At 55.4% G+C, this 57,671-nt stretch carries 45 protein-coding genes, 3 pseudogenes and 2 other annotated features (1 of these 50 running past the window's edge); of the genes and pseudogenes, 20 read left to right on the top strand and 28 right to left on the bottom strand.

Features of this window, described 5'->3' with window-relative positions:
* Together tnpC (ACK3EW_RS22785) and ACK3EW_RS22780 are read left to right on the top strand one after the other, a co-directional pair.
* Nucleotides 1-1,587 carry the 3' portion of an IS66 family transposase gene (gene tnpC, locus ACK3EW_RS22785; protein ID WP_493806894.1) on the top strand. 51 nt of this gene lie to the left of the window's left edge, so only the last 1,587 of its 1,638 coding nucleotides appear in the window; its start codon lies beyond the left edge, outside the window; it ends in the stop codon at nt 1,585-1,587.
* Between the two features lie 17 nt (nt 1,588-1,604).
* Nucleotides 1,605-1,799 carry a hypothetical protein gene (locus tag ACK3EW_RS22780; protein ID WP_493809869.1) on the top strand — a complete coding sequence of 65 codons (195 nt, stop codon included), beginning with the start codon at nt 1,605-1,607 and terminating at the stop codon, nt 1,797-1,799.
* 155 nt (nt 1,800-1,954) lie between these two features.
* Here the strand turns inward: ACK3EW_RS22780 and ACK3EW_RS22775 are convergent, their stop codons facing one another.
* Nucleotides 1,955-6,199: a chemotaxis protein CheB gene (locus ACK3EW_RS22775; RefSeq protein WP_493809868.1), complete on the bottom strand. Its 4,245-nt coding sequence runs from the start codon at nt 6,197-6,199 to the stop codon at nt 1,955-1,957.
* Between the two features lie 160 nt (nt 6,200-6,359).
* Nucleotides 6,360-6,713, bottom strand: coding sequence for a response regulator (locus tag ACK3EW_RS22770; RefSeq protein WP_493809867.1), 354 nt, complete (start codon nt 6,711-6,713; stop codon nt 6,360-6,362).
* A gap of 758 nt (nt 6,714-7,471) precedes the next feature.
* Here ACK3EW_RS22770 and ACK3EW_RS22765 point away from each other — a divergent pair.
* Nucleotides 7,472-7,993 (top strand): DUF2799 domain-containing protein, encoded by a 522-nt coding sequence (locus ACK3EW_RS22765; RefSeq protein WP_493809866.1) that lies wholly within the window; start codon nt 7,472-7,474, stop codon nt 7,991-7,993.
* A gap of 246 nt (nt 7,994-8,239) precedes the next feature.
* On the opposite strand, the pseudogene ACK3EW_RS22760 reads toward ACK3EW_RS22765, so the two are convergent.
* The 3 genes and pseudogenes from ACK3EW_RS22760 to ACK3EW_RS22750 all read right to left on the bottom strand — a co-directional run bounded on the left by ACK3EW_RS22760 (nt 8,240) and on the right by ACK3EW_RS22750 (nt 11,499).
* Nucleotides 8,240-9,000, bottom strand: a pseudogene (locus tag ACK3EW_RS22760) (SDR family NAD(P)-dependent oxidoreductase).
* Between the two features lie 16 nt (nt 9,001-9,016).
* The gene (locus tag ACK3EW_RS22755) at nt 9,017-9,994 is read right to left on the bottom strand and encodes a transporter substrate-binding protein (RefSeq protein WP_493809865.1); all 978 of its coding nucleotides are present in this window, start codon (nt 9,992-9,994) and stop codon (nt 9,017-9,019) included.
* Between the two features lie 452 nt (nt 9,995-10,446).
* Nucleotides 10,447-11,499 (bottom strand): family 8 glycosyl hydrolase, encoded by a 1,053-nt coding sequence (locus ACK3EW_RS22750; RefSeq protein WP_493809864.1) that lies wholly within the window; start codon nt 11,497-11,499, stop codon nt 10,447-10,449.
* Nucleotides 11,500-12,812: 1,313 nt separating this feature from the next.
* Here ACK3EW_RS22750 and ACK3EW_RS22745 point away from each other — a divergent pair.
* From ACK3EW_RS22745 to ACK3EW_RS22730, 4 genes are all read left to right on the top strand, one after another.
* Complete coding sequence (locus ACK3EW_RS22745; protein ID WP_493809863.1) at nt 12,813-13,271, top strand: hypothetical protein; 459 nt, start codon at nt 12,813-12,815, stop codon at nt 13,269-13,271.
* 103 nt (nt 13,272-13,374) lie between these two features.
* A complete protein-coding gene (locus ACK3EW_RS22740; protein ID WP_493809862.1) occupies nt 13,375-13,650 on the top strand; it encodes a hypothetical protein in 276 nt (91 codons plus the stop codon).
* Nucleotides 13,647-14,579 carry an IS5 family transposase gene (locus ACK3EW_RS22735; RefSeq protein WP_493806415.1) on the top strand — a complete coding sequence of 311 codons (933 nt, stop codon included), beginning with the start codon at nt 13,647-13,649 and terminating at the stop codon, nt 14,577-14,579. Before ACK3EW_RS22740 ends, ACK3EW_RS22735 begins: the two co-directional genes overlap by 4 nt.
* 500 nt (nt 14,580-15,079) lie before the next feature.
* On the top strand, nt 15,080-15,700 hold the full coding sequence (locus tag ACK3EW_RS22730) for a response regulator transcription factor (RefSeq protein ID WP_493809861.1): 621 nt from the start codon (nt 15,080-15,082) through the stop codon (nt 15,698-15,700).
* A 739-nt stretch (nt 15,701-16,439) separates the two neighbouring features.
* Here ACK3EW_RS22730 and ACK3EW_RS22725 read toward each other — a convergent pair.
* From ACK3EW_RS22725 to ACK3EW_RS22700, 6 genes are all read right to left on the bottom strand, one after another.
* Nucleotides 16,440-16,802, bottom strand: coding sequence for an Hpt domain-containing protein (locus ACK3EW_RS22725; RefSeq protein WP_493809882.1), 363 nt, complete (start codon nt 16,800-16,802; stop codon nt 16,440-16,442).
* Nucleotides 16,803-16,962: 160 nt separating this feature from the next.
* Entirely contained in the window at nt 16,963-18,600 is a 1,638-nt protein-coding gene (gene tnpC / locus ACK3EW_RS22720; RefSeq protein WP_493806894.1) for an IS66 family transposase, read from the bottom strand.
* A 62-nt stretch (nt 18,601-18,662) separates the two neighbouring features.
* Entirely contained in the window at nt 18,663-19,010 is a 348-nt protein-coding gene (gene tnpB, locus ACK3EW_RS22715; protein ID WP_037967155.1) for an IS66 family insertion sequence element accessory protein TnpB, read from the bottom strand.
* The gene (gene tnpA, locus ACK3EW_RS22710; RefSeq protein ID WP_493806895.1) at nt 19,007-19,387 is read right to left on the bottom strand and encodes an IS66-like element accessory protein TnpA; all 381 of its coding nucleotides are present in this window, start codon (nt 19,385-19,387) and stop codon (nt 19,007-19,009) included. Before tnpA (ACK3EW_RS22710) ends, tnpB (ACK3EW_RS22715) begins: the two co-directional genes overlap by 4 nt.
* Before the next feature lie 766 nt (nt 19,388-20,153).
* On the bottom strand, nt 20,154-21,161 hold the full coding sequence (locus ACK3EW_RS22705) for a type III secretion system effector protein (protein ID WP_493809860.1): 1,008 nt from the start codon (nt 21,159-21,161) through the stop codon (nt 20,154-20,156).
* Between the two features lie 247 nt (nt 21,162-21,408).
* On the bottom strand, nt 21,409-22,440 hold the full coding sequence (locus ACK3EW_RS22700; protein WP_493809859.1) for an AI-2E family transporter: 1,032 nt from the start codon (nt 22,438-22,440) through the stop codon (nt 21,409-21,411).
* A gap of 243 nt (nt 22,441-22,683) precedes the next feature.
* Between ACK3EW_RS22700 and ACK3EW_RS22695 the strand changes: the two genes are divergently transcribed.
* Nucleotides 22,684-24,327: an ATP-binding protein gene (locus ACK3EW_RS22695; protein ID WP_493809858.1), complete on the top strand. Its 1,644-nt coding sequence runs from the start codon at nt 22,684-22,686 to the stop codon at nt 24,325-24,327.
* A gap of 21 nt (nt 24,328-24,348) precedes the next feature.
* Here ACK3EW_RS22695 and tnpC (ACK3EW_RS22690) read toward each other — a convergent pair whose 3' ends face one another.
* The 3 genes from tnpC (ACK3EW_RS22690) to tnpA (ACK3EW_RS22680) form a co-directional block, all read right to left on the bottom strand.
* Nucleotides 24,349-25,986 (bottom strand): IS66 family transposase, encoded by a 1,638-nt coding sequence (tnpC, locus tag ACK3EW_RS22690; protein WP_493806894.1) that lies wholly within the window; start codon nt 25,984-25,986, stop codon nt 24,349-24,351.
* A 62-nt stretch (nt 25,987-26,048) separates the two neighbouring features.
* The gene (tnpB, locus tag ACK3EW_RS22685) at nt 26,049-26,396 is read right to left on the bottom strand and encodes an IS66 family insertion sequence element accessory protein TnpB (RefSeq protein WP_037967155.1); all 348 of its coding nucleotides are present in this window, start codon (nt 26,394-26,396) and stop codon (nt 26,049-26,051) included.
* Nucleotides 26,393-26,773 (bottom strand): IS66-like element accessory protein TnpA, encoded by a 381-nt coding sequence (gene tnpA / locus ACK3EW_RS22680; RefSeq protein WP_493806895.1) that lies wholly within the window; start codon nt 26,771-26,773, stop codon nt 26,393-26,395. The genes tnpB (ACK3EW_RS22685) and tnpA (ACK3EW_RS22680) overlap by 4 nt, the downstream gene beginning before the upstream one ends.
* A gap of 105 nt (nt 26,774-26,878) precedes the next feature.
* Here tnpA (ACK3EW_RS22680) and ACK3EW_RS22675 point away from each other — a divergent pair, with 105 nt between their 5' ends.
* On the top strand, nt 26,879-27,031 hold the full coding sequence (locus ACK3EW_RS22675; protein WP_493809857.1) for a hypothetical protein: 153 nt from the start codon (nt 26,879-26,881) through the stop codon (nt 27,029-27,031).
* A gap of 43 nt (nt 27,032-27,074) precedes the next feature.
* Here the strand turns inward: ACK3EW_RS22675 and ACK3EW_RS22670 are convergent, their stop codons facing one another.
* The gene (locus tag ACK3EW_RS22670; RefSeq protein WP_493809856.1) at nt 27,075-28,883 is read right to left on the bottom strand and encodes an ABC transporter ATP-binding protein; all 1,809 of its coding nucleotides are present in this window, start codon (nt 28,881-28,883) and stop codon (nt 27,075-27,077) included.
* A 1,489-nt stretch (nt 28,884-30,372) separates the two neighbouring features.
* Between ACK3EW_RS22670 and ACK3EW_RS22665 the strand changes: the two genes are divergently transcribed.
* The 3 genes from ACK3EW_RS22665 (at nt 30,373) to ACK3EW_RS22655 (ending at nt 32,189) form a co-directional block, all read left to right on the top strand.
* Entirely contained in the window at nt 30,373-30,630 is a 258-nt protein-coding gene (locus tag ACK3EW_RS22665) for a hypothetical protein (RefSeq protein ID WP_493809855.1), read from the top strand.
* Between the two features lie 633 nt (nt 30,631-31,263).
* Entirely contained in the window at nt 31,264-31,521 is a 258-nt protein-coding gene (locus ACK3EW_RS22660; RefSeq protein WP_493809854.1) for a hypothetical protein, read from the top strand.
* 32 nt (nt 31,522-31,553) lie between these two features.
* A complete protein-coding gene (locus ACK3EW_RS22655) occupies nt 31,554-32,189 on the top strand; it encodes a UPF0149 family protein (protein WP_493809853.1) in 636 nt (211 codons plus the stop codon).
* A gap of 259 nt (nt 32,190-32,448) precedes the next feature.
* On the opposite strand, the gene ACK3EW_RS22650 is transcribed toward ACK3EW_RS22655, so the two are convergent.
* Complete coding sequence (locus ACK3EW_RS22650; protein WP_493809852.1) at nt 32,449-33,387, bottom strand: TIGR02594 family protein; 939 nt, start codon at nt 33,385-33,387, stop codon at nt 32,449-32,451.
* Between the two features lie 307 nt (nt 33,388-33,694).
* Here ACK3EW_RS22650 and ACK3EW_RS22645 point away from each other — a divergent pair, with 307 nt between their 5' ends.
* A complete protein-coding gene (locus ACK3EW_RS22645) occupies nt 33,695-34,861 on the top strand; it encodes a peptidoglycan glycosyltransferase FtsW (RefSeq protein WP_493809851.1) in 1,167 nt (388 codons plus the stop codon).
* 1,071 nt (nt 34,862-35,932) lie between these two features.
* Here ACK3EW_RS22645 and ACK3EW_RS22640 read toward each other — a convergent pair.
* From ACK3EW_RS22640 to ACK3EW_RS22630, 3 genes are read right to left on the bottom strand one after another with little or no spacing between them, the layout of a single operon-like run.
* Nucleotides 35,933-36,181: a hypothetical protein gene (locus ACK3EW_RS22640; protein ID WP_493809850.1), complete on the bottom strand. Its 249-nt coding sequence runs from the start codon at nt 36,179-36,181 to the stop codon at nt 35,933-35,935.
* Complete coding sequence (locus tag ACK3EW_RS22635) at nt 36,178-36,645, bottom strand: hypothetical protein (protein ID WP_493809849.1); 468 nt, start codon at nt 36,643-36,645, stop codon at nt 36,178-36,180. Before ACK3EW_RS22635 ends, ACK3EW_RS22640 begins: the two co-directional genes overlap by 4 nt.
* Nucleotides 36,581-37,099, bottom strand: coding sequence for a delta-class carbonic anhydrase (locus ACK3EW_RS22630; RefSeq protein ID WP_493809881.1), 519 nt, complete (start codon nt 37,097-37,099; stop codon nt 36,581-36,583). The genes ACK3EW_RS22635 and ACK3EW_RS22630 overlap by 65 nt, the downstream gene beginning before the upstream one ends.
* A 289-nt stretch (nt 37,100-37,388) precedes the next feature.
* Here ACK3EW_RS22630 and ACK3EW_RS22625 point away from each other — a divergent pair, with 289 nt between their 5' ends.
* Nucleotides 37,389-37,634: a helix-turn-helix domain-containing protein gene (locus ACK3EW_RS22625; protein ID WP_493809848.1), complete on the top strand. Its 246-nt coding sequence runs from the start codon at nt 37,389-37,391 to the stop codon at nt 37,632-37,634.
* A 38-nt stretch (nt 37,635-37,672) separates the two neighbouring features.
* Here ACK3EW_RS22625 and ACK3EW_RS22620 read toward each other — a convergent pair.
* A protein-coding gene (locus ACK3EW_RS22620; RefSeq protein WP_493808251.1) for an IS3 family transposase occupies nt 37,673-38,907 on the bottom strand; the annotation gives its coding sequence in 2 pieces (ribosomal slippage) (nt 37,673-38,607 and nt 38,607-38,907; 1,236 coding nt in all).
* Nucleotides 38,504-38,620, bottom strand: a sequence feature (AL1L pseudoknot). Its footprint overlaps the gene before it by 117 nt.
* Before the next feature lie 230 nt (nt 38,908-39,137).
* Here ACK3EW_RS22620 and ACK3EW_RS22615 point away from each other — a divergent pair.
* A protein-coding gene (locus tag ACK3EW_RS22615; protein WP_493809847.1) for an IS3 family transposase occupies nt 39,138-40,363 on the top strand; the annotation gives its coding sequence in 2 pieces (ribosomal slippage) (nt 39,138-39,426 and nt 39,426-40,363; 1,227 coding nt in all).
* Nucleotides 39,419-39,535: a sequence feature (AL1L pseudoknot), on the top strand. It overlaps the preceding gene by 117 nt.
* 977 nt (nt 40,364-41,340) lie before the next feature.
* On the opposite strand, the gene ACK3EW_RS22610 is transcribed toward ACK3EW_RS22615, so the two are convergent.
* Entirely contained in the window at nt 41,341-41,769 is a 429-nt protein-coding gene (locus ACK3EW_RS22610) for a hypothetical protein (RefSeq protein WP_493809846.1), read from the bottom strand.
* Nucleotides 41,770-42,238: 469 nt separating this feature from the next.
* Here ACK3EW_RS22610 and ACK3EW_RS22605 point away from each other — a divergent pair, with 469 nt between their 5' ends.
* Nucleotides 42,239-43,408 carry a hypothetical protein gene (locus ACK3EW_RS22605; protein ID WP_493809845.1) on the top strand — a complete coding sequence of 390 codons (1,170 nt, stop codon included), beginning with the start codon at nt 42,239-42,241 and terminating at the stop codon, nt 43,406-43,408.
* A gap of 1,749 nt (nt 43,409-45,157) precedes the next feature.
* On the opposite strand, the pseudogene istB reads toward ACK3EW_RS22605, so the two are convergent.
* Nucleotides 45,158-45,889: pseudogene (gene istB / locus ACK3EW_RS22600) on the bottom strand (IS21-like element helper ATPase IstB); the annotation flags it as partial.
* A 213-nt stretch (nt 45,890-46,102) separates the two neighbouring features.
* A pseudogene (locus ACK3EW_RS22595) lies at nt 46,103-46,431 on the bottom strand (transposase); the annotation flags it as partial.
* A gap of 498 nt (nt 46,432-46,929) precedes the next feature.
* On the opposite strand from ACK3EW_RS22595, the gene ACK3EW_RS22590 reads away from it, so the two are divergent.
* Nucleotides 46,930-47,949 (top strand): rod shape-determining protein, encoded by a 1,020-nt coding sequence (locus ACK3EW_RS22590; protein ID WP_493809880.1) that lies wholly within the window; start codon nt 46,930-46,932, stop codon nt 47,947-47,949.
* Nucleotides 47,950-48,146: 197 nt separating this feature from the next.
* Here the strand turns inward: ACK3EW_RS22590 and ACK3EW_RS22585 are convergent, their stop codons facing one another.
* From ACK3EW_RS22585 to ACK3EW_RS22575, 3 genes are all read right to left on the bottom strand, one after another.
* The gene (locus tag ACK3EW_RS22585; protein ID WP_493809844.1) at nt 48,147-48,470 is read right to left on the bottom strand and encodes a hypothetical protein; all 324 of its coding nucleotides are present in this window, start codon (nt 48,468-48,470) and stop codon (nt 48,147-48,149) included.
* Nucleotides 48,471-48,620: 150 nt separating this feature from the next.
* A complete protein-coding gene (locus ACK3EW_RS22580) occupies nt 48,621-49,193 on the bottom strand; it encodes a LabA-like NYN domain-containing protein (protein WP_493809843.1) in 573 nt (190 codons plus the stop codon).
* A 1,470-nt stretch (nt 49,194-50,663) separates the two neighbouring features.
* Nucleotides 50,664-50,984 carry an H-NS histone family protein gene (locus ACK3EW_RS22575; RefSeq protein WP_493809842.1) on the bottom strand — a complete coding sequence of 107 codons (321 nt, stop codon included), beginning with the start codon at nt 50,982-50,984 and terminating at the stop codon, nt 50,664-50,666.
* A 425-nt stretch (nt 50,985-51,409) separates the two neighbouring features.
* Between ACK3EW_RS22575 and ACK3EW_RS22570 the strand changes: the two genes are divergently transcribed.
* Complete coding sequence (locus ACK3EW_RS22570) at nt 51,410-52,342, top strand: IS5 family transposase (RefSeq protein WP_493806415.1); 933 nt, start codon at nt 51,410-51,412, stop codon at nt 52,340-52,342.
* A gap of 444 nt (nt 52,343-52,786) precedes the next feature.
* Complete coding sequence (locus ACK3EW_RS22565; RefSeq protein WP_493809841.1) at nt 52,787-53,863, top strand: cache domain-containing protein; 1,077 nt, start codon at nt 52,787-52,789, stop codon at nt 53,861-53,863.
* 21 nt (nt 53,864-53,884) lie between these two features.
* On the opposite strand, the gene ispD is transcribed toward ACK3EW_RS22565, so the two are convergent.
* Nucleotides 53,885-54,553 carry a 2-C-methyl-D-erythritol 4-phosphate cytidylyltransferase gene (gene ispD, locus ACK3EW_RS22560; RefSeq protein ID WP_493809879.1) on the bottom strand — a complete coding sequence of 223 codons (669 nt, stop codon included), beginning with the start codon at nt 54,551-54,553 and terminating at the stop codon, nt 53,885-53,887.
* A 150-nt stretch (nt 54,554-54,703) separates the two neighbouring features.
* On the opposite strand from ispD, the gene ACK3EW_RS22555 reads away from it, so the two are divergent.
* The gene (locus ACK3EW_RS22555; protein ID WP_493809840.1) at nt 54,704-56,512 is read left to right on the top strand and encodes an SGNH/GDSL hydrolase family protein; all 1,809 of its coding nucleotides are present in this window, start codon (nt 54,704-54,706) and stop codon (nt 56,510-56,512) included.
* A gap of 12 nt (nt 56,513-56,524) precedes the next feature.
* Here the strand turns inward: ACK3EW_RS22555 and ACK3EW_RS22550 are convergent, their stop codons facing one another.
* On the bottom strand, nt 56,525-57,505 hold the full coding sequence (locus tag ACK3EW_RS22550) for a DUF4214 domain-containing protein (RefSeq protein WP_493809839.1): 981 nt from the start codon (nt 57,503-57,505) through the stop codon (nt 56,525-56,527).
* Nucleotides 57,506-57,671 lie beyond the last annotated feature (166 nt).

Below are 57,671 nucleotides of genomic sequence, written 5' to 3'. Positions count from 1 at the left end.
ATGATCGCTGCTCTACAGGCTGAAAACCTGCGGATCGCGGCAGAGAACGCCAAGATATCGGCCACGCTACGGGTTCACGACCAGCTGGTGCAAGCCCTGCGCCTACGGATCGCCAAGCTTCAGAAACTGGCCTTCAGCAAATCCTCGGAAAAGATTGAGCGCGAGATCGAACAGCTGGAACTGGCGCTTGAAGACCTGCTGGTTGCCGTGGCCGAAGACGATGAAGCGCCAATCGACGAAGGGCCGGATGAGCCATCAGCGGAAGCTGCCGATGCGCCCACTTTGCGCCGCAAGCCACGTGTCTCGGATGCGACCCCGCGCGAACGCCGTGAACTGGACCCCGGTGCCTGCTGCCCCGACTGTGGCGGCGATCTGCGTGTGGTGGGTGAGGATGTCAGCGAACTGCTGGACATGATCGCCGCTCAGATGAAGGTGATCCAGATTGCCCGGATCAAGAAATCCTGCCGCCGGTGTGAGCGGATGGTGCAGGAACCAGCACCCAGCCGTCCGATCCCCGGCAGTATTGCAGGGCCGAACTTGCTGGCCCATGTGCTGGTCTCGAAGTTCGACGACCACCTTCCGTTATATCGCCAGCACGAGATCTTCGCCCGCATGGGAGCAGACATTCCCGAAAGCACGCTTGTTGGCTGGTGCGGGCGAGCCATGAAGACCTTACAGCCGCTCATTGTACGGATCGAGGCGGACATCATGGCCAGCGACCTGCTGCATGCGGACGACACCCCCATCCGGGTGCTTGATCGCAGCATGCGCAACAGAGGGCTTGGCAAGGGTGTCAAGCAGGGCCGGATCTGGGCCTATGTGCGTGATCAGCGACCCTGGGCCGGGGCATCACCACCGGGTGCTGTCTATCGCTTTGCGCCAGACTGGAAGGAAGAGCACGTCCTCAGTCATCTGTCCGCAGCGCAGGGCATTCTTCAGGCCGACGGCTACAAAGGGTATGCCAAGCTTTACGCGCCAGAGCCTGACGGCACAGCCCGTTTGCGGGAGGCCGCCTGTTGGGCGCATCTGCGGCGCGACTTCCATGACTTTTGGACCTCAACCAAATCCGAGATCGCTCGCGAGGCGCTCGACCGGATCGGAAAATTCTACGACATCGAGCGCGATATCAACGGTCAGCCCGCCAACGTCCGCTATGCGGCACGTCAAAAACTTACCAAGCCCAAGGTCGAGGCTTTCTTTGCTTGGTCTGAACAGCAGCTTCTGCGCATCCCCGGCAAAAGCGATCTAGCCAAGGCGTTCCGCTATGGCCTCGCGCGGAAGGAGGCCTTCAGCCTGTTCCTGAACGACGGGCGTGTGGCCATCGACAACAATCCGGCCGAACGCGCCCTGCGCCCGATTGGAATAGGACGTAAAAACTGGCTCTTCGCGGGCGCAGATACCGGCGCGGAAACCCTCGCGCGCGCGATGACGGTCATTGAAACGGCCAAGCTGAACGGTCTTGACCCGCTGGCCTATCTTGCTGACATCCTCGACCGCATCCACGATCACAAGATCAACCGGCTTGATGAATTGCTGCCTTGGAACTGGGCGCCGATCGCATCCGTGAAGAACAGTCAAGCCGCGTAAGCTGCGGTATCAATGGCGTGGTTACCGAATTCCTGATTGTCTCGGTGCCCCAAGGCACCTCGGCAGGTACGTCGATCACCCTCGGAACCGATCCGATCACGGGGGACACCCTTGTTCAGGCCAATCTTCAGACCGTGGCGGTCATTGCGGCAGGGGGCGTTCCGGTGACACTGGGGCAGATCCTTGTCGTCGAGAATGCCAGCATTGTGTAGGCAAGCGGCATGAGGATGTGATCAAGAGGTTGTTGCAAGGCGGCAAGATAGGCCGCTCACCCTCGGAGCGTCACCTCAAACAAGTGCCCCCAGTCACCAACGGAAGCACCATGTGGCCTGCAGAGGCCTATGGACTTGCAAGACCACTCGGACGCTTATGACAATTCATAAATCAAGCCATCTGCTTCCAAGCGCAATTGGGCGCTGACGTTCAACTCGCTTGGGAGAATAGAACGGAGCAGCAAAGTGCCAAACCCCTCCTTGTTTCCCGGTACAACGGTTGGCCCTCCGCGTTCTGTCCAGGTCAGGCGCTGGAATGCTTCGCCCTTTGCCTGAACGCAGATCCGGACCTCTCCGGCATCATTTGAAAGAGCGCCGTATTTGACGGCATTGGTGAGCAGCTCGTGTATGGCGAGGCCCGTCAGCATGGCGGTGTTCGGCGAAAGGCTGACATTGTCTCCTTCGCAGATCACACGTGCGCTTTGGGCGCTGGCATAGGCGCTGAGTTCAAGAGCGAGAATGTCCTTGAATGTCTGTTTTTGCCATCCGCTGGAGGTCAGCTTGTCATGGGTTCGGGCCATGGCTGCCAGACGTTCGTCAAGCTCTTCGACCATGCTCTGCGGGTCGGTTGCGGTAGAAGCGGTGAACCGTGTCACAGCTTGGATGGTGGCGATAACATTTTTGACCCGATGCTCAAGCTCTGCCACCAGGATATCCTTGCGGTCCGTTGCTTCCAAAAGCGCGGTCTGGTCGGTGATGGTAATCAGCACCTCCTGAATGTCTTCTGTGCTGCGATGCACGGGGGAGACCGAGATCAAGACCCGCCGCAATGAATTGTCTACGGGTGTGATGATACGTTCGTCATAACGTGAGGTCTGTCCCCCTAACGCAGTTTTCAAGGCGGTCTGCAGGCGATCGACCGCGTCGTTCTCCATCTCGACACTGGCCAGATATTGAAAATTGATCCCGATCAAGTCAGCCTTTGATTTTCCAATTGCTGCCGTTACGCTATTGTTAACGTCGAGCAACACGCCATCGCGGTCCACCAATATAACCTGTGCTTCAAGCGCCTCAATGATGCTGGTCTGACGCAGTGTCTGCTGCACGTTTGCATCGCGCATGGCGACAAGTTCGGAAATCTCCAGGCTGACAGTCACGACACCCGTAATATTGCCCGCCAAATCGCGATAAGGCTGGATGATACGCCGAAAGACACCTTCAATTTTCTCTCCACGTGCATTTATGGAATTGACTATAACTTCTCGATCAATATGAGTTTTTGCATCTTTATATACAGAATCATATGTACCTTTCAGTGATTTGTAGTCTTGGGGAATAAACTCCTCGACTGTCTTTCCAATCGGATCTTCTGTCCCAAGCATTTCGCGTGCCTTCCGGTTCGCATGGACGATCACATGGTCCGGACCTTGGTGAATGGCAATAGAAAAAGGAACATGTTCGAAATTTCTCAGAATTCGTGAGCCAGCCTCCAGAAGCTCGGTTTTTTTTGCTTCAAGACTTTTTTCTAATCTTTTTTGTTGTGTGATTTCCAAAGCTGTGAACGCGATTTCAATCGTGTCACTGCCGTCGACCACGATCGGAAAATAATTGGAGATCCAGGTTTGAATTTCTTCGTTTTTCGACTGGATCCAAGCGTTTATTTCCACATCGAAAATTGGCTCCTTCGTCTGGGTTATTTTGTGAAACAGAGGTTTGACCTTATTCCAAACATCAGGAACAACTTCCTCGGGATGGCGCCCAACAATCTGTGATGCTGGCTTCCCGATCATTTTGGCCAATGCTTCGTTGACGCGCAGATATCGCATGTCGGGTCCATGCATGGCAGCGCCTATCGGGGTGCGGTCATAGAATGCTTCAAGTTCAGCAAGCCGATGTGCCAGTTGCTGGCTGGCCAGCTTGAGAGCCCATTGCTGCTCCAGTTGTTCGGTTATTTCAAAAAACGAGACGACAACCCCGTCTCTCCTGTTGTCAGGATCCAGGTATGGTCTTATTTTGACAATGTAATTGTGCCTCCTGTCCAGCGTGGATACTTCACGGGAAAATGTCGCCAAGGTTTTCTCTGGCTGCGTCAGATCGTCCTTGAGTTGTGGATAATCAAGTATCGTCACGAGATCAAAGATGGAGCGCCCAACATCCCGATCCTGAATGGAAAAGAGGTCTTTGCTGCGTGGTGTGAAGAGTTTAAGCAAACCTTGACGATCAACAAACATGATTGCGATATCGATGTTTTCGATCAGGTTTCGGAGATTGTTGTTTGCCACACCAAGGGCTTTGTTCTTCGCCGTCAGTTCGGAATTTATAATTTCAAGATCAGTATTCACGGAGTGTAATTCTTCTCTGGAGCTTTCCAGCTCTTCGTTTGAGCTCTGGAGCTCTTCGTTGATTGTCAAAAGTTCTTCGTTACTTGCCCAAAGTTCCTGTTCTGCCATCTTGAAATCGCGTTCACGATCCAGAAGGCGTTTTCTCGCCATGGTCAACTCTGCCTCATAAACAGATTCAGCCATATTGGCTGAAAAAATTGCGGCGCGTGTTTCTTTCCGGATGCGCACAGGCGAAAAGGCGACCAGGATGGACTTTGCTTCTTCATCCATTGGACGCGCCTGCAGGTCGAACATGTGCGCGATCCCATCGATCTCAACCATGATATCAGAAAGCGTTGTTTCGCTCTTTCGTTGACGAACATCCTTCAGGATCAATCGCAGCGGCATGCGCATGCTTTCGATAAAGTAATCTTCAAAAACCGGGCTCGGAACACCTTTGGCTGGTCGGAGAAAACGGCGTGCAGCTTCCGATGCATACAGAACTTCATCATACTGGCTAATTCGGACAAATGGCGGAGCAAAGCTTGTCAGGAAGGCCTGTTCCGTATCCGTTTCAAGATTGATGCTGCCACGGGTTCTACGTGCAAACGCCATGTCATGTAGTTGCGTCGGCGATTTAGGCAATCGCATGGAAAAGGCGTTGGTGAGGACTGTTTGTGCAAGGTTTGCTGCAGAATCATCACGTTTGAAAATGCGCGCATGACGATCTACAATTTCAAAAAGACGCGTGTTGCCAAAGAGATGTTCCGAAGGGCCCAGCCAGAGAAACCCATGTGGGTTGAGCGCATAGTGGAAGCGCGAGACAATGTCTTCTTGAGCGACGTGATCAACATAGATCATCAGATTGCGGCAAGAAATCAGGTCGACCTTCGAAAAGGGGGGGTCTGTCAAAACGTTGTGCCGTGCAAAAACGCACATGTTGCGCAAGCGCGCCGAGACGGTCAGAAGACCATGATCGTCGTCGAAAAAACGCTCTTGCCGAGCTTTGCTGACGGGTGTGAGGGCATTTCGGTCATATACACCTCGGCGTGCAGTCGCGAGGGCATCGGGGTTAATATCTGTGCCGAACAATTTCCAGGACCGTTGGTCTCCGGTCTTGTCCTGGAGTTCGGATATAAGGAGTGCAAGGGAATACACCTCCTCGCCGGAGGAACATCCCGGGCACCATATTCGAAACTCGTCTTGGTCGCTTTGCAGAAGGTCAGGGAGAACGGTTTCCGCAATGGTTCCGAACATATCTGCGTTGCGAAAGAACTGGGTTACCCCGATCAGGAAATCTCGCGCGAGCTCTCGGGGCTCATCTTCTGAGCTGCGCAACAGGTCGATATACTCATCGACGCCTGACACGCGACGCATCAGCATTCTGCGCAGGACACGCCTGCGCAAGGTCGCCGGTTTGTAATTATGAAATCCGGTCTCGTCAGTGATCTCCAATCTGTTCAGAAGGGCGGGTAAGCGTGCCTCGATATCTTGGTTGAGGGTCTCGTTTCGGACGATGGGAACCTGCTTGCGCCATTTCTCCAATTGCAGAAGTTTGGCAGGTATAGCTTTTGGTTCCAGTTTGAAGTCGATCAGACCCGTTTCGGCGGCGCTGTTCGGCATCCCGGCGAACTTGGCGCTGGTGGCGAGCTGCGCGAACGTCACACCTCCCGCCGTTTTGATGGCCTCGATCCCGATGGTCCCATCACTGCCCGTACCGGACAAGACAACGGCGTAAGCGTTGCTGCCCTGATCTTCTGCCAAGGATTGGAAAAACAGATCGATTGGCAAATGAAGTCGGTCATCCACATCGCTGTCTTTCAAGATCAGGATTCCATCCTTGATCGACAGATGAACGCCAGGTGGAACCACCTGGACCGTGTTCGGCTTCGGGATGTCGCCTGTCCTGATCTGCTCGACCTGCATCGTGGTGTGGCTTGCCAGGATGTCCGCCAGCATCGATGTTCGCCCGCGGGCCATGTGTTGCACGATGACAAAGGCAAGGCCAGTATCTGCAGGCGTTGCATCAAGAAGCTCCGCCAGCGCCTCGATCCCACCTGCCGATGCGCCGATGGCCACGATGGTGCTCCCCACGTTTGCTCCTCTTCGCGTTTGCCCGCTTCCTTATGCGCTTTTCTGCTCAATTCCATGATTGGAAGAATTACAGAATGAAGCACCATCCTTGATTACGGAGAAAGCGTGCCACAATGAGTGTTACATTTCAAAGGCTTTCAGGTCTCTATAATGCATTGATCAATTCTGAATATTTGCTTGCATTACTGAACTTGGACAAGATTTCAACACTGTCCAAGGCAGCGGGAAGGCCAAGATTTTTCAAGGACTCTTTTGAGTAGGACGTCAGGAAATAGATCGGAACATTGCCATCTTGCAGCAGACACGCAAGCTCGAAACACGTATCATCGCCAAGATTGACGTCCAGAAAAGCAATATCCGGTAAATCTTTTGATACAAGCTCGAAAGCTTTTTGTGCGCTGTTGCACACGACAAGCTTGCGGTCGCTTAAACCTTCAATTTTATGTGCGAGAAGGGCAGCGATGAGCGCCTCATCTTCTACGAGAAGTACATATGCCATGATACGCATTCAACCTAAGCGGAGAGCGTATCTAGACAATCCCTCGACAGCTGTTTCTCCTAAGGATTTCAGGTATCCCCAACCAAAGACATGAAAAATGTGTCGAGATGGCAACAGGGTGGGATCAGAAAACAATTTCTGGAAAAACGAACCAAACCTGACCGTTGTTCCCCGAATTGACCAGTGAGCTATTGCCTGTGGGATTGGCATCGTGAGATCGGAACAGGAAGACCGCTCAGAGGCTACCTTTGACCGAAGCCCAGCCCTGACCGGAGCAGAGCGTATTGGAAACCGGAGCTCATGTCGTCCTGTGTCCTGCGGATGCATCTTCACATGTCCTTTCCCGTCATATGAAAGGTATCTATAAATTGATTATTTTAAAAAACTATAGGGTATTTTCACCAGTCCAGCTGATTTCCAGATATGACGAGGTCCGTTTCGGACGGCGTCTTCGGTCATATACGTCACGTTGAGGCAAGTCCAAGCACCTGCCTCCGGCCCTTCCTCGGGCATGAAGAGAAGCCTCGGGATCAGAGGTGTCGGTCCTGGGTTGCACCGCTCTTCATTACAGCGAGAGAGGAGCGGGGGCAGGTGAGGATGGCCTCTGGAGGCGAGATCGAGACTCCAATTTACCGGGTAAAATATTTAACCGGATAATATGGAGTGGGTGGGACGGCACGATGATCCTGGATGACGGATTGCGATTACCTGTCGCGCTCGTCAAAACGGTATCGTCAGACACGTAACGGATCCATAAAATGACATTAAGACTTCTGGCCGGCTTGGTTGCAGTGGCGCTTGTGGCTGCCTGCGCTACCTTGAGTGAAGAGGAATGCATCGAGGGCAATTGGCGCGAGATCGGTCAACGGGATGGACAGGCCGGCCGGACCGCGAGTTTCCTCACGGAGCATGCCAAGGCCTGCGAAAAGATCGGCATTCTGCTGGACCAATCGCTCTGGGAACAGGGGCGGCAGGCCGGGTTGTCCGCTTATTGTACCCCTCCAAAAGCCTATGACGAAGGGCGCTCGGGGCGTGGTCTGTCGCCAGTCTGTCCTGCGGCGCAATTGCCCGCGCTGCAACTGGCCCATGGCAAGGGCATGGCATGGCATCGTCTCAGCAATGAGATCAATGTTCTGGATCGTGAAATGTCCGACTTGCACACCAAGGTCGTCAAAGAAAGCGACGAGAAAAAGCGGGCTTTATATTTGGCCAATATCCGCAGTCTTGAGAGCATCATCCGCCTGCTCGAAATGCGCCGCATGACCGAAGGCAGTTTCTGATCGCGATAGGGGCAGGGGATGTTCGTCATCTGTCTTGACGGCTGTTTTTCGCAGGAACAGGTCCGTGATCGCGCGGCGGTAAGCGTTGTGGACGATGCGTGTTCAGATCGCATCCATGAAGGTCGGCTCAAGGATGGTCCTGCCAAACTTTGAACGACGTGTTGGCTCTCTCTCACTTTGACTGATGGTCCAGCGCTGGTCGGAGATGCGGGGTCTGCCCATGATGAGGCAGACCCCGCATTCACATTAAAGCTGGACACCCTTCGTCAGGGCACCGTCGATCACAAGATTTGTCCCCGTAGTGAAGCTGGATGCCGGGCTCGCAAGAAATACGACGCCGCGGGCGATTTCTTCAGGTTTCGCCATACGCCCAGTGGGGTTCAAAGCCAGCGCCTCTGCGTAGAGGCCAGGCATGTTGGTTTCGATGTTTTGCCAAATGCCACCATCGAAATAAGTATTTCCCGGTGATACCGTATTGGCACGGATGCCCTTCGCCGCCAGTTTGTAAGCCAGTCCCTGCGCATAATGTACGATGGCTGCCTTGAAAGCGCCGTAGGCGGGCCCGGTGAAATCGATCTCACGGCCTGATACGGAGGAAACCAGCATTATGGACGCTGCTGAACTCTTTTCAAGCCAAGGCATGGCGACATTCACAAGGCGGACAGAATGCATCATGTCTGTTTCAAAGCTCGCCTGCCAGGCATCTTCGTCATCGCTCACGGCCAAGGCAGAGACATTGCCGATCACGATGTCTATGCCCCCAAGTGCCTCGGCTGACTTTGTGACCCAAGCTTCCAGAGCGGTCTTGTCTGAGACGTCGAGCGCTGTGCCATATGCAGTCGCGCCGAGGGCTGTCAGACGTGAGATCGCCGTTTCAACATCTGCCGAAGTGCGGGCACAGATGGACAGGGCAGCCCCTTCAGCCGCCAGAATCTCAGCACAGTGAAAGCCGATGCCCTTACTACCCCCGGTGATGAGAGCACGCAGTCCTTAAGACCAAGTTCCATGGTCAACCCCTTGATATCAAGTCAGATATTTCTTTTCGATCCCAGCTGCGAGGCTGTATTTCGGATCAACCATATTGCCCAGGCGGACTTTCCCGCACATCGTCAACAACATGTATGCATCGGCTTCGGATTGGCCGGTCTCCGCTGCCACCCAGCGGACCAACTCACGATACGCGATACGAGCCGCATCCTCCATCGGGCGTGCCGATCCGATGAACATGATCTTGTCTTCTGTTTCAAGTTGTGGCCAGCTGTTGCCGTAATCCTTGATCAGATCAATGTGAATTTCGACTGTCGCAGGAATTTCCAAAGCGACACCACACAACTCTCCGTCGCCTTGGATTGCGTGGCAGTCGCCCAGATAGAGGTAACCGCCATCGGTGTTCACCGGGAGACCTATCAGGGTTGTAAATACAAAATCCGGTCTGTCCTCGATGATTTGATTGACCACATCACTCAAGTCGATTTCGCCAACAGGAAAGTACCGTTCTCCCAGAACCACGCCTCCAGAGGCAGCAATCGCCTCACGAAGAATGCGGTTGTTTTCCCACGCCCAGATATAGTTGGAGTCAACCATCCAGCCATGTGTGCCAAACTGCCTCAAAAGATGGCGTGTCAGTGGCACGATGTGCTGATTGGGACCAGCACCACTATAGACAACATTCTCGAAGCCTTCGTAGTGAGAAGGATACCAGAGAAGGGCATCCGCCTTTTCGAAAAGCGGCAACACCTCCTTTCGACTGGACGAGGTATAGCAGCCCACCACATGCTTCAAACCATGATCCTGCAGTAGAGAGCGTGCGCCCTCCACATAGTTCGAGAGTACACCGGCGGGATCGATGGATACCGGCGTGATACTCACCGACTGGTTTGGGCTTGCGTTGATTTCCTCGATAGCCAGCTTTGCTCCGGCATGCATGACGCGGCTGACAGCCTCATAGGAGCCGCCCTGCGACATCAGCAATCCTATCGGGAGTTCCAGTCTCTGGGTCATCAGTCCTCGAACGCGAAAAAGCCCCTGACAGCATTTCTGCTGCAGAGGCTACATTGCCAAGCCGCTTTGCGCGGCAGTTCATTCTATGATTTGTGGCGGTCTCCTCATTGAGCCCGTAACCACACGACTCAAACCTAAGACAGTGCCGAATGATTTGGCAAGTAATTTGGTGATTGCACAGGTCCATCTGGAAGAAAGCTGCATACAATATGTGCAGATTGCGTAATCCAGAGCTGTTCAAAGCAGTTTCACTGAGCGTTTGTGGCGGCATGGGACGCTCTTACCCCAGATTCACACCCACCCTCCATTCCGCATCCTCCTCGCCGCTCTTGGAGACCTGAAAGCTTTGCCCGATCTTGAGCGTGCCAGCCTTTGGCCGGGGAACCGGCGCAGGACGGAGAGGCGGCCTGTCTTGCTGGAAGCCCAACAATCGAGGTTTTGCGAAGAACGCTTTAATCTTTCAGCCCGAAGGTCAGGGCAGGGGCGGTTTCCCTGTCCGCAACCCGGCTCAACATGTCGAGCATGGCCGGGTAATACCCCTGTCCCACGTCAAGTTCAGGCGTGTCGAAGCTTCGCCCATCGACCAGCCGGTGAACTGCGGCAAAGCCCTCGTAGGAGCTTGTGTCGAGAACACTTCGGTCCTTGAGGTCAACGACAACAGGCGTAATCTGACCAGAGGCGCTTGCGTAAATCTCCTTGGCATGGGCAACCGCCGCATGATCGCGGTGTCCGGACCAGATAAGGTACAACGGCACCCGGACCGCATCGTACCCGTAATGTGCCATGTGCTCGGACGACGGTCTGAGACCGGCAATGTCGACCTCGGCCCAATTCGGAATGCCGGTAGACCTGGCAAGCTCGTCCAGGATCACCAAGCCGTCATTGGCCACCTGAGCCAATCGCGGATCACGGATCAATGCCGACAGGTCATAGAGCGCGCGGGGCATGATATAAGAGGGGTTGATGATCGCCTTGGTGCCACGCAGGAACCCTTCGGCTGCGGGCAAAAGGATCAACCGGTCGCGATTGCGGGGATCGGGGTGAACACAATGGGCGGATATCGCCTTTGCGATCTCTGTGGCATGGAACCGAGCCTTGGGAATGTCGAACCGGTCGGCCCCCATCGCCAAACCCCAAGCGAAAAAGAGATCGCCATCGGTTGCGTTCATGGCGTCCGGCGCTGTCTGGCCCGGTACCAGTTTCCAGTTCAGAAGCGCATCGTTGCGACGGTTCAGATTTGCAGAGGTCCAAGACCAGATCGCGTCAAACGCGGCACGGTCACCATGGATGACAGACAAGACCAGCCCGTAGCCCTGACCCTCGGAATGGGTCGACTGATCCTGCAAGTGATCGACGACACGACCGTCCGGCATCAGAAACGTGGCTTTCCACGCCGTCCAATCCCGATCATTCACCGTGTCCACCCCATTCGACTGCGCCAACGCCGAAAAGGGCGCACAGACCGCAAGAGCAGTCAATGTCGAAAGGAAGTTGCGTCTGTTCATGCGGCTGCTCAAATCCCTGGGCGCCATGGCCCACTTGCGTTGTCAGTCCGAAGGGTAAACTCTTCGTCGTCTTGATCAGTTTCAGGCAAACGCTTGCGCGCTGTCTCGTCTGACGATGTTGAGTGGGCGACGATCTCGGCTAGCTCCTGTCGAAGGTTTCAGAAAGTGCCTTTAGGTCGATCATCTTGACGTCCCCCGAGAACATCTCGTCTGAGGAGTGGTATGCTCGAGAAGCAGGAGGGCACATTCAGATCAGGCATCCATCGTCACGGCAGATATAAGTCCGTAGCATCATCACCTCGCTGCAACCGCGATCTTTTCGGGTCGTAGGTGGGTTAACTGTTTGGGGAACAGGGTGCGCCGGCAGTTGCCGGTGGATAACTGCCGGTAACCCACCTACAGAAGGAACGGTAAGTTCAATTGAGGACGTGTGACAACGGCGCAATAGTATAGGCTAGTACTTTTTCTATTTCGTAATCGCTTTAGAATTCATGTTTAGTATCTTAATGGTGTTTTTTGTGAAATTGATATTTTAAAATATTGTTTTTTCATGATTTGAGGGGAAAGAGTAATTATAATTTGTTGACTGGAGATCAGCACAGGTTATAATTCAGTACTACACGCGGAATTCTTTTGGGTTCTGCTCTCAACTTCAACCCTGGCGTCAGATCAGGGGTTTTTCTTTTCTGCAGACGCGGCCAGATGTTGGTGCATGATGCCCGAAAGGATGTCGAAAATTTTCCAACTTCTGATTCATTTGGATTTTTCTGTATCGGGCGCGCGATCACGCCAATTTTATCTATCATGTATCATGCCTGACAAAGCGAGCGATAAGGCGCACGATCGCAAGCGGATATCGGGCATGTATAAAATTCATTTGCCCCTTCCCTTTCTTGAGGGTGTGGCAAGGGGTGATGTGCGATCCGTCAGGGTATGATGATACGGGACATGCTGGAGGTCGAGTTGGTACAAGTGAAAATCATGCTTCCAAAAAGAGAAATGTCTATAGAGGGCAATAACCTTGCTCGGGATTGTCGCGTTTCCAGGTGGTGAAAGGGTAACTGGTATGCGGATGTCTTCAGATACCTTAAGATGGACTGGAGAATTAGGCGCTTTGCTTGTTCGTCTTGGGCTCCCCGCCTGACATAGGATTCCCAAACCTTCTCGATCGTGGCATGATTCGCGGGCATGACGCTCCGACCTCTGCCTTTGCCTTGGCCTCGCCAACCGTACTGAGCTTGAAGCCCTGCTGATAAACCGCAACACACCACGCAAGCTCGCATGGCGTGGCGGGATCTTGCTTGCGACAACTGATGCCGTGGGAACCGTTGAGATCATGCGGCGGCAGGCTGGAGCGGTTTGTCGATGATGGCGTACCGGGGCTCAAGCGCGACCAAGACTCGGCCCTTGCGTTTGCCGCCGCTTCCGAGGCAGGTCCGGTCGGCAGTGATCGCGAAGACCGCGCAGGAGGTGCCGCCAAACGCCCCGCCCTGGAGCCGCGCGACGTTGGCCGAGGCGGTAGGGATATCGGCCTCGAGCCATATGTCTTGGAGGGGTTGAAGGTCTCGAACGTCCCGGTGTTCAAGGACAAGGGCACCGTGATCGTTGGCCTCGACTTCGACCCGTCGGATTGCGCGGTCGTGCTCTGCGTGGATGAAAAATCCCAGATCGAGCCGCGCGACCGGACCCAGCCCGGGCTGCCCCTCAAGAAAGGGCTTACGGCCACCGTGGTCCCTGTTCGTTTAGGTTTGGCGACTTGCGGGATCGAGTGAACAGGATGTCAATTTCACCTGTCTAAATATTCAATCAAAAATAAATAGATACATCAGGAAGTAATAGGGTGAAATACTCTGGAAAAACCGCAGGACTCGAAAAATGTTTACCAAAGGCCGAAATGCAAATCCAAAAGAAGAGGTCCTGATTGCAGTCGGTGCACAACCGTCTGTGTCTCAAGCCATAGTTGTTGAAACTGCTGTAAACAGCCCAGCTCTCTCTGCTGCGGGCTCCCGGCAAACAGCCTCTGTAATGTCTGAAGGTCTCGAAGTAACCGGACAAATCAAGAGTCAAGGAAGCATCGAAATGGCATTGTTGCAAAAGTCTGACGACGAAGGATTCACTTCGCGAATCCATGGCGTTAGACGCGGTGCATGAGCAAGCCATCTCCCGCCCGCTATCGCACGACGAACTGGTCCAGCTACAACGCGTCACTCAGGAAGCGGGGGTCTCTGCTCATCTGGGTCGACAAGGACATGACCTGGCGCGCGCCGCGTGACAGTCGACCCGGACGTCCGGCGGTGTTTTCCGATGCGGCCATACAGTTCTGCTTATCGATCAAAGTCCTGTTCAAGTTGCCGTTGCGCCAGACCGCCGGAATGGTGGCCAGCCTGCTGCGACTGGCCGGCCTGGACTGGCCCGTGCCGGACTTTTCCACGCTGTGCCGCAGGCAAAAGACCTTGGCCGTCCAGGTCCCGTATCGCCGTGCGGACGGCCCGCTGAACCTGCTGGTCGACAGCACCGGGATCAAGTTCCTCGGCGATGGCGAATGGCAGGCCCGCAAGCACGGGGTGCAAGGCCGACGCCAATGGCGCAAAGTCCATCTGGCCATGGACACCACCACCTCGGACATCCGGGCAGTCGAGTTCACCCCCAGCCGCGACGGCGACAGCCCCGTGCTGCCCGACCTGCTCGGCCAGATCCCGGCAGGTGAGCAGATAGGCACGGTCACCGCCGACGGCGCCTACGACACACGCCGCTGCCACAAGGCCATCATCGAACGCGACGCCGTTCCGATCATCCCGATCCGAAAGAACGGACGTCTCTGGAAAGAAGACTGCCCGGCTGCACGCGCCCGCAACGACACCCTGCGCGCGACGCGATACTACGGGCGGGCGTTCTGGAAACGCTGGACCGGATACCACGCCCGCAACCGGATCGAGGCGAAGATGCGCTGCCTGAAATCCTTCGGCGAGCGTATCATGGCAAGAGACCCCGACCGACAGACCGCCGAAATCCACATCCGCATCGCCCTCATGAACCGCTTCAACGCCCTCGGCACCGCCGAGATCGTCCGCGTGGCATAACGTCAGCGGGGTAAGGGGACGTCACGCCTCAGGCCGGGGTAATGCAACAACGCCATCTAGACGGCCGACCAGCACGCTGCGACCATGGTGCTGAAGGCTCTTGCTCTCTTGGTGCGACAGCGAACAAACAAGCGATCAATGCCCTGCGCGCTCACCTTGCGGAACTGGGGATCATCGTCGATGGAGGTCTTGATCGCGATTATCCGGGACGATGGGGATGCGCGTCTGCCTGATCCCGCGCGCTTGGCCTGTTACATTCTTGACGAGCAGGGTGTCTCGCAAGACAGGGGTATTCGACCCAGTTTCGAAGTCTGCATATTTTGGACGGCAGCAACATGACATAAATGTCGAACATATATCCAAAGATTTTTATTTGAGGAAATATATATAAAAATATGGTGTTTACAATTTATCTACTCGGACGCATATCTTTTACGCCTAACGGCAATATGATATCTGATAGGGATATCTAGATCTGTGTTGGAAAGGGATATCGAGCAATGAAAAATACAAGTATTCTGCTCGTCGACGATCACCAGTTGATTTTGGAATTGATTTCAGAGAGTCTCGAGGAGACAAACGCATTTTCTGTCACCTGTGCCGTCTCTTTGGATCAAGCTTGTCAGAAAATAGCTGAAAAAACAAATTTTGACATTGTTATGCTCGATATCACTCTATCGGAAGCCGTAGGACTGCAAGAGGTCAAGAAAATTGTTGATCTAAACGCAAATGGTTATGTCGTAATCTTTTCGGGCACTGTGTCAGAGACTTTTGTGCAGAATTGCCTGGATGTAGGTGTTTCGGGATTCATACCGAAGACATTTTCTGTTGATGCGCTGTCCAGCGCCTTGAAGTTCATAGCAACAGGTCAAAAGTTTGTTCCGGCAAACTTCTTCACCTTTGGAGGTGGTCGGATCGGCAAGGACAGCTATGGTATCGGCGAAGGGGAATTCGAGGTGCTCAAGAAGTTGGCGGAAGGTCTGTCGAACAAGGACATCACCAATATTCTCAGCCTACCCGAAACCACTGTCAAAATGCGGGTGCGATCGATCTGTCACAAACTGGGCGCAGAAAACCGGACACAAGCTGTCTTGATCGCTCAGAAGAGCGGATTGGTTTGAGCGTCAGGTGAAGGGCGCCTTTTGGTGCAGACGTCTTATGAAATCGGACAACCCTTTTTGCAGTCACTTGGTAAGTGCTTGAGTCCACGTTGATACTCGCAACTGAGATCGGCTGCATAATTTGCAGTGGGCGCGTGGTTTCAGGCCAACAATATCCATTCAAGCTGGTTACTCCTGCGCACTTTGAATATCGTCTATGACCACGTCATGCCGATTGTATCGTTTGAGTGCATGTGGGGTAGATGGGAGCCTTGAAGGGCCTGTGCCTCACCGGCAGGAATGCCCTGTTCCTGTATGGACGCAGAAGTCTTTTTGCAGTCCAAGCATTATTGTATTCTTTGAGGAACTGTTGGAAGATAAATTCCCGGATGGATCACGCTGAGGTCCATGATCAATAAACTGCATATGCTGTCAGGCAAAAGATGATAGTCTTGTCTGAAAATATTTTGAACGCAGTACATCACTACCCTTGAGAATTATCTGAAAGGGATTGTAATAATTTTCATCGTCTTGAATAAATATCCTTATGTGTTTTAAATAAAGGAGCTGTATCACTTAAATTGAATAATGAATGTAACCTATCTGATACCCTGTTTAAGAGTCAATGGGTTAACTCCTCAAGTAGAGTGAATTTCGCCGTCCTCCAAATGTGGACAAGACAAGCGTCAAAAGAAAAAATCATGCGGTTTTTTGGTCTTTGCAAAATGGACCAGCTGTTTGTGGGATAGCTGTCTGGACATCAGGAGTCCATATGCTTCAAAATCATTTGCATTTGACTGCAGGTATCACGCAAAGTGAGATGTAGATTGTCAGTCAAGGCGTATAGTGACATGGGGGCGTCTGTCCGGCAGCCTTGTTCGATGCGTCTCAGTTCCTTCGAGAGCGCGTCTGCCCCCATGATTTCACATAAGCCGACGCAGGTATGTGCCAACCGTTCCGAAGTCTTCATGCTGTTGGCGAGCAAGTGTGTCCGGAGGAGGTCAAAATCTTTTGAGAGCTGCGCTTCAAATTCAGGCAGATACTTCGTCTCGAGGCTCGAGCCTGTCGATGCAGCGACGGAGGCGAAGGTTTTGAGGTTTATCAGGGGTCTGTGTGGGGGCATGACGCCAATTTTCCTTTTGATGTGTTGAAGACGGCCGAGGACCTGCACGTGAGTGCACTTGGCAAGAGCAGCATGCTCTGGTGGAAAAGATGTCTGCTCCAAAGCCGTCCTTTTTTGTCAATCGATATCCGGTCGGTAACCACGCCATTGATACCGCAGCTTACGCGGCTTGACTGTTCTTCACGGATGCGATCGGCGCCCAGTTCCAAGGCAGCAATTCATCAAGCCGGTTGATCTTGTGATCGTGGATGCGGTCGAGGATGTCAGCAAGATAGGCCAGCGGGTCAAGACCGTTCAGCTTGGCCGTTTCAATGACCGTCATCGCGCGCGCGAGGGTTTCCGCGCCGGTATCTGCGCCCGCGAAGAGCCAGTTTTTACGTCCTATTCCAATCGGGCGCAGGGCGCGTTCGGCCGGATTGTTGTCGATGGCCACACGCCCGTCGTTCAGGAACAGGCTGAAGGCCTCCTTCCGCGCGAGGCCATAGCGGAACGCCTTGGCTAGATCGCTTTTGCCGGGGATGCGCAGAAGCTGCTGTTCAGACCAAGCAAAGAAAGCCTCGACCTTGGGCTTGGTAAGTTTTTGACGTGCCGCATAGCGGACGTTGGCGGGCTGACCGTTGATATCGCGCTCGATGTCGTAGAATTTTCCGATCCGGTCGAGCGCCTCGCGAGCGATCTCGGATTTGGTTGAGGTCCAAAAGTCATGGAAGTCGCGCCGCAGATGCGCCCAACAGGCGGCCTCCCGCAAACGGGCTGTGCCGTCAGGCTCTGGCGCGTAAAGCTTGGCATACCCTTTGTAGCCGTCGGCCTGAAGAATGCCCTGCGCTGCGGACAGATGACTGAGGACGTGCTCTTCCTTCCAGTCTGGCGCAAAGCGATAGACAGCACCCGGTGGTGATGCCCCGGCCCAGGGTCGCTGATCACGCACATAGGCCCAGATCCGGCCCTGCTTGACACCCTTGCCAAGCCCTCTGTTGCGCATGCTGCGATCAAGCACCCGGATGGGGGTGTCGTCCGCATGCAGCAGGTCGCTGGCCATGATGTCCGCCTCGATCCGTACAATGAGCGGCTGTAAGGTCTTCATGGCTCGCCCGCACCAGCCAACAAGCGTGCTTTCGGGAATGTCTGCTCCCATGCGGGCGAAGATCTCGTGCTGGCGATATAACGGAAGGTGGTCGTCGAACTTCGAGACCAGCACATGGGCCAGCAAGTTCGGCCCTGCAATACTGCCGGGGATCGGACGGCTGGGTGCTGGTTCCTGCACCATCCGCTCACACCGGCGGCAGGATTTCTTGATCCGGGCAATCTGGATCACCTTCATCTGAGCGGCGATCATGTCCAGCAGTTCGCTGACATCCTCACCCACCACACGCAGATCGCCGCCACAGTCGGGGCAGCAGGCACCGGGGTCCAGTTCACGGCGTTCGCGCGGGGTCGCATCCGAGACACGTGGCTTGCGGCGCAAAGTGGGCGCATCGGCAGCTTCCGCTGATGGCTCATCCGGCCCTTCGTCGATTGGCGCTTCATCGTCTTCGGCCACGGCAACCAGCAGGTCTTCAAGCGCCAGTTCCAGCTGTTCGATCTCGCGCTCAATCTTTTCCGAGGATTTGCTGAAGGCCAGTTTCTGAAGCTTGGCGATCCGTAGGCGCAGGGCTTGCACCAGCTGGTCGTGAACCCGTAGCGTGGCCGATATCTTGGCGTTCTCTGCCGCGATCCGCAGGTTTTCAGCCTGTAGAGCAGCGATCATAGCGCGCAATTCAGCGGGATCATCAGGCAGGTTTTCAGCAGGTTCAGACATGCGCTTGACTACCAAAAAACAGGCTCAAGCGCCATATAAATAACGATAATTCGTGCGCAGAATTACCCCACGCGCGCTGGCGGAGCGCCCCAATCCGGACGTCTCCAGTCGATCCCCTCCCACAGCATCGCGAGCTGTGCTGATGTTAGCCGCATCGACCCATCCGCAGCATTCGGCCAGGGGAAGCGGCCACGCTCCAAGACTTTGTAGTAGAGACAAAACCCCTGGCCATCCCAGAACAGAAGCTTGATACGATCCCCGCGTCGCCCACGAAACGCAAATACCGCACCATTGGCTGGTTTCTGACGCAACACATCCTGCGCCAAAGCGGCCAGCCCCGCGATTCCCTTTCGCATATCCGTGACACCACACGCCAGATACACACGCACACCAGTGCCGGGACCGATCATGCGGCGTCCACCGCGCGGATCAGCACCGACAGTGCAGTCGGATCAATCGTGCTTTCAAAATGTAAACTACGGCCGCCACGCAAACGCAATTCAACCGCAACCGGTGGCGACGTTTCAGCGGCCGTATCCTGCGCTGTCGGCACTCCAGCCGCCACTGGCATATCCAAAGGGTAGAAAAGCGCCCCGGCCTCCGGCGACCACAGACCCTTCTTCTTCAGGTCGTGCCGCCAAGCGTAAATCTGCTGCCGCGTCACTTCATGGCGCTGCGCCACCTGCGTCACCGTTGTGCCACCAACCCCGACCGACATGATGATCTCGAGCTTGTCCTCATCACGCCAGAAGCGCCGCCGCTCCATCCCAAGAATTTCACCACGCATCAGGGACCCCGCATAAGACACGTCGCTAACGACGTAGTTAAACACGTGTCTTAGATCACCGCACCAACCTCAGGCAGGCGGTGCCAATGGCGCGGTTACTCCGGTCGGTAATGCCAACGCAAAACCGCAGCTGCGGTTCCGTGCGTTGATGTTTTCCATTTCTTTGATTGGCACTGCCGGGTCAGTGCCATGCGGCGCGTGTGTTTTGGGGCGCGAAGCCTGTAGTCTTCAGTGGATGCTTACTCTGTAAATGCTGTCCGGAGTGGTCAACCAAATTATATGCCACAAAGGTCGATGCTCGGGCCTTGATGAAAGGCGTGACCGATTGCGACAAGGGCAAGCACCTGCAGTGTCTCCGTTTCGTCATGGCCGCTGCGTGCCATGCCGGTTGTGACCGTCCAACGCTCGAGAGCCTAGCCACTCCTTACGCAGACATGTACTCCAAACCCAAGCGCTGGCCAGGCAAAACCGGCAACTGCCAAGCCATTTGATCGGCCAGTCAGAGCTTGATGGCGTGTTTTCATGAACAAGACGGTTGCCGAGTGCATCAACTGCCCCGGTTGGTGGCCGGTACGAGCGCGTCTTGTTGCTGACCGGCCGACAGAGCCGGCTTCGAAAGAAAGACACCATGATCAATCTGCGCGAATTTTCGGTTCAGGCCAGACATCCGTATTGTTGGCGGAGAGGGTTCAGTTTGAGAGATGTGTGAACCGCGTCGCACGTGGTTCACGGAAAACCCGTGGCGAGTAGCAGCGCACCTCCTGTCTCAGCCTTCGGTCGACATCTTGAACTGCCGGCCCGCCGCAGTGGACGGGTTGAGATTGTAGCTCGTGCGCTGCGGATGGCCTGCCTCCACGCGCAGCTTGTTCTCGGTAAAGGGCAGGTTTGCGCCCGGGCCAAGACCGACGGTCATCATCTCTTCTTCCCAGCCGTTTGCCACGATCCGCCGACCGGTCATCATGCGCCAGGCATGGATCAGCTCGTGGCCCAGCATGACATCGGCGCGCACGGCGTCGGCGTCGATCTGGTACTTGGTCTTGCCGGTGCGCTTTTGCAGCCAGGACAGGGTCTTGTTGCCATCAAGACCGATGGCCGGAATGAGGCGCACGGCGGTGTTGGCCCCCCTGCCGCAGAAGATGTGGTCGTAGAGGCCAAGACTGAGCCGGAAATGTTCGGAGGGCGTCATCCGGCGTTCGTTGAAGCGGAAGGCATTGATCGTGTCTTCCGACACACCGGTCTTTGTGGCCATGTAGCGGGTGGCATCGCCGAATTTCCGGTCAAGGACATTGTACAGCACCAGGAAGCAGTAATTGTGGTTCCTGTAATCCTTTTCGGCATCGGTCAGCACAGGGTCGTTATAGGCGCGGACATTCTGTTTGGCGCGGGCGATCTGGTCGGCCAGTTCCTGCCCCGTGATGTCGTAATCGTCGCCGATGCACATCGTGGCATAATCCGACAGCGGCAAGGCATAGCGGTCGACCGTGGCGCGCTTGTTGCCGACATCCTGGAGTATCGCCGCACCACCATTGAAGGCGTCACCCCGGAAGATCACGCAGGTCTTGCCGGATGCATCGATTTCGTCGACCAGACGCTGCCCGGTCGGCGATTTGCACAGCTTTTCGAACGCGGTCTCCACCGCCTGCAGAAAATCGTCCTCCTCGCCCGGATCGGTGATCCGCTGCGCGACATAATCCCCGTTCCGCTTGTATTGCTGGCCATGCACGGTCTCGACAGAGATGGCTCGGCTCAGCACACGACGTTTTCCCATGGGCATGGTGGTCTCTCCTTGAAAGCCTGTGAGTGTACTGAGAACGCGGTGGATCGGGGGCACGACATGTCCCGAAAAACCTGCCAAAAGCGGCAAGGTACAGTCGGGCTCCAGAATGGCTCCAAAAGGTCGTCTTGTCCCATTGCCCTGTCAAAGAGCTTGCGGGGGACAGGCGGCGCGATCAAGCAAAAGATTTCCCCGGAGCGCTGGCCGTCAGCAGAGGATCACGCTTCCGGGATCCGGCCCGCGCCTGTCACAGCTTGCCATTGGCCGACAAGAGCACCGCGATCGGACGGGTGGTCTTGAGTTCGGCAAAGACCAGAACAAGGCTTACTGTCAGCGGCACCGCCAGAAGCGCACCGGGCAGACCCCAGAGCGTGCTCCAGAAGGCCAGCGCCAAGAGGACGACGAAGGGGCTGAGGTTGAATGCCCGGCCCATCATCCGCGGTTCCAGCACGAAGGCGACAAAGACCTGCACGACGGTGAGCGACACCATCACCGCCCCCGCCATCGACAGGGTGCCGAATTGCGCCAGGCTCAGCAGCACCGGGAAGATCACCCCGATCATCGAGCCGATGTAAGGAATGTAGTTGAGGAACGCGATCAGCACCGCCCAGAACAGCGCGAATTCGATCCCCAGCACCAGCATGACGACAAAGGACAAGGCCCCGAGGATGATGTTGATCACGGTCTTGACGAACAGGTACTGCCCGATCCGTTCATTGATGCGCGACAAAAGCGCGATGGCGCGCTGCCCGGTCTGCTCGTCGCCCATGGCGATCATCACCTTGCGCGCCATCACCCCGCGTTCGGCGATGAAAAAGCTGGAATAGAGCACCACGAGAAACAGAGTCACGCCAAAGCCGCGCAGGGACAACAGCGCAGGCGCCACCCAGGATCGCATGTCGATCTGGTCAAGCGTGGCGCTGCGCAGGTTTTCCCATGTCGGTTCGTTCTCGATCCCCAGAAGGCTCGCATTGTCGCTAACCAGCTGTTCGAGATTGCTCTCGTATTGCGGCAGGATCGCCACCACCTGCGCGACGTTGTTGATCACCAGGATGAAGAGCAGCACCACCACGATGGTAAAGAGAATGAGGATCAGCCCCCGCCGCGCCCAGGCGGGCAACCGCCCCAGCACCGGCACTGCCTCCATGCTCGCCGCAGCCGTCGACAGGATGTAGACCGAGATGACGGCGGCAAAGACCGGCAGCAGGATGGGCTTGCCGATCCAGAGCAGCCAGCCCAGCATCAGTGTCAGTGCCGTTGCATAGGTCGCGCTGCGCATATGTGGTCCAAAATTCCCCGGGTCCCGTCGTGGCGCCATCACGAAGCCTCGCGCCGGAAGTGTCAATCACCCGCAGGTCAAACCCCGGTGTTCTTTGCAGGATTTTTGGGGAAGTGTCTGAAACTGCGCCGCCGAAAGACAGGACTGCTCGAGAGGTGCTTGCGCACCCGCAATGATCGCCGGATAAGCAGACCAGTCACTGCTTGGCGAGAACGGCCCATACGCGGCGCAAAGGAGGCTTTGATGCCTGAAATTCCGGGACACAGCCATGGATCAAGACATCCCGTCTGCGTGATCGGAATGACAGTACATGATGACCTCACCTTCGATTATCGACAGGTTGATGATTTTCTCTCCAACGGGTTCCTCGTGAGCGATCTTCCCTTTGGAAAAGAGGCCGAGCGGATTACCGCGATCATCGACAGGGTATCATTCCTGGCGAACTCCCTGCTGCAGGCCATCAAGGTTCCGGTGTTCGAACAAGCGAAAATCGCCGAACTCCAGTACAATCAGGATCAACGGTCACATCGCGTACGCCTGCTCGCACCGACCCTTGCCAACATCCCCCAAGAGGTCGTTCTCCGCGCGCATGGGTTTGCGTTGAAAATCCTGACCGAGCTTCATCCAGAATATGATTTCGAAGCGGCCTTCGAAGCGATAGACGAGAGTTTTGTAAAGAAATTCAAGCCACTGATCCCAGGGGGGGTCTCAACAGTATCGATCGCGCGGACTGCATTCAAAAACAAGATACCCTTCACGCATCTGGGGTCGGGCATATACCAGCTTGGTTGGGGCGCACGGGCACGCTGGTTTGACCGAAGCACAAATGACCGAGATTCTTCTTTGGGCCAAAAAGTCGCCTCAGACAAGATATTGACCAATCAGATCCTGCGCCAAGCAGGATATCCAGTTCCAAGACAGTCACCTGTTTCATCCCTGGAAGATGCACTAAAATCAGGCGGCGAAATCGGCTATCCCGTCGTCCTGAAACCTGCTCGGCTTGAGCGAGGTGAAGGTGTCACCATCGATATTTTCTCGGAGGACGCACTTCGAGCGGCTTATCTGGAAAAGCAGGATAAGTTCGAAAATCTTCTGGTAGAAGAGCAGATCAAAGGCGTATGTCATCGCATTTTTGTTGCAGGAAAAAAAGTACGCCATGTATTTGCACGACACCCAATGCACGTTCTCGGCGATGGGGTCCATACGATCAGAGAGTTGGCGCAGATCGAAAATGAGACGCAGAAAAAGCTAAGCAGACATCGGCGACGCCCCAAACTGGAAATCAACGAAACGAGCCTCGGGATATTTTCGGAACTCGGCTTTAACCCTGATAGTATCCCACCAGACAGGGTAAAGGTTCCTTTTCAAAGGGTCCAAAGTGTCGAACTGGGTGGTGTTATAGAAGATACGAAAAGTACTACGCATAAAGACAACATCAAACTGGCAGAAGAAATCGCTGATTTTTCTGGTCTCGATGCCATTGGTCTCGATATCATTTCAGAGGATATCTCTCGAGCATGGCACGAGAATGGTGCAAAAATCAACGAAATCAACTTCTCGCCCATGGTTGCTCCCTATCGAGATTGGATGCAGATAGGGCTTAATGATTACATGAAAGAAAACTTTTCCCACCAGGGACGTATCCCAATTTATGTGTTCACTGGCGGAGAGACCGCTCTCAACGAGGCGCGACGCCGCCAGGCGGATCTGTGGCAGGCAGGAGAGCCGCATTTTCTATGCAATCGGAGCATGACACTGAAACCGGATGGCAGCCCCCGGATCGATGACTTGGGGGACAGCCTCTTTCTTCGTGCCCATGCCTTGCTTCTCGACAAAAGCGTGGAGGGCATCATCCTTGTCCTTCAGGATGAGTCCGTCCTAATGTAACCACGCCATTGATACCGCAGCTTACGCGGCTTGACTGTTCTTCACGGATGCGATCGGCGCCCAGTTCCAAGGCAGCAATTCATCAAGCCGGTTGATCTTGTGATCGTGGATGCGGTCGAGGATGTCAGCAAGATAGGCCAGCGGGTCAAGACCGTTCAGCTTGGCCGTTTCAATGACCGTCATCGCGCGCGCGAGGGTTTCCGCGCCGGTATCTGCGCCCGCGAAGAGCCAGTTTTTACGTCCTATTCCAATCGGGCGCAGGGCGCGTTCGGCCGGATTGTTGTCGATGGCCACACGCCCGTCGTTCAGGAACAGGCTGAAGGCCTCCTTCCGCGCGAGGCCATAGCGGAACGCCTTGGCTAGATCGCTTTTGCCGGGGATGCGCAGAAGCTGCTGTTCAGACCAAGCAAAGAAAGCCTCGACCTTGGGCTTGGTAAGTTTTTGACGTGCCGCATAGCGGACGTTGGCGGGCTGACCGTTGATATCGCGCTCGATGTCGTAGAATTTTCCGATCCGGTCGAGCGCCTCGCGAGCGATCTCGGATTTGGTTGAGGTCCAAAAGTCATGGAAGTCGCGCCGCAGATGCGCCCAACAGGCGGCCTCCCGCAAACGGGCTGTGCCGTCAGGCTCTGGCGCGTAAAGCTTGGCATACCCTTTGTAGCCGTCGGCCTGAAGAATGCCCTGCGCTGCGGACAGATGACTGAGGACGTGCTCTTCCTTCCAGTCTGGCGCAAAGCGATAGACAGCACCCGGTGGTGATGCCCCGGCCCAGGGTCGCTGATCACGCACATAGGCCCAGATCCGGCCCTGCTTGACACCCTTGCCAAGCCCTCTGTTGCGCATGCTGCGATCAAGCACCCGGATGGGGGTGTCGTCCGCATGCAGCAGGTCGCTGGCCATGATGTCCGCCTCGATCCGTACAATGAGCGGCTGTAAGGTCTTCATGGCTCGCCCGCACCAGCCAACAAGCGTGCTTTCGGGAATGTCTGCTCCCATGCGGGCGAAGATCTCGTGCTGGCGATATAACGGAAGGTGGTCGTCGAACTTCGAGACCAGCACATGGGCCAGCAAGTTCGGCCCTGCAATACTGCCGGGGATCGGACGGCTGGGTGCTGGTTCCTGCACCATCCGCTCACACCGGCGGCAGGATTTCTTGATCCGGGCAATCTGGATCACCTTCATCTGAGCGGCGATCATGTCCAGCAGTTCGCTGACATCCTCACCCACCACACGCAGATCGCCGCCACAGTCGGGGCAGCAGGCACCGGGGTCCAGTTCACGGCGTTCGCGCGGGGTCGCATCCGAGACACGTGGCTTGCGGCGCAAAGTGGGCGCATCGGCAGCTTCCGCTGATGGCTCATCCGGCCCTTCGTCGATTGGCGCTTCATCGTCTTCGGCCACGGCAACCAGCAGGTCTTCAAGCGCCAGTTCCAGCTGTTCGATCTCGCGCTCAATCTTTTCCGAGGATTTGCTGAAGGCCAGTTTCTGAAGCTTGGCGATCCGTAGGCGCAGGGCTTGCACCAGCTGGTCGTGAACCCGTAGCGTGGCCGATATCTTGGCGTTCTCTGCCGCGATCCGCAGGTTTTCAGCCTGTAGAGCAGCGATCATAGCGCGCAATTCAGCGGGATCATCAGGCAGGTTTTCAGCAGGTTCAGACATGCGCTTGACTACCAAAAAACAGGCTCAAGCGCCATATAAATAACGATAATTCGTGCGCAGAATTACCCCACGCGCGCTGGCGGAGCGCCCCAATCCGGACGTCTCCAGTCGATCCCCTCCCACAGCATCGCGAGCTGTGCTGATGTTAGCCGCATCGACCCATCCGCAGCATTCGGCCAGGGGAAGCGGCCACGCTCCAAGACTTTGTAGTAGAGACAAAACCCCTGGCCATCCCAGAACAGAAGCTTGATACGATCCCCGCGTCGCCCACGAAACGCAAATACCGCACCATTGGCTGGTTTCTGACGCAACACATCCTGCGCCAAAGCGGCCAGCCCCGCGATTCCCTTTCGCATATCCGTGACACCACACGCCAGATACACACGCACACCAGTGCCGGGACCGATCATGCGGCGTCCACCGCGCGGATCAGCACCGACAGTGCAGTCGGATCAATCGTGCTTTCAAAATGTAAACTACGGCCGCCACGCAAACGCAATTCAACCGCAACCGGTGGCGACGTTTCAGCGGCCGTATCCTGCGCTGTCGGCACTCCAGCCGCCACTGGCATATCCAAAGGGTAGAAAAGCGCCCCGGCCTCCGGCGACCACAGACCCTTCTTCTTCAGGTCGTGCCGCCAAGCGTAAATCTGCTGCCGCGTCACTTCATGGCGCTGCGCCACCTGCGTCACCGTTGTGCCACCAACCCCGACCGACATGATGATCTCGAGCTTGTCCTCATCACGCCAGAAGCGCCGCCGCTCCATCCCAAGAATTTCACCACGCATCAGGGACCCCGCATAAGACACGTCGCTAACGACGTAGTTAAACACGTGTCTTAGATCACCGCACCAACCTCAGGCAGGCGGTGCCAATGGCGCGGTTACGTCCTAATGACAGGCTTCCCCTTTGATGGTGTTTCCAGCAAAGTGGCAGCGGATGACGGGTTGCTGTCTGCGTCGGGCACTGCGCCTCTGGACCGCGAGGTCAGGGTCCGGATCGCAAAAATGGTCGATCAATTGCCCATCATCGATGGGACGGTGTAATTACCAGGAATATCGGGCAGAACGTCCATAAAGGCACTTTGCCTCACCCATAGCTCTGCTTCTGCGCGCCGTACATGCCGGCATAAAGCCCTTCCTGCGCAAGCAGATCCGCATGGGTGCCTTGTTCGACCACGCGGCCGGCATCCATCACGTAGATCCAGTCGGCATGGGTGATGGCCGACAGCCGATGCGCCACGATCAGGGTGGTCTTGCCTTGCGCCAGGCGGCCCAAGGCACGTTTGACCTTGTCTTCGGTCTTCTGGTCCAGCGCCGAGGTGGCCTCGTCCAGAAGCAGGATCGGGGATTGCCGCAGGAAGGCACGGGCGATGGCGATGCGCTGTTTCTGCCCACCCGACAGCTGGCTGCCCTTGGGGCCCAGCGGCTTGTCGCCGCGCGCATCCATCAGGTCCGCGATCTCGGCGGCCTCGGCGGCAGCGCGCACCTCGTCGTCGGTGGCGTCGGGGCGCACGTAGCGGATGTTGTCCCTGAGCGAGCTGTTGAAGATCACGATGTCCTGCGCCACGACCGAAAAGGACGAGCGCAGCGCCTTGATCCTGAGGTCGCGGATCGGGGTGCTGCCAATGGTCACGCGCCCCTCTTGCGCGTCATAAAGCCGGGTCAGCAGGCTCAGTACCGTGGTCTTGCCCGATCCGGTTGCGCCCACGATGGCCGACACCTTGCCACCCTCAAAGCGCATCGAGAGATCCTCGAAGAGCGCGTGATCGCGATCATAGCAGAAGGTGACGTTCTCCAGCGCGATGTCGCCCGCACGGTCGAAATCCTCATGCGCGTCAGGTGTGTCGGTGATGGACGGGGTTTCCCGGTACAGGCTGCGGATGCCATCCAGAAGGATCAGGTTCGCCTGCAGTTTCGCAAAGAACCCTGCCAGCGTACGCGCCGGATCGAATATCAGTGCAAGACCCAGCAGATAGGCGATGATCCCGGCCCCATCGAGGCCAAAATCGCCTGACAGCACCATGTAGCCGCCGCCCCCGATCACCAGCACGTAGACAAAGGCCGCCATCATGTCGATTGCCGGCATCACCAGCGCCTGCGCCGATTGCAGCCGGATCGAGATGTCGCGGATCTGGTCCGTGGCGCGGACGAGCCGCGCGCGCTCGACCGGTTCCTGCCCCGCGATCTTGACCGTGCGCATGCCGCTCGACATCTCGTCGATGCCGGTCATGTAGGCCCCAAGCGCGTTTTCCGCCGTGGACTGGATATGCTTGATGGTCGAGGAGACGTGCTGCAGCAGCAGCAGAATCGTCGGCAGGATGATCAGCGCCGCAGTGAAGAGCAGCGGCGACTTGTAGATCAGGTAACCCGACACGATCAGGATCGTCGCCGCATCCCGCACCGCGTTCACCGTGGCCTGCCCCACGAACTGGCTCAGGCCTTCGGCCTGATTGACCAGCCGCAGGATCAGCTCGCCCGACTGGGTCCGTTCGAAAAACGCCAGATCAAGGGTCATCAGGTGATCGATAAGATCCCGGCGCATCTGCATCACGGCACCCGAGGCAAGCCAGACCGACAGGCGCGGAATGAGATAGGACATCAGGGCCCGCGTCGAGAAAAGCGCAAAGACGATGCCGCAGACCCGCACCAGATCGGACAATGCGCCGCTTTCGAAAATCACCCGGAGCCCGTCTTCGGTCAAGGCCAGGAACTGCTGGTAGACCACACCCTGAACCGTGATCATCCCCAGCACGACAAAGAGCCAAGGCGTCTTGGATTTCAGGTAATTGTGCCAGAACCATGCGATGTTGGCCCGGTCCAGCGGGCTGAACATGGGCCGTTTTTCGCGTCGCTGCCCATCGGGGCTGCGTCTTGAGAACGGATTGGACACGGTCATGCAAGCACCTGGGTTGATCTTGTGGCGTCATCTACAGGCAAACGCAGGGCGGGTCAGCACGTCAATTTGACCTGCAGGCGGCCTGCTGCTGGGCCGAAGAGAGGTGTGGAAGGCTTCACGGGCTCCTTCCGTGGGCATGATGGGCTGTCTCTAAGGGTGTTGTTTCCAAATGGTCTGGAGCTTCGCCCAAAGAGTATCAGAAATAAAAAGTAGCTAAATAAATTTAAAGATACATTATAATTTCTTTATTACAGAAAAATACACACTAATAGTGAAAGATAAATGAAATAGGATAGGATATTTAAAATAAATGAAGAAATTCACAGCCCAATGGTGTGGGGGCTGGAAAGAGAAATTAAATCTATTAAAGTAAAATTGAATTTTGTTAAATCGGGTTGGAAATGATGAGATCCATTCTGGCATATCGGGCAGCGTGCGGGTGCAAATTGGCTCACCTGCAGCCCATGTCCGATGAATGTGGAGATGCAACGGATGTGGCGCAGATGAGAAAACATCCTGCCTTGAGGCTCCGCCATCAATCTGCCTTGGAAAAGGGCCTCCTTGCCGCGCTCGGGAAGTCCACAAACCGCTGTGCGGTGTCATCTGTCACGCTGGCGCGCCGCAAGGTTGGTGGGGAGGACTTGGTTCAGGAGGGGGTGTCGGTCTCTCCCAAAAACTGGAGATGTGCGTGGAAGCATTAATTCACAAGGTTGCCCTTACCCGATTGGATTTGGACCCGCATTCTGCAGGTGTCTCACCGGGAGACCATGTCTTTCTTGTGTGCGAAGCCGACGAGAGGGTTGCTGCCTATGTCACCCTCCCGTCGCGTCTGCCATTTGGCTGGGGCAAGCGGCGCACAAAGCGTCTTGGATTGCTTGACCCGCAATCCTCTCGCATGTTGATGCCTGCGCTGGAACGGCATGCCAATCTTCGGGTGCGCGTGGTTGAGATCGAGTTTCCTCATCTCAACCGAAACAGGTTGAACACGGTTTACATCTCTGTTTGGGGCAACCCGTCTGATCTCATTCCGAGAAAACATCCCATGGCCCGGATATTCTCAAAAAGTCGCATAAATGAGCCCATGCCGAGCCCACCCGGATCCCAAAGGCAGGGATCGATATGATTGTTTTGATGACCTGAACATGCAAAATCAGTCTAAGCCTGTTGCAACCTTGAACTCTGTTCCGTGCGGTCAAGGCCTTCGAAACCTTCGTTCCGAAGAAAAAAGCGGTATCGACCCACGAGGTCTTCACACCCAACACCAGTCACAGACCGTATGTCCTGTGCAGCCCGCATGTGTCAGTGGGGATGTTGCTCGAAGGGACCCCGCTTTCGTGCAGATGCAGAGCAAGCGGAGCATCTCGTCATGTCCTCTGCGCTGGCATCGGGTGATGATCCGGACAGCCTGGGTCCTGGTCCGGTGCGCGATCAATGCTGTTTGGAGCCACAAATCGCACAAGTCCCGGTTCAATTTGATGGAGACACGTTCGTGACCGAAACCATCACGATGGAATACCTGTCGGGCCAGATTCTGGCCCAAAATACCTTGATCCACGTCCTGTTTGGCGAGTGCGTGATTGACAATCCGGACGAAGCGTTTGCGTTGCGTGACGCGCTGACTGCGGCGCTGCGAAACGTACGTCGGAGCAGCGATGCGTCTGGTGATGAGCAGTTGGGATGCATCGAAACGCTTGAAGCGGCCATCGAAGCCCTTGAGTGCATGCGGTTGGATCCTGGGCGCAAATGACATTTTCCGGCCGATTTTCCACATGGACCGGTGCCAGAGGACATCCGTGCATACCAATGATCAGCCTTGCAAGGCGATCTGAGAAGGGCAGGCTGGTCTGCCCGGAACAGAACCGCAAGCGCGTGCATGTGTTGGTGCAGGGCGTACCAAGGACTGGCAGGTTGCATGTTGGCACTCTGTCTCAGCCTGTCCAGACCGCTGTCGGTGGATCAGTCAAAACTCGGGGTGGACGGTTCGCCAGTCTGACACTGCCCCATTCATGCCGCGAGATGTCGGCTCGACAATTTCGCGGCCCGCAAGCCGCCATCCCGTCGATGGTCTGCAGGCAGCTGGCTGGAGGGGTGTTTGTTCTGGAAGTCATGGTCCGCCCTGATGTTGCGGTCGCCTGGCTTTTGGGCTTGCCGGTCCTCTTTTTGCGGAGCCTCATCTCCGGATTTGCAGAGGTCCCACTGTCCGTGTCGTGGTTTTGGGCAGCCTGTTGCGCAAGGGGGCGGCCTGGAGGGACAAGATGACATGAACGTCGACATATCCGGACAGATCCAGTCCTCAGACTATCGGCTGCAGTTTTGCACACATGGCTTATTTGCCCCCAACCAGCAGAGGGACATCCATCAACGTGTCGGAGACAATTCATTGACCAAATCTATCAGTACCGAATATCTGCACGGCCAGGTGATGGCTCAGAAAATCCTGATCCATGTCTTGTTGGGGGAAAGGGTGATTGCCGATCCAGATGATGGGTTTGCACTCTACCATATGCTGGCGGCGGCGCTTCAGGCCACCCGCCGTGGCAAGGACATCTCGGATGATGCAAAACAGGGCTGCATCAAGATTCTCGAAGAGGCGATCAGTGCTCTCGAATTCATGCGATCCGATCCTGCGCGCATTTGACCTGCCTTGAAAACCGGAGCGACACGATCATCATGCCCCATTCCAAATATCATATCGACTACCTCAACGATTTGTTTCAGGCCTTGCCGCAAGGCAATTTGCCGATGAACCTGAGCGAATATGATGGGTTTGCGACCGGCATTCTTGTCTGCCCTGTAGATATCGAGCCTTCTGAGTGGTTGCCTCATGTCTGGGGCACGACTCGAGATGGTCATTTTCCGGACCAGCGGACGGCCGAGGGCACCATCGATGCCTTGCTTGCGCATTTTGAAGTTGTTGCCGCCGATATGGCCACGTTGAGCCAGATACAACCCATTTTTGGAGGTATCGGCGCAAGCACGCCATTTATATGGGAGCCCTGGATCGATGGTTTCATGCGTGCCGCTCTGCTTCGACCCGTGGCATGGCAGGAATTTTTCGAGCAAGCCGATGAGGCTGTGCAGAGCATGATGTCGTTTTTACAGACGCTGCACGACATCTATACCGGCAAAAGCGCGCTGACGCGCGTAGAAATTGATGCGATAGACAGTGCTGCATGTGACCTCATCCCGTCATGCATCCTACATATCGCGCGGCGATCCCGGCCTGATCGGAGTTTGCCTCAAGCGGCCAATGCGTCGAACAAACCTGGCAATTTGGCGAGCCGGTCACCTGATCCGGATTGGTGACATTTGTGACTTTGGATGGCTCGCCCGCCTTTTGAGTGGCCGATATCACCATCCCCCAAGCCATGCGTCACTTTGGGTACCGGCGTGCTTGTTCGAACCGTGTGAGTCAACTCAGCTGTGGAGTGAGTGGGACCAGCGATCAGACTGGCCACCGGATGGGAGCGCGATGGTGGTGACCGGATCTCACAATGCGCAGCCTGCCTGAAATCAAAATATATTTTGCGGTTTCAGGCCTGAGCGCCGCTTTTCCGAAAGGGCTTCAGGGTGTTTTCCCTGTCCGGTGGTCCTCGATGCGGGCCTTGCGCGCTTTCACGGCATGATAGATGATTGCGACAAAGATCGCCAATCCCAGCCAGGGTAACAGAATTGTTAGCCAGTCTGCGAGCGGTTCAAGCCCTTCGAGGGCATCTTTTTGGAGCAGGGCAGTATCAATCCTGTCCCGTGCCGACGCACCAAACAGCCCTGCGAGGGTTCCGATGACGCCGAGGGTGCCCAATCCGATCTGGGCGTTGGCGGCAGCAAGAATTCGGCTGTTGGCAGGTTTGCCTGAGGCCCGTTCACTCGCGATCGAGCGAGGTTGCGCGATCTCCAGGGCGTCTGTCAGTGTCACATCAATAATTGGGATCAACGGCAGATTGTTATCGGCGCGAAACGCGAGGAGTGCGTTGCGGGTCCGCGATCCGATCACACCATCACTCTTTCCGACTTCGTGGTAGCCAAGACGTCTGAGGCTGGACTGGACGTCTTGCACGTTCAGTGTGATGGCGGCAGCGACGTCACCAGAGCGTCGAATGCCCAAAAGACGTGGTTTGGAGTAACGCCGCACGCTGACTTCTTCGCCATGATTGCCTCCGAGTACCTCGATCGAAGCACCCACTGTGCGGACAAAGAAGCCAACGTGACCTTGCCAATAATGGGTGTTTCCCCGTGCGAAGATGACGATGTCACCTGGATGCGCGTCCTCCAGCTCGACTGGCACACCCCAGGAGAGATAAGAATGGGCGTTCAACTTCCGGGACGATCGAAGACCTGCGCGTTCAAGACAATGCCCGACAAAGGCAGCACTCCAGGCAACAGTGTCATGTTCGACCCAGTCATGACCAACAGAGGCATACATTTCCATGACGATCGGGTTGTCTTCCGGGCCTAAGCCTTCCGTGATCCCAATATAGCTTTGGGCAATGGCATAGGGAGACATATTTAACTCCTGAAGTTTTGGCAGTTTAGCAAGACATTGATCTTTGTTGGTTTACAACTGCGCAAAATGGCAAAGAATAATATTATTCGCATATCGCCACATGGCCTTTGATTGTGATAAGATCTTCAGCGGTTGTGATTTTAGTCCTGAAGCGATCAGGATAATGCGGCGCTTGCTGAATATATAGTCCATTGGGTGTTTAAAATTCCAGATAATCATGCCGTGAAATTATGTTTTGAAAACACGGATTTTTTATCTTGGAAAATAGAAATGTCAATGGAACGACCAATTACAGCGTGAGACAATCATGACGGAAATGGTTCATCGTGAGCTTGGTAAATATACTGGGGAGCCTGTTTTCCCCAAATGGTGGCATACAGTCGACAGATGGACTTTGATCAGCGTTGTGCTTCTGTTCGGTATTGGTGTCTTGCTGAATTTTGCAGCATCACCCCCCTTGGCCGAGAGAAACGGTTTTGCAAGCTTTCATTATGTTCAACGTCAAATCATATTTGGTGGTCTGGCATTGATTATGATGGTCGTCATTTCCACGCTTGATCCAATTACTATTCGACGGTTTGCAGTTCTGGCTTTTTTCTTGTCTTTGCTTGCCCTTTTATTACTTCCTTTTTTTGGTACTGACTTTGGTAAAGGGGCGGTGCGTTGGTATTCTCTTGGTTTTGCATCTGTTCAGCCATCGGAATTTCTGAAGCCTACATTCGTGATTGTGATTGCCTGGTTTCTTGCTGCCAATCTGGAGCCGTCAGGGCCTCCTGGGATCATTTTTTCTTTTGTTCTGACTGTCTGTATTGTGCTGATTTTAGCCTTCCAGCCGGATTTTGGACAGGCTGCTTTGATTTTTTTCAGCTGGGGTGTGATGTATTTTGTATCGGGGGCCCCTGTATTGATTTTGATAGTGATTGCTGGACTTGTGATCTTTTTGGGTACGATAGCATATCGGAATTCCGAACATTTCGCGTTTCGCATTGATGGATTTCTCAGTCCCGAAGTCGATGCAACGACACAACTGGGTTACGCGATCAATGCAATCCGTGGCGGCGGGCTCTTTGGTCTTGGAGTGGGTGAGGGACAGGTGAAATGGTCACTGCCTGATGCGCATACTGATTTCATAATTGCGGTTGCCGCCGAAGAGTACGGGCTGATACTCGTCCTGGTTGTTATTGCGCTTTATGCAAGTATTGTCATTCGCTCCTTGCTGCGGTTGATACGAGAACGTGATCCTTTCATCCGTTTTGCCGGCTGTGGACTTGCCTGCATGTTCGGAGCACAGGCAGTGATCAATATTGCGGTGGCTGTTCGTCTTGTGCCGGCTAAGGGCCTGACCCTCCCATTCATCAGCTATGGCGGATCATCCTTGATCGCCGGAGGTCTTGCCTTGGGCATGCTCCTGGTGTTCACGCGCTTGCGGACCCAAGGGGAAGTCGAGGATATCTTGAGACGACGCTTGCGTTGAGGGGCGGGACCACGCGGGGCAGACCGGACATGGATTGCCGTCGTGCTGGACATCCAAACCTGTCTCACAGGCACGGTTTTCTCCTACTCCAGAATGTTGTGCACCCAATGCCTGAGCTTTTTTATGATTTTACAGGACGACAAACCTGTCGCCGATTCCAGCAAAACATCCAGTCTCTTTCACTGTGCCGCTCTCGGGCTTGTGCATGCAAAAAGGATCAAAAGGTAATCCGTTCAAAGCGCTTTTCAGGACATGGTATCGGATTGGATGCCTTGCTCTGGACCACCTCTCGGAGCGATCAGGAAAGCTGGATCGCCTGATTCCGCTGGCTGGAGCTCAATAAGATCGAGTATTTTCGGTCTGCCACATTCTTTTCTGTGGGAATGGTGCCAATTGATCAAAAAAGGTAATTTGTGGAGAAGACCATTTCGATGCTACCGCGCAACTTTTGACATGGATGCTGATGATCCTTCAGGATCAGACATGAGGTGATCGCAATATCCAGATTGCGGCAGAGTGTTCGATGTGATGCCGGATATGGAAAACACCGATACGCCCGCGGTTTGTCGGCGGGTCGAAAACCATTCCCTCACTGTGTGATGAATGAATGAGTCTGTTGGCTCCGCCATCTGCGACGTACTCCTCCTCAGATACGGAGACAGCGGAGCCTTGTGAGCAACATCCACGTCGCTGATAGACAAATTGTCACGGTATTTCTTTCAGGAAAAGCGATTTGTCGCAGTTGGTCAAAAAAGCCTGTGTGGCAAGAATGCTGCCATGCAGAAAATGCAATGCCGCAATGCAGCAATCTCTGTTGTGCAGAAGGGTAAAATCGCGCAATTTGATTTCACTGTTGGCCCTTATCCTCCTCCCTAGGGTCGACAGCGAACTTATAAGGCGGCGCACATCTCCTCCCTGGTGCGCCGCCTTTTTTGTCAGATGTGATGACAGTCTTGCATCTATCAACCGACAACGAGGTCTTTCCGGATCAAGCTGGTGTTTGTCTCGTTACCTCTTGGCATTGTGTCGAGAAGCTTCAATTGCCTTTTCGCTGTGAAAAGTTGTGTGTGATTATGGAACTCGGTCATTGGCATTTGGGACGGGCTCCTCAGGTGCTGTCAAAAACTGGGCCCTTACACGTGCCCAGGCTTCAGCCCGTGTCGTTCCTGGCTGGTTTTCCCGTGCGGTTTTGATCGCGTCCTCCGCCTGCCTCGTTATTCGGTTGACCAGCAACATTTCTTGCTCGCTCCCCCGCTCCAGATCCAGTTTCTTGAGGCGCAGATTGTCCCGGATTGCCTTTTTGATTTCCAAAATGTTCATAGGATGTCTCCGGATTTTGCGCAAAGATAGCAGTTTGGGCAGGGCGATCGCCTTTGGCACCAAGTCTCAGCTTCACGTTTCAAAACACTGTATAGAGCTTTGTCCGAGGCGACGCGTTTGGGCGTGATGGACATGCGTGGTCGCGCGCCTTCGGCTTTGCCGCGTGCTTCGCGCAGAGCCTTGCCGTCGATCGCGAGACGCAGTGCGACGTCCGCGAGCGCTTTGCCAAAACTCGCGTCCAGTGCCCTTGGGTTGATCATGCGGCACACATCCGGAAATGTGTCATGCGACGGAAGCGCATGTTTCAGTCTGGGAATGGCCCCGAAAACAAACCCTTTTGCCCGTCCGAACATGGCCACCTGCCCAAAGGAGGCTGACCGACAGAGACCCAAGATGAAATCACTCACGGGCAACGCGCTCAGGTCGTGGCGCGCGTCGATGGCGCGCGGATCGGGCATATCCATGAAGGTAGACAGACGACCTGCATCGAGGTGCGGATTCCATAAACCGACCCAACTTCTCGGGCTCTAACCCGGTGCCAAGAGCATATCCGTCAAACCCGCGCCCCTTTGCGAAAAACGCTTCCTCTGCGTCATTGGGGCAGACTGCGACGATGGGTTCCACTCTGAGCTCGGGGTTGAGAATGGTTTCGGGGCGACAGGCACCAAGCCTCGAGCCTGGTAGGGGCTGTGCGGTATTGTGAACGGAGTGGATTTCGATTGCGTCACCGGAAACCGGCTCCCAATATGTGCTTGCATTCGCCTCGCGCGCATTGGGTTGCCGTTTGGTTTTGGCCAAATCTTCATCGAAGCGGACCCCAGGTCCAATGCCATGGTCATCACCCTTGCCGGCATGCGTGGTGAAGTCATCCTTCTTGTGTTCGGCTTGTTCGTGGAAATGGAGGTTGCAAGGCTTCATCTTCTGGAGGCGTCTCTCCATTGGGAAGATTCTGGAATGTTCAGCGCCAGCAAGATCGATGTCGCGGGATGATCTGGAGCTGCGGCCTGCGCCCAGTGCTTCTTGCGCGAGTGAGGAAGGCTGCTCTGCGATGACACCGTCGAATACGGCAATCTCAAGCTGCGTTTTGCTAAAGGACCCAGCAACAGGACCGGCAGTGCAGGCCGCGGCAGCCAAGATCATCTCGAGCTTCACTTGGTTTTGCCTCCGCCACGACATCCAGAAAACGGCATACTGATAAGTTTTACCGTTGCCCGTTCATCATCGGACGTCAAATGCTCTTCCTCTTCATGGTGTATCGTTAGTTTTCGGATGTTGCGATCAGCTTGAAACGACGCGCCGAGAGCTGCGGAAGGCCAAGAAGCTGACCCAGGTTCAACTTGCTGACGCTCTCGGCGTCCAGCAGGCCACCGTCGCGAAATACGAGCGCCAAAGTGACCTCTTGCTCTCGACGCTGATGAGTTACGTCCGCGCGATGGGTGAGGAGCTGAAGTGAACCGCCCCGGGTTTACCGGAGAGTTTCTGGTTCAATAGTTAGGCTGCTTTTTCGTCAGCGTTCAAGCTTGCGTAGAATGCCTCCTCTGCTTCTTGTGGCGTGATGTAACCGACGGCGCTGTGAAGGCGGGTGTTGTTATACCAGTCGACCCATTTCAGAGTTTCCCATTCGACCTGACCGACCGACTTCCAGGGGCCGAGGAACTTGATGACCTCGGTCTTGAACAGGCCGATGATGCTTTCGGCGAGGGCATTATCATAGGAATCGCCGACGCTTCCGACCGAGGTATCGATGCCGGCCTCTGCGAGCCGCTCGGTGTATCGGATCGACAGGTATTGGCTGCCACGATCACTGTGATGGATCAATTTGTCAGCCTCAGACGGCGCCCTCTGGCAGATGGCCTGGTTCAGGGCATCCAAGACGAAACCAGTCGTCATCGAGGTCGAGACCCGCCAGCCAACGATCTTGCGGGCGAAGACGTCGATGATGAAAGCCACGTAGACCATTCCTTGCCAGCTGGAAACATAGGTGAAGTCGCTGACCCAAAGCTGGTTTGGCATGTCCGCCACGAAGGCTCGGTTTACCTTATCGTGCGGGCAAGGTTGTGCCGTATCGGGGTTGGTGGTGATCACCTTCTTGCCCCGCACAACGCCTTGTAATCCCATGACCTGCATCAACCTCTCCACCGTGCAGCGGGCGATATCATGGCCACTGCGGCGTAGCTGGTGCCAGACCTTGCGCGCGCCATATCGGCCCCGGCTGCCCTCGAAGGCCTGCTTGATCGCAGCCATGTCCAGCTGATCCTGCCTGGCCCGGTCCGATGCCAGATCCGGATCACGCTCCACGGCCTTGAAGGCGTAATAAGTCGATGGTGCGATCCCCAGAACCCGGCAGATCGGCCCGACACCATGGACACAACGGTGATCATCAATGAACGCGATCATTTGCGGAATGGGCGGTCGAGCTCCGCCGCTGCGAAATATGCGCTGGCCTTCTTCAGGATCTCGTTGGCCTGGCGCAGTTCACGGACCTCACGCTCAAGTTCCTTGATCCGATCCTTCTCGGCACTTGTCAGACCGGCCCGCTGCCCGGCATCGCGTTCGGCCTGCTGACACCAGACCCGCAGACTGTCCGGCGAACAGCCAAGCTTCGGCGCGATGGCCTTATAGGCGGCCGTATCGCTGGAATAATCGGTACGGTTCTCTCGAAACATCCGAACACCGCGTTCGCGAAGCTCGGCCGGATAGGCGGGGGTGAATCTCTGCTTTGTCATAGGGCTCATCCTTTGAGTGTTTTACTCTCCGGTAAACCCGGGGCGGTTCAAAGCTCATGGTCGCGTTCCCCGGGACGGCGCCGCTTGCGCTTGAGGGGCTAGGAGAGACCGAGGAGCCGCAGCGTGTGAGGCGGGCGAACGCGCAATCCCAAAGTCGGGCAGAGGCCCGAAGCTAGTTGAACCGCGCCGGGTTTTCCGGAGGCTCCAACTCATGAGTAGGATGGAGCATTATGACAAAGACAACGAACAAGTATTCACCAGAAGTGCGCGAGCGTGCTGTGCGGATGGTTTTGGATGGCGCAGGGCAGCATGAGAGCCGTTGGTCGGCGATTGTGTCGATTTCATCGAAGATTGGCTGCGCGCCTCAGACGCTGAATGAATGGGTCAAGAAGGTCGAGGTCGATACTGGCCAGCGCGGCGGCATCACGACCGAGCAGGCAGAGAAGATGAAAGCCTTGGAGCGCGAAGTGCGCGAGCTCAAGCAAGCCAACGAGATTCTTCGGAAAGCGTCCGCATATTTTGCCCAGGCGGAGCTCGACCGCCCACTGAAACGATGATCCGGTTCATAGAAGATCACCGCGCGAATCATGGGGTCGAGCCAATCTGCCGTGTGCTGCCGATTGCCCCTGCCACGTTTTATGACCACATGGCCAAGCGCGCGGATCCTGACCTGTTGTCGGATCGCGCAAAGCGTGACGAAGAACTGAAGCCCGAGATCGAGCGTGTCTTTGAGGAAAACCTCAGCGTCTATGGTGTTCGCAAAGTGTGGCATCAGATGCGCCGGGAAGGCTTTGATATCGCCCGCTGTACCGTCGCACGGCTGATGAAGGACATTGGGATCGAAGGTGTTGTGCGCGGCAAAAAGCCCAAGACAACGATCCCTGACAAGGCGCTGCCGTGTCCGTTGGACAAGGTAAACCGCCAATTCCATGCACCGGCGCCAAACGTGCTGTGGGTGAGCGACTTCACCTATGTCGCGACGTGGCAGGGGTTTGTGTATGTGGCCTTCGTCATTGACGTCTTTGCCCGTCGTATCGTTGGATGGCGCGTCAGCCGCACGGCGACTGCCGGGTTTGTTCTGGATGCTTTGGAGCAAGCCATTCATCAACGCAGACCTGCACAAGATCAGCTGGTCCACCACTCGGATCGCGGATCGCAATATTTGTCCATTAAGTACACCGAACGACTGGCCGAGGCGAAGATTGCACCGTCTGTCGGCAGCGTTGGGGACTCCTATGACAACGCCCTAGCGGAAACGATCAACGGCTTGTTCAAAGCAGAGGTTATTCACCGGCGTGGACCGTGGCGCAGCTTTGATGCCGTGGAATACGCTGCCCTCGAATGGGTCGACTGGTTCAACAACCGCCGCCTTCTCGAACCCATCGGAAACATTCCGCCCGCAGAGGCCGAGGCAAACTTCTACGCTGCTCTGGAAACATCAGACATGGCCGCGTAACTAAAACAAATCAGCCTCCGGCAAACCCGGCGCGGTTCAAGTGAGCGAGAACCGGACGTCTGCCTTGCAATTGATGGCTATGATTAACTGGAGCACGATGAAGGAAGCTTCACGCAATACCCAGGTGGTCCTCTGGAAGGTGCCGGCCACATCAAGGACAAAGCACCTCTCCGTGAAGGAGCCCTGAATTGACGTATCCCCTTTTGTCGGCCACCTGAACTCCTGGGCGAGGATGGCTTCAAAGCCCTTTCTTTTGGCTACGGCCGGGCCTCTCTCAAGTTTGAGTTCGATTTAGCACGTGGCCCTGAAGACAAGTCCACTCTGTGAGCTGCTATCTGATAAGTCTCACATGTCGAAGCAGCGATGAAACCACGAACAAAAAAAGCCCCACTTTTGCCCAGGCGCGAACGGTGGAGCGATTTCGCCCCGTAACTCATTGATATCATGAACACTTGGAGGTTCTTTGATGCCTCGGGGGCGGAATCGAACCACCGACACGAGGATTGTGGACCGCGGTTATTCTGACCAAGGCGCGCAAACCACCCAGCCGCTGATCACAGGAGCCAGACGCAACTTCACACGCGCACTGGAAAAGCTGACGCCATGGCAAAGCCCTGTCAAGCCGCAGGCCGGACATCCGAAACTACCGTCTGGCCAGATGTGCCCTGACAGGGCTCTGCGGTGATGCCTCTTTGCTGTTCCGTTCAATTGTCGGCAGAATTTCGGGAAGATCCTGAGCCAATAGCAGGAAGCTTTTTTGCCTTTCTGCTCGTCATGATCGCCTGCGCCGTATCGAGACCCGTGTTTGTCAAAACCGAAACTCGCCACATATTTCGTAACAGAGCAGCCTGAACACTTTGCTCAAAGGACAATCGCATACCTGGCCAGTCCCGATGGCTTGACCACTTCGTGGCTGAAACGTGATTTCTCTGATCAAAAGAGTCGAATTCCATCTGTTTAATGCGATGGGATTCTCTTTAATCCAAAACATCATCCATGTAGAAACATGCAACAACTGTTATCGCAGTATGATCGCCCAAAGTGTAGACTAGGGTTACAGGCTGCTCGGAGAGCTCGATCTCGCGCGTACCCAAATACTTGCAATACCCACCTAGATCAGGGAATTTTTCCAGTTTCTGGAGCATATCCCCAATGGTGCTGAACAGTGTCGGTACAAGTATTGGATTCTTGAGAGTCATCTCACTCATTATTTTGGCGAGATCTATTATTGCTGGTTCAGCAAAGGCTGGACTTCGTGGATTTCTTCTGGAAGCAGCTTGTCTGAGTGGATTCATCATCTCACCAACCGCAATCGTGTTCTTCTTACTTGCAGCATTCAGCCCAGCCTTGACGCGATGAACCTTGACAAATTCACGGTCAAAATCGATATCGGTTTGTCTCTTCATGGTGCATTTCCCCAAACACCACAATTCATTCCTCAAGGTCTGTATAGTTGATTGTATACATGCAGGAGAAAAGAATGGCCGTTGCGTATTTTGGAACCAGAAGTGCGAATAGGAATTTTGTCAATAATTATGAAATTTCATGTGAGCGTTGAGAAAAATAATAATATATATTTAATCTGAAAAAGTTTTATAAACATATTTAAGATACCGTAAAAATTCTTAATAATGCACTTACAAGTAAAAGTCATCAAATAGATCAAACGAGATAAAATAAAGATATTTGATTGCGCCATGAAATAAGGCAATCTTTGTGCTTTTGCGACGAAATAGGATTTTCATATCCATATATCACTGATGTCCTATTGCAACATTTGTTTTTCAATGATGATGTTGTCACGTGACTTGCTGTTGAGCCAGGTCTCTAGAAAAGCTTTTCGTAAGAGATCCGCAATCAGAATATGGATTTGAAATGCGTGACCGAACTGCACAATCGCAATTGATCGCTGATGATCTTATGGAGTTTGACTATTCCGATTTATTCGAAACTTATCTCCTCGAGCGGCCGGAGACGCCTCAACTTACAATAGCCAGCCAAGCACTTGCATTCGCAATTGAAACAAATCCGGTTCAAAATCACGGCAGAGTAGGTGTTTGTGTGCCGCAGCAGTCTTTGGGGCAACTTCACAAGCCATTGGGTATGGCGATTAAGTTGAAAAACAATACTGTCGCAATGTTTTTCCTGTACGCAGATATGTCGTGCATTCTTGCTCTTCCCAATTCCGATTCTGGCACGATCAGAGCGACGACGCTTCCGTTTCAATTGAGCAACGCGGAGGTCAAGAAAAAAGATGGTCGGCGGATCACGCCGATGAAGCTGACAAAGGGTGAGAAATCCTTTATGCTTCAGCGCAGTACGGACAGTGTTCCTTTACCGTTGGATAAGACGATACCTGAGCATGCTGACTTTATGGTTGATCTGGCCTTGGAGATTCAGGCAGTTTTCGAGCACACCGATGCCGATGGGCCTATTTATCAGGTGCAAGCAACTGCGATCCCGGAGTCTTTAGCTCAGGACGGCAAGATGCCGATGTCAGTCTATCCCGCCGTCACGCGAGTTTTGACTCCTGAGCTTCTTGGGTGGTATGGACGAACTCTGCATATGTATGATGCGCATCTGCCATATCTTCGGGTATCCCTGAAAGATATCGCCTTTGTCAGACGGCTGGTGAGTGTCGCAGCAGAATACATTTGGCGAGAACACGGGTTTAAAGGGAAATCCTTTCCCGGTGTCATATACTTCGAAGCTGCCCCTCCTGTTGGTAAGGACAGCCCTCGACTCGTCCTTTTGGGGCGACCGGATGATGCCAAGAAATCAAGGTCACGCTCGAAAGATATTCTATCCCAAGAGCAGGTTGGTTCATATATTGAAGATCTCAAAGCGGTTCTTCAGGATGTCATCGGATCAAAATATTATTCGGGCTTTCATTACCGCTATCGATCCAATCAGACGGGGACACTCGTTCCATTCAAGCTTGCTGAAATCAATCTCGCCAAGGACCTGACCACAGACCAACCCATAAAAGATTTGCAAAACCAGCTTAAAACGCGACTGCGCTTGGCGAAGCGTAAGATGCAATGATGGGCAAGGACAGTTCGAAGTATAGAAGATTTCCGTTCGCTGGCGGAGTTTTTTATGGCGCAACAGATTGATTAGTCCTCGTGTCGCGGTCTTCGTCGAGGCCTGCGGCTACGCGCCGTTTCAAGAGGCGGTACATATGACCGCACAAATCCCAGTTGCACATCAACTTGAAAAAGCCGTGGTGGCTGTTCCACAGATCTCTCGCGAGAGCTGTTCGCTGAACGAGGCGTTGAGCTGCTGTCAGCTGTCAATTCGGAAAAGTCTCGCATCTATGGCGTCTTCGAGGTCGGTGGGTTCTTTTGGCTGAAGGAGCGTGGCGGTCTGCAAATCGGAATCGAGACTGCCCAGTTGCGCCTTGTACCGATGAGCCTCCATGGCCTCTCCCGCAGGATCTCTGCCCGGCCCATGAGATGGAGACGCCGAGGACTCGGGGTCAGCGCTTCTGGTGCCCATCACGGCAGATGCAGAATGGCAAGGCGGTTGACTTCGAGGCCCAGGGGAATTCGTTGCACGAGTGTGCTTGCTCGCGGGTGCTGATCGAGGGCAAATGGATATTACGTCATGCATGTCTGACACTTGCTGCGCCGCAGCAACACGAGGCCACTTGAAGGTTATTCATCCTTGACAATAAAAGGTTAAAATCGAAAACTTTAGGGTTTTTATTTGCGGCGCGGGTAAAATAAAATTTAAAATCAATGTGTTACTAATTGCCTATTTTTTGGGCATTTCAATAAAACCTACCGTATAACGGGGCTTTAGCCTGTCCCATACAGCTGGATCCACAGAGTTTTCCACAGATTCTGTGAGTGCAATAGTACTTGCACTGCCTGGCGTTGTGGTGGCGCAAGCCGACTCGAGGAGCCGTTTGCGATATGAGCAGGAACAGAAGCGAGCATGACCCTTTTCGACGATCCGGCCGGGCACGTCCCAGTGCTGATCCGGCTGTCACGAAGACCGTATTGTAATGACGCTAAATCCCCGACGGTCTGGACACGGCTGATCGTCTGCCTGCCGGTGTCCTTCTGATTGCAATCGGTGATTGTGGGTTTGCCAATCATCACGCGCCCCTGTGAGACGGGCAGGGGCGCGGGTATGATCGTGGAGTGCGCCAGGGCGCGCTCCCCGAAGAATTCGAGCAGGTCGAGGCGCTGTCGCCCATCTTGACGACGGGAAGTGTCCGATCTGCAGGCTGACGTTTGCGCCTGTGATGCCAAGCATGATCCTTTGCTCGCGGTTGCCCGCTGCGCAAATCACCGCTGTTAATGCCTGATGCTCGGAGGTGCCGAACCGACGCGGAGGGGGATGTCATCCAAGGCTGTTTCGGCACGCCGAATTGACCCTTTTGCAGCGATTATCCACCGCAAAAGGATACAAATTGAAAATAAATATTGAGTCAATTGATGCTCATGAGATTGAAAAATAGATCTCTTAAATGAGACCTATATATCTATAGGGTTTTATGACTCTGAATGTGCGGCATAAATGCAGCATCCAGTGCGAGAACGTCAAATTGCCACAACATGTTGAGGATAGCAGATTGAAAACGGCTCGATTTTCTTTGAGGTTTGCCGCGATTTCAACTTGGTACCGCTGAGGTGAAGTCTTCATCTGTCAGTACGCACCTGTGCTGATGTAACCGCCTCTAACTCGGCCGGCCTTGTGCCGGCCTTTTTTTGTCCGTGTGAAAATGCTGGATCAAAAATCCCCAAAAGTGCTGGCGCAAAATTCCCCACCTTTCGGGTTGGGCGATCAGCCGTGCATTTGATTGGCGCCTCCATTCTTGGGCGGTCGGCCTCGCCGCTTTTGGGGCGGTGGAGGGCTGATGCTGGCGTGCGACCGGGTGTGTTCCGGCATCAGGTCAGCGTGTCCGCGTAGTCGATAGCTGGCGCCTTCGATCTGCACGACGACGGCGTGATGGAGCAGCCGGTCCAGAAGCGCGGTCGCCACGACGGGATCTCCGAAGACCTCACCCCATTCTGCGAAGCCGCGGTTCGATGTCAGGATCATCGCGCCCTTTTCGGAGCGCGCGTTGACGAGTTGGAAGAACAGGTTGGCTCCGCCACTGGTGATCGGCAGATACCCGATTTCGTCGACGATCAGCAGCGAAGCCCGTGCGTGGAAGCGGATCTTCTCCGCCAGACGTCCCTCTCGTTCAGCCTGCGCCAGACCATCGATGAGCTCGGCCAGAGTGCAACGATAGACGCTTCGGCCTGCCTTCACGGCAGCGACGCCGAAGGCGGTTGCGAGATGGCTCTTACCTGTGCCGGGCGGGCCGAGGAAGTGCAGAACCTCAGCGCGGTTGATGAATTCCAGTTGGGCCAGCGCCATGATGCGATGCCGGTCAAGCGATGGCTGGAACGAGAAGTCGAAGCTTTCAAGGGTCTTGATCGGGGTGAGCCGCGCCGTGCGCAGCCCGACACCGATCCTGCGTCCCTCGCGCAGTGTCAGTTCCTCGGCCAGCAGGGCGTCGATCGCGCTGACGCCCAGGCCCTGCCGCTTCAATTCCAAGATCATCACTATCTCCCTCAATCCAACCACCTGCACGCCCTTCCATTGGCATTACAGGGGTTATTCTGCGCCGCCGGTGGTCAGGGGGCATGCCCCCTGACCACCGGCCTCAGCGCCCAACTGGGGAATTTTCATCCAGCCGTTTTGGGGAGATTACGTCCAGCACTCACATCCGTGTTTCGTTCAGACGCCACCGAGCCATGCCTCCTGGATCACGGCGACCAGCGCCTGTTCAGAGGGTTTGCGGGCTTCGAAAAAGCCGGGAAACAGCTGCCCTGCCGCAGCTTCCGCACTTTCAGGTTCAATCTCCCCAGCCGGGTGTGCAGAGCGCGGTTGCGATAGTCGTTGCGTCAGGTTGTGCGCTGCTGGGCCCGTTCATGGCGCGCGGCGCCAATCAGGCCATCCATCGCTCTCCGTCATCAGGTGCAGGACGGCCTCTCTGCGATTGAGGGCAGCAAATCCCGCCAATCATGCTTTTGCAGAAGCTCGGTTAGCTCCGTGGTGGTCTTGGTCATTGAGGTCTCCGTGTGGGTCGTGGCTGCGCCAAGCTCCATCTCGACCATACAGGATGGCCATCCCGACGCTCTTGGAAATCTGCAGGAAGAATGACGTCGACCCGGTCGCATTGGACGGCACTTGCTGTGGGGCGCATCGCAAATCAACGGCAACCTGCTGAAATTGACATGCTCATGCAGTGAAGTTTTAAAGCTTGAGCGTCTTTTCCTACTATAGTGATAAATTTATATATTGCTATAAGAGACCACAAACCTTTTCGAAATCATGTGAAATAATTTTATTTTTTCCAAAAATAATGATCTTTACATCATCCAATGTATGTCTGCATTTTGCCAGGTAGATGTGGCAAGTTCATGCCGGGCGTCTGCGTTCTATCTCTTTCGCATCAGCAGAGCTGCGCTTATAGAAGCATTTGTTCACAACCCAATGGGCGGGTTGCCCATTATTTTAAGGCGAGGGGCAGTAATCTGGTGCTTGGATTTAACAAACTGTGGGGCATGTTTTCTTCGGACATGGCTATCGACCTCGGAACGGCAAACACGCTAATTTATGCCAAGGGGCGTGGTATAGTGTTGTCAGAACCATCTGTAGTTGCCTACCATATTAAAGACGGTCGGAAAAAGGTATTGGCCGTGGGCGAAGATGCTAAGCTAATGCTGGGCCGCACGCCCGTCGGCATAGAGGCCATAAGGCCGATGCGCGATGGCGTTATCGCTGATTTTGACGTCGCAGAAGAAATGATCAAGCATTTTATTCAAAAGGTGCACACAAGATCAACATTGCGGAAGCCAAAGATAATTGTCTGCGTTCCACATGGTGCAACTCCAGTAGAAAAGCGTGCAATTCGCCATTCAGTGTTGTCTGCAGGTGCAAGCCAAGCAGGACTGATCGCTGAACCAATAGCAGCGGCGATTGGAGCGGGAATGCCGATTATCGAGCCTACCGGAAATATGGTCGTCGATATTGGCGGTGGGACCACTGAGGTTGCCGTCCTATCCCTTGGCGACATTGTCTATGCAAGATCTGTTCGCATTGGTGGAGACCGCATGGATGAAGCGATCATCAATTACCTTCGCCGTCATCAAAACCTTTTGGTGGGTGTGGCCACTGCTGAACGGATCAAAACGTCGATCGGCACGGCTCGCATGCCGAGAGACGGTCATGGGACAACCATGATGATACGGGGTCGCGATCTCGTGAACGGCATTCCCAAGGAAGCCACAGTCAACCAAGCGCAGGTCGTCGAGGCCTTGTCGGAACCCGTGGAGGCGATTTGCGAAGCGGTGATGGCTGCGCTTGAAGTCACACCGCCCGATCTTGCTTCAGATATCGTGGATCGTGGTGTAATGCTCACCGGGGGCGGAGCATTGCTGGGAGATCTGGACCTTGCACTCCGAGAACGAACCGGCTTGCCGGTTTCCATCGCAGACGAATGTCTGAACTCTGTCGCATTGGGCTCCGGGAAGGCGCTGGAATACGAAAAAGAATTGCGCCACGCGATTGACTACGACAGCTGATCCGCCCGCGTATGCTGGGCTGTACAGGACAAGTGCACGCAAATGTGAGCGTTTGTGGGGGCTGTCCGGCTTCGTGGCTGAGAGCTCAGGCAGTGGCGTAAGGGCTTTCCCTGTCACGATCCAGAACTGCGGCATGATGCAACGAAACCTGAGCTTCATTGGCAGTTCCTGCGGAAAAAGTGCATCATTCTGGTGTCTCAGAAGAAGTCACTGGCCATTGCACTGAAGAGCACTTCAGGCTCACCGCGATGATCCAAGCGCGTTGAGTGGCTGCCCTGCGGTCTGAGAAGCGTGTCAGGGTAAAACAGGGTGCTTGCCGAGACATGAAGTCGTTTGTGCGCTTCCGGCAGCTTGTAACGCAATATCGGACAAAGGACTGATTTGACCTTGGAACCGCAAAAGCCCTGTCCGCGGCCATCCCTTCGCAAGAGCGTCTGATTGGACATGTCCAGCAACACATTGCGCAGAAACTGCGTGAAGCTGCTTGCGGCGTTGGCAACCATTCCGTTGGAATAAGCCATGAGCGTGATCAAGTCGCGAAACGCATCGCGTACCGTGACACAGCCTTTACGCTCGGGATGCGAGAGTTGATGCTGGATCAAATCTGGTCAAGAAAAAATCTGATAGAATTGACTCATGCGTTCTTTCACAATGCAGAAATCACTTCGCCACTATTCCTCATTATTGGTGATGGATTCACGCTCAGGCATCGGTTCACGTGGCGCGCGCCCAATAACGTCGCGCAGCTCGTCAAGTTCAATAAAATTATCTGCTTGACGTCTCAATTCGTCTGCAATCATAGGTGGGTGACTGCGAATTGTAGATACTACTGAAACCCGAACGCCTTTGCGCTGAATGCTTTCAACCAAAGGCTGGAAATTGCCATCTCCAGAGAAAAGTACGATGTGATCAACATGATCAGCCAATTCCATCGCATCCGTGGCCAGTTCAACGTCCATATTGTTTTTGACTCTTCGACGACCTTGACTGTCAATGTATTCCTTGGCTGGCTTTGTCCGCATGTTGAAGCCGTTGTAATGTAACCAATCTGCAAGTGGACGAATGGGTGAATATTCGTCGCTTTCCAAAATTGCGGTATAGTAAAATGCCCGCAAAAGCTTACCTCTGCGAACAAATTCCTGGCGTAGCAATTTATAGTCTATGTCGAATCCGAGGGATTTTGCTGCAGAGTACAGATTTGAACCATCAATAAACAAAGCCAGACGCTCATCTTTGTAAAACACGAATGCAGCCTTTCAAAAGTGACATGAACAGATTTGCATTGTTTTGTGATGAATCAACGCACAAACATGCCTAATCTTCTTAACATTTGACGGCATGGAATACGCTTCGCAAGCTTATTTTTCCAGCATTATTTTGGAAACTATGATCAGAATTTGTTTTAATTGTAATATTTATGTAGGATAATTGTATCTCGCTTCTCATAAACTCATGAATTTATATCCATTGATATTTTTTCTCCCTTTTGCCCTTCATGGATGTAGTATTTGGCGAAAGCGCTCGGATGTTGTCGCTGCCCGCCGCAGGCTGTCATGACCACGATGCAGAGCTGGGCTTGACTGAAAAGTCCGGCATTTGATTGCATCTCAGCTTCTTACGCGGAGCTATGCGCCTTGAGGTCTATGCCGCGTCCAAAAACAGGTTCCTCGGCAGGTCGAGCCAGACGGCACCACGCTCTGACCGCACCATCGTCTTTTATGGATCATCATGGACCCTTTGCATGTAAAGGCAGGGGGTCCTCGATGGTCCGGTCTTGCTGGAAAACCACAGCGTCGTATCGAGTGCAGCTGATGTGATACTCATATATGGGCCACGGGTTTTCCTCAGCAGCGTCCGTTTTGGTGACTTTCAGGAAGCGCTGTCAGCTGTCCGTTTCCGAAGGTGTGCAATCCGCTTTCCGTCGAAGTCGCGGTGACTTTTCTGAGAGCTGCCTTGTCGATCTGGATGAGACCTGTGTGCAGACCGCGCTCGATGCGGCTGCTCACCACTTCGTTCATCTGGGTATGACAGCGTCATGGTGACTGACGGAGCGGCTCTTCTTTGTCACGACGACAGGGTCTCGTTGAGGGCGGGTCAAGAAGAGTCTGACTTTTTTGCTCGCCGTTGTTGCTGGAATGGTCTTCATGAGCTGCGCTCCTGATTGTCAGTTTCCCATTATCCCCATTTTCAATAGTGGCAGTTTCAGATCGGGACACGGATGTTCTTTCAGGGTGCCAAAATCGGAGCTCTGATGATGTGATCTTCCCCCGGCGGCATCGATGTGCCATCGTGGGTCTGTGATGATCCGCACAGGAAGGCGGTCACAAAATCAGAGCCCGTTTGTGTCCCAGGATCGGCGCCATGGTGATTTTCACACAATGACCATGATGGCCAGCAGCAAGGTCGAGACGTTGGTCCGTAAGGAGTTCCATCTGCCTCACGCTGCTGTCAGACGTTGACCATCACAGGGTTGTCGGGAAGGCCCGCATGCCGATGACAAGTCCTTTGTCGATTGTCGTGGCACTGTTGTCCTTGACGTGAACCTTCTCGCAGACCTTGCCCTGGTCTTTGAGGATGCACTTAACCTCGGCGTCTACAGCTTATGAAGCTCCACTGTTGTCCCTTGAGGTCGGGTGCGGAAGCGCAGGCCCAGCATCAGGGGATCAGACGCTGCAGGTCGCACACCACCTGTCCTGTGATGCAGTGTTTGAGTCCTATTTTCTGATCAATAGATCATCGGGTGATCTTCCGGCCGCGACCGCTTCCTTGAACCAAGTTGGCTGCCGACCTTTGCCAGACCATACGACAGCGGAGTTCTCAGGATGCTGATACTTTGGAATAGCAGGGGGCTTGGGTGAATTTTTTCCTGAACCCAAAAGGTCACTCAATGAAAATCCCGCCTCTCGAGCGGCAGCTTCTGCAGCCGCCAGAGCTTCTTTTCGTTTGCGCGATTCAAATGAAGAAATTTCTTTTGTGACGTCTTTTTGGAGCTTTTTAAGCTCGTCAAGTGAGAAGTTGGTGAGGTCGATCAACATAACAGACTCCGAATTTGGCAAAATAAGCCATTGAATGGACGTTCAACAGAGATCAAGTTTGATCTCTGTCGAAGGTATTACTGTTTTGGCAAACGGTTTTCAACATCCTTGCTTTATTACATCTTTACTGAAGTTTTCATTGGCTTTCTTCCGCAAAGGTCCTTTTCTAGATCCGGTTGAGGTAGGGGCAATTGCCGACAGACTGCGATTTGATAGTGCCGCCCGATGGATGCCATGAATGTAAATTTCTGAGCGTATTTATTCTGGATCTAGAGCCTTCCTTCTCAAGCATCTTGGGATTGTGGTCGCTGTGCAGCCTCCCAGAAATCTATTCGGTGAGCTCAAGATGGTTTCTCGCAGGCATTGTTGCAAAAGTCTGACGACGAAGGATTCACTTCGCGAATCCATGGCGTTAGACGCGGTGCATGAGCAAGCCATCTCCCGCCCGCTATCGCACGACGAACTGGTCCAGCTACAACGCGTCACTCAGGAAGCGGGGGTCTCTGCTCATCTGGGTCGACAAGGACATGACCTGGCGCGCGCCGCGTGACAGTCGACCCGGACGTCCGGCGGTGTTTTCCGATGCGGCCATACAGTTCTGCTTATCGATCAAAGTCCTGTTCAAGTTGCCGTTGCGCCAGACCGCCGGAATGGTGGCCAGCCTGCTGCGACTGGCCGGCCTGGACTGGCCCGTGCCGGACTTTTCCACGCTGTGCCGCAGGCAAAAGACCTTGGCCGTCCAGGTCCCGTATCGCCGTGCGGACGGCCCGCTGAACCTGCTGGTCGACAGCACCGGGATCAAGTTCCTCGGCGATGGCGAATGGCAGGCCCGCAAGCACGGGGTGCAAGGCCGACGCCAATGGCGCAAAGTCCATCTGGCCATGGACACCACCACCTCGGACATCCGGGCAGTCGAGTTCACCCCCAGCCGCGACGGCGACAGCCCCGTGCTGCCCGACCTGCTCGGCCAGATCCCGGCAGGTGAGCAGATAGGCACGGTCACCGCCGACGGCGCCTACGACACACGCCGCTGCCACAAGGCCATCATCGAACGCGACGCCGTTCCGATCATCCCGATCCGAAAGAACGGACGTCTCTGGAAAGAAGACTGCCCGGCTGCACGCGCCCGCAACGACACCCTGCGCGCGACGCGATACTACGGGCGGGCGTTCTGGAAACGCTGGACCGGATACCACGCCCGCAACCGGATCGAGGCGAAGATGCGCTGCCTGAAATCCTTCGGCGAGCGTATCATGGCAAGAGACCCCGACCGACAGACCGCCGAAATCCACATCCGCATCGCCCTCATGAACCGCTTCAACGCCCTCGGCACCGCCGAGATCGTCCGCGTGGCATAACGTCAGCGGGGTAAGGGGACGTCACGCCTCAGGCCGGGGTAATGCAACAACGCCTTTCTCGCATCATGCGGTCCAGTGCCTGTGTGGTGGCTCACCCGACAACCGAGCGCATCGGTGACCACTGGCAAGGTCCAGTATGATTTCTCGAAACTTTCCGGAGTCTTGCATACCGAACATCTTTCTCCGGATGGCACAGCCGAAGTCCTGATGGTTAGCGTAGCCTTTCGGAACATCGTTTTGGGTGGGTATCTGAACCGGGAGCCCTATTGGCAGGAGGGTAGGGGCTCATCATCCGATCTCTTTGGGCATCTTTTCGGTCGAACACCTCGACATGTTTTTTGCTGCGCCATGCCCTGTGCGCCGCATTGGGGAGCTCGGATATTTTTTCAATTGGCCTGACCGGGAGCAAAATCGTTTGTGGTATGCTTGTCTGTGCTGTCATCCGTGACAACACCGATCTTGCGCCAAGATTCCCATCCGGTTGCGTCCGAAGAAAAGGTTACGCTCGATCTCATTTCGGACCGGACCGAAGATCTGAACCGCTATGCCGAACGCAACGCCGCCACCATCCAGCGGATCACCAGCCAGATGACGATGCTGGCGCTGAATGCCAAGATCGAGAGCGCCAAGGCAGGTCCTTATGGCCGGGGTTTTGCGGTGGTGGCCGATGAGGTGCGCAATGTCGGCGACGAGATCAACACCATCGCCAGAGGGCTTGAAGAGGATATCGGCGTCCAGCTTCGCAGCTTGCAGGGGCTGGTGGCCCGGATGGAGCGCGCCGCCGCCGGGGAACGGCTGGTCGATCTGGCCTACAACGCCATCGACGTGCTGGATCGCAATCTCTATGAACGCACCTGCGACGTGCCCTGGTGGGCCACCGACAGCAGTTTCGTCGAGTGTCTGAAAGACCCCAATCCCGAGCGTGTGGCCCATGCCGGCAAACGGCTGGGGGTCATTCTGGAGGCCTACAACATCTATCTCGACATCTGGGTCTGTGACCTTGAGGGGCGGATCCTGACCAATGCGCGTCCGGGGCAATTCGCCGTCACGGACCAGAACGTCTCGGACCTGCCCTGGTTCAAGGCCAGTCTGGCGCTGGAAACCGCCAATGAGTATGCGGCGGGGGATGTCGTGTGCTCGCGGCTGCTGCACAACCGCCAGACCCTGTCCTATGCAACCCTCATCCGCGACGGCGGTGCGACCCGTGGCGCGCCGATCGGTGTGATGGCGACCTCCTTTGACTGGCAGGAGCAGTCCCGCAGCGTGGTCCAGGGCGTGCGCCTTGATGACCGGATGAAGACATCGGGCGTGCGTGTCATGATCCTAGACCACACCGACCGGATCATTGCGTCCTCGGACGGCAAGGGTGTCCTGACCGACCACTTCCCGCTGCAACGGCACCAGGGCGAGATGTCAGGCTATTATACCGAGCATGACCGACTTGTCGGGTTTCACGTCACCCAAGGCTTCGAGACATACAAGGGCCTGGGCTGGAAAGGCGTTGTGGTCCGCGACCTCTGACGCCAGGTCGCCCTTGCGCATCTAGCCAAGCAACTGCGCGGCGCGGACAAGGTCGCGGGGCAGGGTGATCTTGAAGTTTTCCTCGGCTCCTTCGACCACGCGCACGCGCAGCCCGGCAGCGCGGGCGATCTCGACATCATCGGCTGCCGCCGCGTCGCCGGTGAGATGGGCGGCGAGAATGGCCTCGTAGCGAAAGGCCTGCGGCGTCTGCGCCCGCCAGAGCCCGTCGCGGGACACCGGGCTGAGCGCCTCGGCCCCGTCGGCCTTCCACAGGGCGTCCACCACCGGCAGGGCGGCAAAGGCGCCCTCGACTTCTGTCAGCGGTTCAAGAACGGCCGCGATCAGATGGGTCGGGCAAAAGGGCCGCGCCGCGTCATGGATCAGAACATGCGCCGGCACCTCCGCCTGCAATGCCTCCAGCCCCAGCCGCACCGAGGCTGCCCGCGAGGCGCCCCCCGGCACCGGCGCCTCCAGCCGTGCATCCGTGATTCCCGCAACCGCATGGTCGTAAAGCGCCCGGTCGTCGGGATGGATCACCACCCGCACCGTGTCGATCCGATCCGAGGCCAGAAACGCCTGCACCGTGTGCCAGAGCACCGCGTGTCCGCCGAGCGACAGGTACTGCTTGGGCATGTCCTGCCGCATCCGGCTGCCCCGGCCCGCGGCGACGATCAGCGCGGCATTGGTCATCAGGTCGTCTTTTTGGGCCATTCCGGTTCCCTTTTGTGCATCGCAAGGCCCAAAGAGGCCTGCACGCGCCGCATCCTGTTCCGACGCGCCCCGTGGTTCTCGCGTTTGTGGGCGATTGCCGCTACTGAGACAAGGACTGACCCTTGATACATGGACGGACAGATGCCGCTTGGTGGTAACTTGTATATCTTCGGCGACAGTCTTTCGGACGATGGTGCGACGGCCACACAGACCGGACAAGAGCCGGTCTCCTTTCCTTTCGGTGGCCGTGCGAGCAACGGTCTGGTCTGGCATGAATACATCCGCAACGATCTTGCAGTGGCCCCCGCAGCCGCCATGATCAGCAGTGCTCCCGATTTGGAGGGGTTTCTGGGCGGCTCGGCGCTCAATGGCGTGAACTTTGCCCATGGCGGGGCGGTGGCGTCCTTGGACGATACGCCAAGTCGTCCCGGCGGGGTGCAGCAGGCCGAAGGGTTCAAAGCACTTGTTGAGGCTGGGGAAATCCCGGCCCCGGACGATCAGGATGTTTTCGTGATCTGGATCGGTGGCAATGATTTCCTGCAGCTCGCGGAGGCTGATTTGTGGGATATCTTCGATATCCTGACCATCGGCGCGTCGATCGTCGGCCATATCGCGCAGATGGTGGACACACTTGCTGCCGTGGGCGCGCAGAATTTCCTCGTACTGGGATTGCCGAAGGCTGGGGGCGCCTTTCTTGGTGTGGAAGCTGCGGACAATCCGATCCTCGCTTTTGTCTGGAACGAACTGGTGGAGGATTACAACAGGCGGCTTGACGATTATGTCGAAAGCCTCGATCTGAATGCGCTCTTTGTGGATATTGCGTCATTGATCGACGCAGTAGAAGACGACCCCGAGGCTTTCGGGTTCAGCAATGTCAGCAGCGACATCTTCAGTGATGGTGCCGCGATCAATGACCAGAGCTACTTCAGCATCGATGGGATCCACCCAACCAGCGCAGGCCATGCGGTCATTGCCACCTATATCCGCGACATGGCTGCGGTCGTCGGGTTCGACCTGACCGCAGAAGCGGGCAATGTGCTGCCTGGATCGGATCGTGACGACAGGCTGATGGGTACGATGGGGCACGACAGTCTCACCGGTGGGGCTGGAGACGATCTGCTTGAGGGACATGAGGGGACCGACACTGCCTATTTTATTGGAGCACAATCGCAGTTCACCCTAGCCATTGGCTCGAGCTTTCTCCTCGAAGACCGGCGCGGTGCCGAAGGGATGGACACGCTGTCGGGGATCGAGTTTCTTGATTTCGGTGGAGAGCTTTTTGACCTCACCCGGGTTGACGACGCGGTCCGCTTGTCAGCGGAGGAGTTCCGCACCCTGACCGAGGTCTACCTGAGCTATTTTGGCCGTGCGCCGGATGCGCTTGGATTGATCTTCTGGGCTGATGCTTGGGCCACGGGGCTCACCCTGCCCGAAATCGTGCGGTTGTTCGACATCTCGGAAGAAGCGGCCTCTGTCTTCACGGATGACCGGAACGCGGCCGATGTGGTGATAGATGTCTACGCCAATACGCTGGGCCGCGCGCCAGACGAGAGCGGCTTCGAATTCTGGACTACCGCCCTCGACAGTGGTCTGGTGACCCGAGATATGTTCATCCTCGAAGTGCTGCGCGGCGCCCGTGCGGATCCACCAGAAGGGACCTCTGGCGCATTTGTCATCCAGCAGCAGGCAGACCGCGCCTATCTCGACACCAAGATCGATCTCGGACTGCATTATGCGGCTGGTCTTGGCCTGAGCAATATTGCCGTCGCCTCTGAGATGATGGCGCTTTATGACGGATCCGAAAACAGCGTTGCAGATGCGCTGGCCGTGGCCGGTGACGCGTCCAGCGCGGCCCTGTCCCCCGATGGTTCCGGAGAGTTCCTGATCACGCTTCTTGGCGTGGTCGAAGACCCTTATGCCGCTTGGGTTGTGCCCTGACGATGAGACGCGTCAGGACAGCCGCATGAACTGGGCATCGCTTTCGACCTCGTCGGCGTAATCATCATCGTCATCGTCCGCACCTCCGACAAGCTTGATCAGGAACTCCCCGTCACCATCGCCGGCATCTACCGCATCCGCATAGGCGGTTTCGATCTCGGCGATGGCGGTGTCGAAGCTTTCGCTCGATCCGTCGAACTGGCTCATGACATCGCGGGCGGTGTCGACGTTGGACATGCCGCGGGTGACGCCGTAATGGGTGCCAAGCACCACCTTGTTCGCAAGGTACTGGGCGTCCTCGATGCTTCCGGTTTCGGCTTTCGCGCCGTCGAGGATCTCCATGATGAAGGTGGCCGGCGTGATCGAGTCGTCGTTCTCCAACGCATCGAGCCAGAACCGGAACCCATCGGCATCCGGCGCACGGCCAAAGACGTTGTTGTAGACCGAGGACACGAACTTGGCGAGATTGATGTCTTCACCGTAAAGCGCTCTGGGTTCTGGTTGGTCGAAGAAATAGCCTGCGATTTCACGCATGGTCATGCCTTGGGCCAGCTTGTCGCCCCAGAAACTCAGCCCGGTCGCATCAGGTGCCCGGTTGAAATAGGCGATGTAAAGCTCGGTTAGAGAGCCCATGGAGTCGTCGCCGAGCGAGGCCATGCCGCTGAAATCCTCGACCGCAAAGCTGCCCTGCTGGGTTGCAGGGGATCCGTCCGCGAATTCAAGCGTGACAGAGTCGGAATAGGTCCGGAGACCATCCCCGCCTGGACGCCGGTCCTCGAGCGAGATGGTGTCGCCGGGGGACATGGTCAGCGTGTAATTGCTCTGCTCGCCGCTCAGGACAATGATGCTGCTCTCGGGGCCGTCGCTGTCGTCCGGCGCGTCGTCATCCACATCGGGCATGTCGTCAATACCCGGAGCGTCGGCAATTAGATTGGCGACGCTCACGTTGAAGTTTCGCTCAGCTTCGGAACTTACCGTCACGTTGTCGGTCACCCATTCGACGATCTGGGCGAAGTTGTTGACGACGGCGGGGTGGAGTGTGTCGGGGAGTTGGATGTCTGTGTTTGGGGGTGTTCCGTAGAGGGTTGTGTAGTGGATGGTTGCGGCTAGGAAGTAGAGGGTTGGTGTGCCATGTCCTTCGAGGTCCTGAAAGAGGTCT

Source organism: Marivita sp. NO-S04 (assembly GCF_059070475.1).
This window is presented reverse-complemented; position numbering and strand designations above follow the sequence as displayed.

Bases quoted from the DNA above. Each gene is read 5' to 3' on its own strand.
- ACK3EW_RS22770 (WP_493809867.1), bottom strand. From the start codon at position 6,713: ATGGCATATGTACTTCTCGTAGAAGATGAGGCGCTCATCGCTGCCCTT.
- ACK3EW_RS22765 (WP_493809866.1), top strand. From the start codon at position 7,472: ATGACATTAAGACTTCTGGCCGGCTTGGTTGCAGTGGCGCTTGTGGCT.
- ACK3EW_RS22755 (WP_493809865.1), bottom strand. From the start codon at position 9,994: ATGACCCAGAGACTGGAACTCCCGATAGGATTGCTGATGTCGCAGGGC.
- ACK3EW_RS22750 (WP_493809864.1), bottom strand. From the start codon at position 11,499: ATGAACAGACGCAACTTCCTTTCGACATTGACTGCTCTTGCGGTCTGT.
- ACK3EW_RS22745 (WP_493809863.1), top strand. From the start codon at position 12,813: ATGCCGTGGGAACCGTTGAGATCATGCGGCGGCAGGCTGGAGCGGTTT.
- ACK3EW_RS22740 (WP_493809862.1), top strand. From the start codon at position 13,375: ATGTTTACCAAAGGCCGAAATGCAAATCCAAAAGAAGAGGTCCTGATT.
- ACK3EW_RS22735 (WP_493806415.1), top strand. From the start codon at position 13,647: ATGAGCAAGCCATCTCCCGCCCGCTATCGCACGACGAACTGGTCCAGC.
- ACK3EW_RS22730 (WP_493809861.1), top strand. From the start codon at position 15,080: ATGAAAAATACAAGTATTCTGCTCGTCGACGATCACCAGTTGATTTTG.
- ACK3EW_RS22725 (WP_493809882.1), bottom strand. From the start codon at position 16,802: ATGCCCCCACACAGACCCCTGATAAACCTCAAAACCTTCGCCTCCGTC.
- tnpC (WP_493806894.1), bottom strand. From the start codon at position 18,600: ATGTCTGAACCTGCTGAAAACCTGCCTGATGATCCCGCTGAATTGCGC.
- tnpB (WP_037967155.1), bottom strand. From the start codon at position 19,010: ATGATCGGTCCCGGCACTGGTGTGCGTGTGTATCTGGCGTGTGGTGTC.
- tnpA (WP_493806895.1), bottom strand. From the start codon at position 19,387: ATGCGTGGTGAAATTCTTGGGATGGAGCGGCGGCGCTTCTGGCGTGAT.
- ACK3EW_RS22705 (WP_493809860.1), bottom strand. From the start codon at position 21,161: ATGCCCATGGGAAAACGTCGTGTGCTGAGCCGAGCCATCTCTGTCGAG.
- ACK3EW_RS22700 (WP_493809859.1), bottom strand. From the start codon at position 22,440: ATGCGCAGCGCGACCTATGCAACGGCACTGACACTGATGCTGGGCTGG.
- ACK3EW_RS22695 (WP_493809858.1), top strand. From the start codon at position 22,684: ATGCCTGAAATTCCGGGACACAGCCATGGATCAAGACATCCCGTCTGC.
- tnpC (WP_493806894.1), bottom strand. From the start codon at position 25,986: ATGTCTGAACCTGCTGAAAACCTGCCTGATGATCCCGCTGAATTGCGC.
- tnpB (WP_037967155.1), bottom strand. From the start codon at position 26,396: ATGATCGGTCCCGGCACTGGTGTGCGTGTGTATCTGGCGTGTGGTGTC.
- tnpA (WP_493806895.1), bottom strand. From the start codon at position 26,773: ATGCGTGGTGAAATTCTTGGGATGGAGCGGCGGCGCTTCTGGCGTGAT.
- ACK3EW_RS22675 (WP_493809857.1), top strand. From the start codon at position 26,879: ATGACAGGCTTCCCCTTTGATGGTGTTTCCAGCAAAGTGGCAGCGGAT.
- ACK3EW_RS22670 (WP_493809856.1), bottom strand. From the start codon at position 28,883: ATGACCGTGTCCAATCCGTTCTCAAGACGCAGCCCCGATGGGCAGCGA.
- ACK3EW_RS22655 (WP_493809853.1), top strand. From the start codon at position 31,554: ATGCCCCATTCCAAATATCATATCGACTACCTCAACGATTTGTTTCAG.
- ACK3EW_RS22650 (WP_493809852.1), bottom strand. From the start codon at position 33,387: ATGTCTCCCTATGCCATTGCCCAAAGCTATATTGGGATCACGGAAGGC.
- ACK3EW_RS22645 (WP_493809851.1), top strand. From the start codon at position 33,695: ATGACGGAAATGGTTCATCGTGAGCTTGGTAAATATACTGGGGAGCCT.
- ACK3EW_RS22640 (WP_493809850.1), bottom strand. From the start codon at position 36,181: ATGAACATTTTGGAAATCAAAAAGGCAATCCGGGACAATCTGCGCCTC.
- ACK3EW_RS22635 (WP_493809849.1), bottom strand. From the start codon at position 36,645: ATGGATATGCCCGATCCGCGCGCCATCGACGCGCGCCACGACCTGAGC.
- ACK3EW_RS22630 (WP_493809881.1), bottom strand. From the start codon at position 37,099: ATGAAGCCTTGCAACCTCCATTTCCACGAACAAGCCGAACACAAGAAG.
- ACK3EW_RS22610 (WP_493809846.1), bottom strand. From the start codon at position 41,769: ATGAAGAGACAAACCGATATCGATTTTGACCGTGAATTTGTCAAGGTT.
- ACK3EW_RS22605 (WP_493809845.1), top strand. From the start codon at position 42,239: ATGCGTGACCGAACTGCACAATCGCAATTGATCGCTGATGATCTTATG.
- ACK3EW_RS22590 (WP_493809880.1), top strand. From the start codon at position 46,930: ATGTTTTCTTCGGACATGGCTATCGACCTCGGAACGGCAAACACGCTA.
- ACK3EW_RS22585 (WP_493809844.1), bottom strand. From the start codon at position 48,470: ATGGCTTATTCCAACGGAATGGTTGCCAACGCCGCAAGCAGCTTCACG.
- ACK3EW_RS22575 (WP_493809842.1), bottom strand. From the start codon at position 50,984: ATGTTGATCGACCTCACCAACTTCTCACTTGACGAGCTTAAAAAGCTC.
- ACK3EW_RS22570 (WP_493806415.1), top strand. From the start codon at position 51,410: ATGAGCAAGCCATCTCCCGCCCGCTATCGCACGACGAACTGGTCCAGC.
- ispD (WP_493809879.1), bottom strand. From the start codon at position 54,553: ATGACCAATGCCGCGCTGATCGTCGCCGCGGGCCGGGGCAGCCGGATG.
- ACK3EW_RS22555 (WP_493809840.1), top strand. From the start codon at position 54,704: ATGGACGGACAGATGCCGCTTGGTGGTAACTTGTATATCTTCGGCGAC.